The sequence below is a fragment of the Listeria sp. MAN/IMW/UF555 genome (genome assembly GCF_058684075.1).
This window is the reverse complement of sequence record NZ_JBZWZS010000003.1, coordinates 346,029-403,699: the sequence shown is the minus strand read 5'-3', so window position 1 is coordinate 403,699 and position 57,671 is coordinate 346,029. Positions and strand designations below refer to the sequence as shown.

Sequence of the window (57,671 nt, the reverse complement as noted above, 5' to 3'; positions counted from 1 at the left end):
AAATTTGTTTTACTTCGTCTTCATCTTTCGCTCTGAGTAATGCGGCTACATTGTCTTTATCCTGAATCGTCCCCATCAATTGCTGAAGTACCGCGAGCTGGCTGTGAGGTTCATTTAGTCCGAGTACGAAAATCAAATTCGCTTCAACCGTTTGACCAGCATCTTCCATTAATTTAAATGGAATGCCCTCTTTCACAGTGATTACGGCGATAAATTGTTCCGTAACGCATTCTGGATCCGTGTGCGGTAATGCCACGCCGTATCCATCTAATTTTAGCCCCGTTGGAAAGGTTTGTTCACGGTCTGTTAGTCTTGTTAAAAAGTCATCCGTTACATACCCTTCAGACTTTCCACTTTCTGCGACCATTTGGAATAGGTCCTCTTGTTTCTCGATATCCGATTGAACCCAAACCATTCCTTTTTTCAAAAATTGTACTAAATCCATTACGAAATCCTCCTGTAATTCTTTCTGACTTCTCTACATTGTCTTTTTTGTTTCCAAGTCCGTGAAGTTTTTAATTATTTGGTGCATTTCTTCTGTGTTTCTGGCATCCGCAAGTTTTTTCAGTTCTTTTTTGTTCTCCGATAATTCCATCAATTGTAGTAAAGCTGTGAAGTGAGCGTTTTTATCTACGGCTGCAATGACAACGATAAAATGTAGCTCTTTACCGCCTTCAAGTGGCAGGCCTTCTTCTAGATAAAGCAAGCTCATTCCGAGGCTATTTACTCCTTTTTCCGTTTCAGCATGAGGGATAGCTATCGTATTACGGAGAATGATGTTCATAATCGGTGCCGGATATTGCCGTTTCATTTCATCCACGTAGGCTGGCTCAACCACTCCCGCGGAAAGTAACGGTAAAGCCGCATGATAAATTGCTTCATGCCAGTCTTTCACAGATTTCTTACGTGTGATTCGCGTTACTTCAAGCAAATCTGCGAGTGAGCTTTTGCCTTCGTGTTTCAATGTGTTTTCTTCTGGAACTGGCATTAAATAGTCTGCTAGCACTTTTTCAAGACGGGCAGCATCTTTAATATCAGCAAATTTGGAAATAGTTTTCATTAATTGATCGACGCTGATATTCACCTCATCCACTAAGTAAACCGACCGCATCACCCGGCGCCTAAGCTCGAGTCGCTCTTTTCCATCCATCAATTGATTAATTAGGAAAAATTTCTTATCGGTCGAAAGTGGCACTGCGGAAAATACAATGTCATAACCTAACTTTGTTTGTTCAAATTCTCGAATCGACATCGCTTGATAGAAAAATATTTCCGGGAAAAGGCTTCGTAATGTTTTTTCCATCAATCTCGAAATCGACAATCCGTTCGGACAAACCACGACTGCTTTTAGTCTCGTTTGTAATTTCTCCGTGGATTCGATTAAATGCCCTCCAATGAAAAGGGTAATAAATATACTTTCATTTTCAGGAACCTTGCTACCAATAAAACGTTCTAATGGTGCTAACGACTCTTTCACGATGTAATGCACGGCTTGGAATTCTTGATCAATCTTGTCTAAAATGCTGTAATCTGTTGTAAGATGATACTTAATCCGATAATACGCAGGTTTAATATGTGCAAATAATTTTTCAAGTAACGATTCTTTGTCTACTAGTTGAATACAAGCCTTTTTCTCAAATTCGCTTAGAACTTGTTCCAGTGCCAGCCTTAACTTGTGCGTTTCCTCTGATTTTAAATATTGTTTCGGAAGTACATTGGAAGTTAAAAGTTGTAATGTGATGTACATTCGCTCTGCTTCTGGCATATTCGGCTCTTCTTCAATAAAAATCTCTGCTGCTCCGTATTCCCGAGTATCTGACAATTCATTGTAGTCAATCAGGAAAGATGTCGTAATTGTTTGCCCCTTCTTCATCCGCCGAAAAACAGCTTCTAAAATGTAAGGCAGTATTTGCATTTTATTGTCAATAAAATGCAAATTCAGGTGATGCTCGACTTGTTCCAATTTTTCCCGAAGCTCTTTAATTCTCGCTTCGTCCACTTGCATGAAATCCTGTAAATACTCTTCGCCGCCAAAACTTTCTATGATGTGTTCTGCCGCATAAATGAGTGCCGTCCGCTGGTTCCACTCGTCTCCGTCAATTAAATAGCCACGCATCCGCGAATATTTAACTTCGAGGTTGAATTTTTCAAGTGTTTTTTGTACCAGCTTCAAGTCTCGTAATACGGTGTTCTTGCTCACCTCCAGCTCGCTTATAAAGTGATTAAGGGATAACTCTTCACTTCCTGTTGTTAGCATGAGGATGATTAGACTGGCGCGTTCCTTTTCTGATGGGATGTACCAATCTGTTTTTTCGCCATCTTCCTCACCAATGATTTGAAACAGGTCAGGTTCTACGATAAATCGACCATTTGCGGCACGATGAATCTTCGGGTAAGTCTGTTCTTCTAGCCAGTTGTTAATTTTTTGGAAACTATAGTCGACTTGTCTTCGAGTTAAACCGAATTTGGCTTGTAAGTTTGTACTCGATGTGTCAGGATGTCGTAAAAGTTCTTTTAAAAGTGAATTACTTCTCTCATCCAAATACATGTCGTTCCCTCCTGTTCGTTTTAATTATAAATCTAATTCTAATAAAAATGTACACGCTTTCATCCCAATAACTTGCGGAAAGAATGTACATCATTGGGCTTTACTTGTGACTTTTTTAACAAGCCCACTATTTATAAATGATTAATTATTGCCTTCAAAGCTTGTCCTATCATCTATTTGGCAAACTTTTTTATGACGTGTGAAATCTGCTTTGAAACAAAAATGAGAATCAAGTAATGGAGTTTTGCGAGGAGCTCTTTCTTCTTAATCATACAAAAGATGGTCTATTCTTTCTATACGTTTCGTAAAAAATAGCACAAAAAAAGACGCAAATGATAAATTTTACCATTTGCGTCATAATCCATAGCTTTATTTTCTTTTTTGTTTATCGACTCTGAGAATACTTTTATTGAAGTTTTTAAATGGTGCTGCGCGTTTCACTTTCATTTTAGGGAAAGATTTTAGCATTCTTCGCTCATTAAATTTAAGTTTACGCATACTAGCAGCAAGTTCTTTGTCTTGTTTTCTTTTTGCTTCCATTTCAGCAATTTTCATATCGACATTTTCTTGTTTTTTCAAAAGTCCTTCTTCAAATTCTTTCGCACGTTCTTTTACGCTCGCTTTTAGTTCGTTTGCTTGGGCAGTTAGTTTTTCATTAAATTCAGCAAGTGCTTTTTGGAATGAAAGCATGCTTGTGACTGATTTAATCGTATCAATAAGCATAAGAACCACGATGAGAGCAGGAATAATCCAGCCTCCCCAGCTTAAAACCCAGTCCGCGAATTCGGTGACAAGTGGATGCAAGAAGCGTACAACGATAATACAAGCAAATCCCCAAAAAATCGAAATCGGCAAGCAAATCCGTCCTTTTACATTGAGCGGCCAATTATGATAATCCCACCATGTTGTATGGAATAATGCTTCTAAAATCGTTGCGGTAACATATTCAATCACCGTACAAATAATCATCGAAAAAATAAATAAGGCCCATAAGTTATTTTGAAACGGTAAAATCATCATTAAAACTGTCGTTACCCCAAACCCGTAAATGGGACAATATGGTCCATAAAGAAAACCACGATACACTAACTTCTTCTCTGAAATCGAGCAAAAAACTTCCTCCCAAGCCCACCCAAGAACAGAATAAATAAAAAAGTATAGGATAAACATATTAATATCCATCTTTTCATCCCCTTTTTGTTTTCTTTTTCACAATCAATTTCATTATAACAGAAATAAGAACTTCTTAACTAAATTAGTCAAAAAGTTCCGCTTGTTTATATTTTGGCAACTTATTCTTCGCTTCTGAGTACGCATGCTGAATTAATGCGCGAATCAAGTCTTTATCTCGTTCTTCTTCCAATAAAACAGAAATCCAAACTCGTTTATTCATGTAATAACCGGGAACGATGGCTGGATTTTCTGCGCGAAGTTGCTCACTTTTTTCGGCATCGCACTTCAAGGTTAAAATGGGCTGTCCTTCTTTATTCGTTCCACGCATTGCCATTAGCTGATCCAAAACATGATAGCGCTCCGCTCCCCATTCTTCTTTAAAAGAATACTGGACTCCTTTAAGACCACTGATTTCCTCCCGTATCCAAGCAAATTCATTAATCATTGTAAGCCCCTCCATATTGTTATTTTAACAAAGCATATTCGTTTTTCATTGTATATTTGCGACATTTTGTTGCATTACATAAATCAGGAACTACTAAATTATTTCCCGGGAAATTTCTATCATCTGCGCATTCGGTAGATATTCTTTATAGCCGTCACGTTTTGGTGTAGCTACAATTGGATAAAAACTCGCAAGCTTTGCCATAAAGAAACCTCCTTTTTCTCATAGTACCACAAATTTTTATCTTCAATCATGCTTCTTTCTTTTATTTACGGGTATTAAGTAAATAAGGGAAAAACTTTTGAGAGGGTGATACAAAATGTCTGCTTACAAACGGATTCTTGTTGGTGTTGATGGATCAAACGAAGCGGAAGCCGCACTAAGACGAGCTGTTCAATTTGCCAAAATGGATGGTGCCACGCTTGGTATTGGTTTTGTTGCCGATGTACGCCGAATTGCACCACTAATTGATTATGAACAAACCTATGCAAAAAAAGCCAAAGCATACGGAGAAGAATTAGTTGAAATGTACAAAAAAGAGGCCGAAAAAGCTGGTGTCACGCATGTAGAAACTTTTGTTCACTTTGGTACACCAAAAACTACCTTTAATAAAAAAATAACGCGAAATTTTGAACCCGATTTAATTTTAGTTGGTGCAACTGGACTTTCAGCAACAGAGCAATTTATTCTTGGTAGTGTTTCTGAATATACGGCCGCTCATGCACCTTGCGACGTAATTATTGTTCATGCGAAACCATGGCGTAACAGAAAGACTGTCGAAAAACTCTAATTCATGTATAATGAAGGTATTGATTATACGGCAGGAGGAGAAAAAATGACAGTTAGTAAAGTTGCCATTGCTTCAGACCATGGCGGAATTGAGTTACGAAAAAGTATTATTTCTTATCTTGAAAGCGTTGGAATTAGTTATGAAGAATTCGGACCCGAAGCACCAGAATCAGTGGATTATCCGGGGCTCGCGATTACGGTCAGCGAAAAAGTCGTGAATAATGAAGTCGACCGCGGGATTTTAGTTTGTGGCACAGGTATTGGTATGAGTATCGCAGCTAATAAAGTAAAAGGTATTCGTTGCGCACTTGTTGGCGATACATTTAGCGCCCATGCAACGCGCGAACATAATGATACAAATGTCCTTGCACTTGGAGCGAGAGTCATAGGTCCGGGACTAGCAGAAGATATTGTCAAAATTTGGTTAGAAACAGCGTATGAAGGTGGCAGACACGCAAATCGTGTGGGGCAAATCACAGCATACGAAGACAGCCACGCTTAAAATAAAAAAAGTCCAAGTCTAATTTTATAGGCTTGGTCTTTTTTTATGTCCACTTTATTAATAGTTCACAAATAGTAATTTTTTCCCGTTTTGCTAGCATAAATGAGGACATTTACACATTGTAAACAAGAACGTTTGTTCGTATAATATATTTAAGCAACAGCTAATTATTTGAAAATATTGGAGGTGTCATCATATGAGCTACCAAGATCGCGGCATGAAGAAATGGGGCGGTTTTTTATTAAGCGAGCATACAGAAGCAATGCAAGACGCTGAACCAACTTTAGTATGGAAAGAAGCTATGACTACAGAATTTATCGAAAGCGTGCTAGCTAACGCGATGACACATCAGTCTACGCTTGTTATCCAGAAAAAGCCATTAAACCCAGAATCTGCTCCTGAAAATGATATTATTGGTCGTATTTCAGGCGTGGAGAACAACACCATTTACATTAAAAATTCTGAGGGCACTGTCCCACTTTCCTTCTCTGCTATTCGAAACGTAGAAGAAAGGAGTGTCGACAAATGGTACAAGTAGAAGATTATAGCCGTGCACCGCGCCGTGATATTTTGTGCATCGATATTAAGTCGTTTTTTCGCCTCTGTTGAGTGTGTTAAACGTCGGCTGAATCCACTTGAAGCTTATTTAGTAGTAATGAGTAACGCCGACCGGGCTGGTGGTCTCGTTTTAGCTGCAACGCCAAAAATGAAACAAGAACACCACATTAAAACTGGCTCAAGAATGTATGAACTCCCGACTTGGGATAAGCGCATTATTATCGCACCACCGCGAATGAAACTATATTTAAAAGTAAACGCGATGATTCAAGCTATTTTCAGACGTTATGTTCCCGCTGAGTTTATTCACGTTTATAGTATTGATGAATGTTTTTTAGACATCACCGGATCGCACCTGTTATTCGGTAGCACGGAAGAAATTGTTCGCAAAATCCAGCGTGATATTTTAGAGGAATTGCGGCTGTATGTCACGGTTGGTATTGGCGACAACCCTCTTCTTGCCAAACTCGCGCTCGATAATGTGGCCAAAAACCGGGAAGACGGCATCGCTGAATGGCGCTATGAAGATGTTCCCGAGACCATTTGGAAAATCAGACATTTGGATGATGTATGCGGAATTGGTCGGAGGACTGCCATTCGACTGCAAAAAATGGGGATTTTCAATATGTATCAACTTAGTCAAACTCCGCCGCAAGTATTAAAAAACGCAATGGGAGTTGTTGGTGAACAGCTTTACTATCACGCACACGGAATTGATTACAGCCTTTTAAACGAAAAATATGTTCCTGTTAGTAAAAGCTACGGGAAAAGCCAGATTCTTGAAAAAGACTATCATATTCCCGCTGAAGTGGAGATAGTTATTCGTGAAATGGTTGAGGAAGTAGCGATGCGCTTACGACAAAACCATGTGGATACGGAGGTTATTCATTTAAGTATCGGCTACAGTAAATACAGCATAAAAAAAGGATTCAGCCATCAAGCTAAAATCCCTTCTACTAGTAGTAGTCATGCTCTTATTCCTTATTTCCTGCAACTATTCAGACGTTACGATGAACGAGAACCCGTGCGCTCCATTGCGATTTCGTGTGGTAAACTCACTTTAAAAACCGGACTGCAACTCAATCTATTTGAGGATGCCACCCGCACATTAAATCACGAGCAATTAGAAGTAACTGTCGATAAAATTCGCACTCGCTATGGTTTTAAATCACTTATGCATGCGAGCAGTTTACTAAATGGAGCGACAGGATTAAAACGTTCTGAAATGGTTGGTGGTCACAAAGGTTAACTTATTCTGGTTTCACGCGGAACAAGAAATCCTCTACCATTGTTGTAAATATTTTTGGTTGTTCAATTTGTAAATTATGTCCCGCAAAATCAAGGATAGCAAAAGAAGCATGTGGATATTTTTCAAGCAATGTAAGCCCGTCTGCGTATCCCACGTGATCATCTTGACGACCAAACAAGAATAATCCCGGTACATCGAATTGCGCTTTTTCGTCTGGATCAAAGCTAAGCGCATAATTCGCGGATAATCGGTCTAAAAATTCTCCATCTGCATTAATCATTCCCGCCATCACTTCCGCCAAGAAACGATTCCAGTTTCTTGCTGTTAAAATAACGCCACTTTTTGAAAAGTACGCTCGGTCTTCTTTGGATAGCGACCGTACAAACGTATCATCTTGGTACATGACTTTTTGTTCGGGTAAAGTTCTTCTTTCCTTTTCAGGATAAATGACTGGGCAAATAAGCAAGACTCCAAGTACTCTATCTGGCATTTTCGCTGCGATTCCGCGAGCTAAATAACCACCATACGATTCTCCGGCGAGTACAAATTGCTCGCCCGGAATTACAGCTTCAATAAATTCTAGTAAAAGAGTGAGTACATGGTCAGCACTTTGAATTGAGTCGTAATTCTCGGTTTTCCCCATTCCAGGCAAATCCACATAAATACGTGAAAATGGACTTTCCTTATCAAAGACTGGCTCCATACAACCAATCATCAGCTGCGAATCAGGTGCAAAGCCATGAATCATTATTATTGGTATTCCTTCACCATATTTTTCATAATAAACGTCTACGCTACGGATTGTTTTATGCATGTTAATTCCTCCTGGCGTTTATTTTTATCATAACATATTATTATTCTTCTGCCATCCGGTACCCAACCCCTACTTCTGTCAAAATATAGGCAGGTTCAGCAGGATTTTGTTCGATTTTACGCCTGATATTACTCATATTGACCCGAAGTGCTTGATTTTCACTTGAATAAGGGCCCCAAATTTCTCGGATAATATAGTCATGCGTGAGAACTTTCCCAGCGTGACGTGCTAATAGGAGCAAAATTTTATATTCAATCGGCGTAAAGTGAATTTCCGTGTCGCCCATTTTGACAAGTCGGCGGTCATCATCAATATACAGGTCTTGAATGCGAATAATATGGTCATTTGACGCTTCTTTACTGCTCGGTTGAATGTGTCTAAGGGCAGTTCGAATGCGTGCCAGTAGTTCCGATGTGCCGAATGGTTTCGTGATATAATCATCTGCGCCAAGGTCAAGTGCCGTTACTTTTTCTCGTTCATGATCGCGCGCGGATACGACAATAATCGGCACTTTCGACCAAACGCGAATATCCCGAAGCACGTCTAGTCCTTCCACATCTGGCAAACCTAGGTCAAGTAACACCACATCTGGCGAATGGCTGGCCGTCTGTTCTAGCGCTTCTTTACCGTTCACTGCTTTAATCACCGCATAATCGCTCGCCGTCAAAACAGCTGAAATAAAATTGCTAATGCCTTCTTCATCTTCCACAATTAGCACAAGTCGTTTGCTGTTCATTTTCCATCTCCTCCGTCTAGTGGCAAAGTGAACCAGAATGTCGCCCCACCATGTTCATTGTTTTTCGCTTCTAAAGTCCCGTCATGTGCTCGAATAATCGACATACAAATCGATAAACCAAGTCCTAATCCGCGTGACATATCCGAACGTTCTCTCGCTTCCACAGCAAAAGTATCAAATAAATCTGGCAAGCGATTTTCTGGAATGCCTTTTCCGTTATCGCGCACACTAAAAACCGCACTTTTCTTCGTTTTCGTCACGTTCACCCAAACTTCCGCATCAGATCCACCATGTCGCAACGCATTTTCCATTAAATTAATAAGGACTTGCTCAATTAACGTGCCATCCATCGGAACCATAAGAAGGTCGCGCGGTACTTTGACATGGATTGTTCGGTCTGCGAAACGTTTTTTAATTCGACCGACAGCCTCACCAACAATTTCTTCTACGGCTTCTGGAGCTCGTTCCAAACTCACCAATCCTTCACTAATTCTCGTCACAGAAAGTAAATTCTCAACCATCCGAATGAGCCAGCCAGAGTCATCTTTAATACCTTTAATTAAATTATGTTCCGTTTCTTTATCTAACTCAGTTTCTTTTTCAAGTAAGGCAGAACTTGCTCCAACAATACCAGTGAGCGGTGTTCTTAAATCATGCGAAATCGCCCGAAGTAAATTGCTTCTCATTTTTTCTTTTGCAGATTCGATGACGATTTGGCGTTGTTCTTCGGATAAATATTGCCGTTCTAGAGCTAGTGCCACTTGAGAGCTAATCATTCGTAAAAAGATCCGATTATCTTGTGTAAGTGGACCATCTTCTGGGGAGCAAGAAACGCCAATGACACCAAGCACTTTTCCTTGTGACATCACTGGCATATAATAACCAAATGCCCCCATTAGCGTATCCGTCCCAGCACCCGCCCGCTTTTTATTTTTAAATACCCAATGCGCGACAGCTTCTTCATCCGCACTAAGAAGCGCACTGGCATCTTCTTTTCCTTCTGCTTGTACGAAAATCCCTTTATTACTTTTAGCAGGATCCGCAGAATAAAAAATAACGGAGCGGCTAAATAAATGCAAAATATATTCGTTGGTTAAATCAATAATTCCTTTTAAATTGCGGGTAACTAATAGCCGCTTATTGATTTCATAAAGCACTTCGGTTCGACGTTCTCGCTCAACGGCCAGGCTAGCTTGCGTTTTAATTCGGACAGTTAGCGCACTAGTAATAAGAGCAACTAAAAGCATAATTCCGAACGTCACCGGATAGCCCGCTTGAATTGTATTAAACGTATAAAGTGGCGTCGTGAAAAAGAAATTAAATAACATAACGCCAATGATAGAACCCATAACGCCATAAACATAGCCGCTTGTTACGCGAGAAATAATTAACACGGATAAAATATATACCATAATAACATTTTGATCACCGATGCCAAATTCACTTAGACCAACACAAATCGCCGTTGCCAATGTTAGTAGTAAAATCATTTTTGCCATATCATGCCAGGTTAAAAAGCTTTTAAAACGTATTTTCATTCGACGTTTTTTAGTTTGCGGTTGGCTTGAGGGAATAATATGCATATCGACGTTATCAAGGTGTGTAATGAGACGATCCTCAAAATCATCTTCAAATAAAGATCTTAAACCCATGCGACGACGTGATTTCCCGACAACAATATTTGTCACACCAGTCAACCGGGCATACTCAGCTACTGTTTCTGCAATGTCATGTCCGGCGAGGGTGACAATTTCCGCGCCAAGTCGTTCAGCGAGTTCCATCGTTTCCCGCAAACATTTTTTCTCCGCTTTAGTCATGTAATCATTTTCTTCATTTTCAATATAAAGGGCAGTCCACGGTGCGCGGAAAGCCTCGGCAGTGCGCGCTGTCCAGCGAATGAGTTTTGCAGACGAAGGCGATGTCCCAATACAGACTAGCCATTTACTACTCGCCCGTTTTTCTGGATAAATCCCTGTTTGATCGTATTCATGACTAATTCGGTCGGCCGCTTTTCGCATCGCAATTTCGCGTAAGAGTTTTAAATTTTCTCTAGTGAAGAAGTTCTGCATCGCTGTTTTTGCGCGCGCTGGTTGGTAAATTTTGCCTTGTTCTAGTCGTTTTAGAAGTTCATCGGGTTCAATATCAATTAACTTAACTCGGTCCGCCTCATCAAAAACATAGTCAGGAATCGTTTCGCGAACAGCTACCTTGGTGATGCCTTCTACAATATCGTTTAAACTTTCAATATGTTGCACATTGACAGTCGTATATACATCAATTCCCGCTTGAAGCAATTCTTCCACATCTTGGAAACGTTTCTTATTGCGTACGCCTGATGCATTCGTATGTGCGAGTTCGTCTACCAAAATAAGTTCTGGTTTTCGTTTCAACGCTTCGTCCAAATCGAATTCTTTGAGCGCGATATTTTTATGATTGATTGCTTTAGGAGGGATAATCGGAATTCCTTCTAACATTCTTAGAGTTTCCTCGCGGGCATGGGGTTCAATATAACCCGCCACGACATCCACACCTGCTGCTAATTGATCTTTGGCGTCACTTAACATGGCATAAGTTTTCCCAACACCTGCTGCAAATCCAAAATATATTTTTAATTTACCTACTGATGAATCTGCCTCTTCTTGCAAATTCACGAGTAGCGCATCCGGACTTGGACGATTCGTCTCCATATGCTCGCCTCCAACTACTTACATTTTCAAACTATCTAATGCCACATTCACTTGTAATACGTTCACAGTCGGCTCACCCCAAAAACCTAACAATCGCTTGCTTGTGTTTTCAGCAACGATTTCTTTAACCACTTTGGTAGAAATACCTCGTTCTCTCGAAATTCGGTCTACTTGATATGCCGCGGCAGCCTCTGAAATATCCGGATCCACGCCACTTGCTGATGCTGTTACGAGATCCATTGGAATAACTCGATTGTTCGTCGGATCTAGTTTGTGCCACCAAGCAATTCGTTTTTCTACTAATTGTTTTTGTTCTTCGCTAGTTGGGTTTAAATTAGTCGCCGCCCCGTCACTCGCAGCTCGCCCGATTAAGTATTCAGGCTGAGTAAATGTTTGACCAATTTCGGTAGAACCATATTTTCCTGATTCCCCGTCTGCTAACTTTCCTTCTATTATACTGCCATTTGCTTTGTCCTGAAAAGCCGCACCTGCAATAATTATGACAACCCCTGGATAAATCACGCCACACACCAATGTTAAAAGTAGAAATCCCACTACTGCAGGCTTCCAAATTTGCATAAATCTTTTCATGTTCTCTCCCCCTCTTAAACGATTCCTAAAACAGTTAACAGCATATCAATTAATTTAATCGCAATAAATGGTGCAATTAAACCACCAAGACCGTAAATCAACATATTGCGACTTAATAATTTTCCAGCTGGCATTTCACGATATTTCACGCCTTTTAAAGATAACGGAATTAAGAAAATAATAATCACTGCGTTATAAATAATCGCGGACAAAATCGCACTCGTAGGGCTTGTTAAATCCATCAAGTTAAGTGCTTCAAGTTGTGGGAAAATCCCGTAAAATAGCACAGGAATAATCGCAAAGTATTTCGCCAAATCGTTGGCAACACTAAATGTAGTCAAAGCTCCGCGAGTCATTAAAAGTTGTTTTCCGATACGAACAATATCAATTAATTTAGTTGGGCTAGAATCAAGGTCCACCATATTTCCCGCTTCTTTGGCAGCTTGCGTTCCTGTATTCATCGCCACAGCAACATCGGCTTGCGCAAGAGCTGGTGCGTCGTTTGTGCCATCTCCTGTCATTGCAACCAAATGCCCTTCTCGTTGATATTCGCGAATTAATTCCAATTTTGCTTCTGGAGTTGCTTCAGCTAGAAAATCATCCACTCCAGCTTCTGCCGCAATTGCCGCCGCGGTCATTGGGTTATCACCAGTAATCATAATGGTTTTAATACCCATTTTTCGCAAATCAAGGAAACGTTCTTTCACCCCATTTTTCACGATGTCTTTTAAATATATAACGCCTAGCACTTTATTATTTCGGACTACTACAAGCGGCGTTCCACCAGCGCCAGCCACTTTGCTTACAATCGTATCGCATTCTTTTGGGTACGTGCCGCCATTTGCAGATACATACGCACGAACTGCATCAGCCGCACCTTTTCGAATTGTGTTTCCTTGATAATCGATTCCACTCATTCGTGTCGTTGCAGTGAAAGGTACAAATTCTGCGTGCATTTCCGCGAAATCTCGTCCGCGAATGTCGAAACGTTCTTTTGCTAATACAACAATGCTTCGACCTTCTGCAGTTTCATCCGCAATAGAGGACAGTTGAGCCGCATCTGCTAACTCTTGTTCGGTCACCCCATCCACCGGTAAAAATTCGCTCGCTTTCCGGTTTCCAAGCGTAATCGTTCCAGTTTTATCAAGTAAAAGTACATCCACATCGCCAGCTGCCTCAATTGCCCGGCCGCTCATTGCTAAAACATTCGCTTGATTTAAACGGCTCATTCCAGCAATCCCAATGGACGAAAGCAATGCGCCAATAGTGGTTGGTGCTAAACAAACAAGTAAAGCAATCACATTTGTAATCGAAATTGCCGATCCCGCCCCTGCTTGTTTACTCGCAAATTCGGTAAATGGTAAAAGTGTCGCTGAAACTGCCAAGAAAATAATTGACAGTGTCACAAGTAAAATTTGTAGCGCAATCTCATTTGGTGTTTTTTTCCGTGAAGCGCCTTCTACCATCGCAATCATTTTATCTAAGAAACTTTCCCCAGAAACAGCCGTCACACGAATAACAAGCCAGTCAGAAACAAGGGTAGTTCCTCCTGTAACAGCACTTCTATCGCCACCAGACTCGCGAATTACCGGCGCGGATTCCCCCGTTATCGCACTTTCATCAACAGAGGCCGCACCTTCAATAACTTCACCGTCCATCGGGATTTGTTCATTCGCAAGCACGTAAACAATATCCCCTTTTTTCAAATCATTCGAAGCTACTTCTATAACATCAGATTTATCTTCTAAATTTTTTAATTTCCGAGCTAAAACGTCTTTTCGAGCCATTTTTAAACTGTCTGCTTGAGCACGGCCACGCCCTTCTGCAATTGCCTCCGCAAAATTTGCAAACAAAACAGTAAACCATAAAATCAGCGCAATTGCGAGCGTATAACCAGCTTTCTCATCTGAAATTCCGAAAAAACCAAGAAAATAAAGGCTTGTTGCTAAAATCGCGCCAACATATACGAGTAACATCACTGGATTTTTCACTTGTAGTTTTGGAGACAATTTTTTCATCGACTGAATTAATGCATCTTTCCAAATACCATTTTCCATCATTTCCATTCACCTCATTTGAAAGTTGTAAAGAAGTCCGCAATCGGTCCTAGTGCAAGCGCCGGCAAGAAACTAAGTGCGCCAACAAGCACTACTACTCCAATTAAAAGACCGATAAACATGCCATTTTTCGTCGATAACGTTCCACTACTTGCTGCAACCGGACTCTTTCCAGCCATATTTTGAGCCAAGTAAAGTGCCGCAATCAGCGGGATAAATCGTGCTAGCAACATCATTACCGCGCCGACCATATTTGTAAACGTCGTGTCTGCCGCAAATCCAGCAAAAGCACTACCATTATTATTTCCCATAGAGGTGAAAGCATAGAGCACCTCAGAAAAACCATGCGCCCCACTCGCCGAAACGGAAGCCTGCACACTCGGCATCATTACCGCAACCGCAGTTCCAAATAAAGTTAATAACGGTGGAACTAAAATGAGTAAACAAACCATTTTCATATCATATGGTTCAATTTTCTTCCCTAAATATTCTGGTGTCCGCCCAACCAAAAGCCCAGCGATAAACACCGTCAAAATAATAAAGCCAATCATTCCATAAAGCCCGCTACCAACACCGCCAAAAATAACTTCACCAAGCTGCATAAAGAACATTGGAACTAGCCCACCGAGCGGAGTCAAGCTATCGTGCATCGCATTAACAGCGCCGTTTGAAGCAGCCGTCGTAGAAGCCGCAAAAAGCGACGATCCGCCAACACCAAAACGCACCTCTTTACCTTCCATACTTCCAGAAGTAGTAACACCTTGATAACTTGGACCAGCGAATTGTTCTGAAATCGTAATCGCAACTACCCCAACAACAAACACAATCATCATTGCTGTCATAATCGCACGCCCTTGTTTACTGTCCTTCACCGCACGTCCAAACATCACAACAAGTGCCACAGGAATAAGCAAAATCGCAAGCATCTCTAATAAATTAGTAAAACTCGACGGATTTTCAAAAGGAAACGCCGAATTTGCCCCGAAAAAGCCTCCACCATTCGTTCCCAGTTGCTTAATCGCAATTTGACTTGCAGCTGGACCAAGCGGAATCAATTGTTTTGCTCCATTTTCAAGCGATTCAACCACCGAATAATCAGCAAATGATTGCACCACACCTTGTGACACCAAAAGAATTGCCAAAACAAGCGAAAGCGGTAGTAAAATATAAAGCGTCACCCTAAATAAATCTTGCCAAAAATTGCCCACGGTTTTCTGTTTCTTCCATATAAAGCCACGAATTACCGCAAATAACACTGCAATCCCCGTCGCCGCTGAAACAAAATTCTGTACAGTTAAGCCAATTGACTGCGAAAAATACGATAAAGCCGCCTCACCAGAGTAAGCTTGCCAGTTCGTATTCGACACAAAGCTCGCCGCCGTATTAAACGCAAGACTAAAGCTAAGCCCCTTCATACCTTCTGGATTAAGCGGTAAAAACCCTTGTAACATCAGCACCGCCATCACAAATATAAAACCAACCGCACTAAAAGCAAGAACAGATCCAGCATAACGCTTCGCTGACATCCCAGCTGCATTCACACCCATCAACCGATAACCAAATCGTTCAACTGGCTCAAGTACCCTTGATAAAAACACCTTTTCACCAATCATTACTTTATACATATAAATTCCTAGAGGTACTGCTAAAACTAATAACAATACAATAAAAAACACATCTTGCATCACGATATACTTCATAAGTTCTCACCTCTAAATAACACATAAAATAAATATACCAATAACCCTAAACCGATTATTCCAGCAATCACTAGAACAACACCCATTTCCGTTCACCCCTTCAAAGTACTCTTTCCACCCTTTATCCTAACAACAAATGCATAAAGACAGTGTTAAGATTCTAAAGCTCCGCATAAAGATTCCGTTAATATCTCTATGTGTGTAAAATTTACACACAAAAAAAGCCAATGTGTAAGCAAAAAACAAAATGAAAACCCTTTTATAGCCACATTTAAAGTTGGCACGGTACTTGCATATATAATAAGTGTTAAGAGAATTATCTAGAGGAGGAAATAATCATGAAAACAATCATGTTAGTATGTTCAGCAGGTATGTCTACCAGCTTACTAGTTACAAAAATGGAAAAAGCCGCTGCAGAAAAAGGTCTTGAAGCAAAAATCTTTGCAGTTGCCGAAGCAGAAGCAGCTAACCATTTAGACGAAATTGATGTTTTATTACTTGGACCACAAGTACGTTTCTTAGAAGGAAACATGAAGAAAAAATTGGAGCCAAAAGGTATTCCATTAGCTGTTATTAACAGTGTTGATTATGGAATGATGAAAGGCGACAAAGTTTTAGAACAAGCATTAGATTTAATGAAGTAAAAAAGAGGGTAATTACAGCTAGCTAGCTGAAAATTATAAAAAACTAAAGAGGTATAGTAATAACGCCATGTTTTAGAAATTATGTATTCGTCTTAACCCGGCTATTACTTTATCCCTCAAAAAAGGAGAATAAAAAATGAATGGTTTTATCGCATTTATGGAGAAATATTTCATTCCCTACGCTGCCAAAATTGGTGGACAACGTCATTTAGTAGCAATCCGTGATGGTTTCATTACAACTATGCCACTTATGATTCTAGGGTCTTTCGCCGTTTTAATTAACAACTTCCCAATTCCAGCTTACCAAAAATTCATGAATAACTTATTTGGTGAAGGAACTTGGCAAGCATTCGGCGGAAACGTTTGGAACGGTACTTTTGCTATCTTAGCATTACTTATCGCTTTCACTGTAGCTTACAACTTAGCTAAATCTTATGACAAAGATCCACTTTCTTCCGCAGTAGTTTCTGTAGCAACTTTCTTCACTATTGGCGCAATTGCTCCAGGTGCTGACGGCGTTGCAAACACTGGTGGTCTTGGATCAACTGGTCTTTTCTTAGCACTTATTATTGCAATTCTTTCAACTGAAATCTTCACTCGCTTGAGTGGTAGCCCGAAACTAATTATCAACATGCCTGATGGTGTTCCACCGGCAGTTTCTCGTTCATTCGCAGCTTTATTCCCTGCAATGATCACTGTTTCTATCTTTGGTCTTATCACTGCGTTCTTCCAAGCAGCTGGTGTGACTAACTTAGTAATTTCTTTCTATGAATTAGTTCAAGAACCGTTCATGGGTCTTGCAAACTCCTTGCCAGCAGCATTACTCTTGGCATTCGTTTCTGCTTTCCTTTGGTTCTTTGGTTTACACGGTGCGAACATTATCGACCCGTTCATGCAAACAATCAACATCCCAGCTATCGAAGCTAACGTAAAAGCACTAGAAGCTGGTAAAGAACTTCCTTACATCGTTAACAAACCTTTCTTTGACTCTTTCGTTAACTTAGGCGGAACTGGGGCAACTATCGGTTTAATCATTGCTATCTTTATCGTAGCTCGTAAACACAAAGCGTACATGACAGTTTCTAAATTGTCTGCAGCGCCAGGTCTTTTCAACATTAACGAACCAATGATGTTTGGTCTTCCAATCGTCTTGAATCCAATTATGTTCATTCCGTACATCTTGGCACCACTTGTACTTGTAACTGTAGCTTACTTTGCAACAGCTATTGGTTGGGTACCAGCTTGTACTATCGTAACTCCTTGGACTACACCACCAATTATCGGTGGAGCACTTGCAACACAAAGTATCGCTGGTGGCGTACTTGCAGCTGTAAACTTAGGTCTATCTATCCTAATCTTCCTTCCATTCGCGAAAATCGCTCAAATCCAAGAGCTACGTCGTGAAAGAGAAGCACTTGCTGCTGAAGGCGTTACTGCTGAATAATTTTTAAAAACCAAAACTTTAAGGACGTGTTTACAGATGGATTTAGAGCAAACTATTATGAGCTTGATCGTGTTCGGTGGTAATGCCAAAAGTGACGCTATGTTAGCTATTGATTCCGCTAAAAAAGGGGATTTCGCTCAAGCAGACGAACAAATCGCCCAAGCAGAACAAGCACTACTTGAAGCGCATCATTCTCAAACAAAACTTATACAAGGTGAAGCACGTGGCGAAAAAACAGAAGTTTCCCTTCTACTCGTTCACGCACAAGATCATTTAATGAATGCAATCACTTTCAAAGATTTAGCGAAAGAAATTGTAGACCTTTATAAGAATAAATAAAAACAGGGTTGTCATATTTGTAGTGACCCCCTAAAGTTAAACTATTAATAGAGTGGATTTTTTCCACTCTATTTTTATGTGACTTTTTATTTAATAATATGAAAAAAAGATCCCTAGAGTTAGATTTTCAGAACTAACTTTAGGAATCTTTTTTTATTCATGTTATTTCTTTGATAATCGAAACTTTTTATAAAGCTTAAATCCTATAAAAACAATACCAATAACTAACACAGCTTCTATTATAATTGGGACGTAAGGCGTTATCCAAGACATACTTCTTGCCTCCCTTTATTTAATTTCCACTTACTGAGTTTGTTTTCTATTTCACAAGGATTATACCATATAATTACAGTATTCTCTATCCAAGCAAAAAATCCTTCATCAACATTGTCTGGACTTCCCCTAAAATTAATGTTTTTTAGGGGATAGTTCAAACAGCTGGTTTTTTTCTTCTACTAAATCGGCGTCTGACCGGATAATCGCTAATACAACACCTATTGCAATGAAATTACCAAGCACCGCGCTCCCACCATAACTGATAAAAGGAAGCGGAATCCCCGTAAGCGGCATAAGTCCGACTGTCATACCAATGTTCTCAAAAATATTAAATGCAAAACTTACAGCAAAACCTGCTAAAACTAGCGAAGAAAAAGTATTCTTCATCAAAAGAGCTGCCATAATTAATTGATGAATAAGTAGCATAAATAAAATTAACAACAAACTGACACCAACAAAGCCAAATTGATGACCAATCGTACTAAAGATCATATCTGTATGACTTTCAGGAATATAAGCGTTTGTACCAGAACTACCAGTCATCATCCCCGAACCAACAGCCTTCATCGATAAATTAAGTTGATAGACCGCATCTGGATCAGTAGTAGGGTCAAGCCACGTCTGAATCCGCGCAAATTGATAAGCATGAAAGCCGATTTTTTCCAGTAAACTAATATGATAAACGACTACATACATTCCAACCGTCACTGTCGTTAAAATGATAGTTATAATGCCAACCATTAATTTAGTTGATTTTATAGCAAGCAAAATAATCGCAAGCGCCGTAACTCCGTAAACAATTGTCGTACCAAGATCTGGTTGTTTCATAATTAATAGCAAAACAACCCCAGTAAGCGCCGCTAAAATGCCTAACTGCTTCCATTTCTGCGCTTGATATTTTACAGCAAAATGTGCCAATACAAAAATAAAAATCGATTTGACCACTTCAGATGGTTGGAAGGACAATCCAGCGAAGCGATACCACCGCGTTGCCCCGTTTATATTTTGGACTAAAGGGTTTGGGATGAGTATTCCAAGTAGTGTAATCACCATAATGACGTAGAGCCAAATCGCATGGTGTCGCAAAAACTCTACCGGCAGGCGCGAAACACCAAAACAGGTAAGTCCCCCAATTACCAAAAACACCAACTGCATTCCTAAAAAATTGGTATCATACTGGTTTGTCTTCTGAGCAAAATAAATCGCTACACAACTCACTAACGACAATAAGAACACCGATAAAATAATTCGATTATATTGAATATCCCGCTTCATAAATACACGACCTCTCTAGATTTAGCTAGTAAGTTCCGCCTTGCAGCAGCCATTACAAACCCAACTGCGCATGAAAGCATGACTACCGAACTACCCCCGTAACTAATAAACGGCAGCGGAACTCCAGTAAGCGGAATAATCCCACTCACTCCTCCAAGATTCAAAAACATCTGCACCGAAATCCAAGCGGCAACTCCAATACAAACCATCGAATCGAAAATAAAATGACTACAAACAGCAATATAAAGTGCGGTAAAACTGAGTAACATTAATAAAAAAATCGTCCAAATAACACCAAAAACACCAAGCTCTTCCGCAATAACCGTCATAATAAAATCCGTATGCGGCTCCGGCAAATAACCTAATTTCTGGATGCTACCTCCTAATCCAGTCCCAAATATCCCACCACTTCCAATCGCATAGTAGCCATTTCTAAGTTGATAAGAAGCATCTAAGTTTTCAAGGTTAAAAGGATCCAAAAAAGCAAATCTGCCTAATTTTGCAGTGCTAAAAAAATCAGGATGAAAGAAATAAATCAGTGTTGCTACAAGGATTAACAGACCAAAAGCCCAGATAAATACCCGGACGAGGCGTGAGAGGCCAACTCCGCTCGTTAAAAATAAAGCGACCCCAATAACACCTAAAATTAAAGCCGTGCCGAGATCCGGCTGTAAGAAGACTAATGCTATAGTAAGAAACAAAAAGCCTAGCACCCAATGTTGTACTCGCACCCCGCAGCCTTTCCGCAAGAAAACAGTCGCAATCACAAGTATTAATAGCAATTTGACAGTTTCAGTAGGCTGGAATGTCACTCCGAAAATAGACAACCATCTTTGAGCATTATTAGCCGCATTACCCGTTACAAGCACTAAAACTAATAGACCTAGAAGACCCAAAGAAAGAATACGCAACGTCACCCGCTGATAAAATAATTTCACATTTATACGCGAGCAAATAAGCAAGCCCAAAAGACCAAGACCATAAAAGAGGAGCTGCCTATTAAAGAAATAACTAGGATCCACTTTGTAACGCATGATTGCAACCCCATAACTCGTGCTATAAACAAGTAGCAAACTCCATACTGCCAGAAGCAAATACGTTACAAAGAGCAGTCGGCCCGCACGCATTTAAATCCACTCCCGGAATTTCCGAATGTAAAGAGTTTTCACTAGTTGCATCGTAGCCATATAACCAACAAGAATAAGGATTAACCATGGGAAATAACTACCAGGTAAGCTCACAAAACCTATACTGTGACCAAATCCGGTAAACGGAATCACAATACCTAATGCCATCACGATTAGTGTCGCAATCATTACCGGAGCAGCTGCCCGACTTTGAATGAAAGGTATTTTCTCTGTCCGAATCATGTGCACAACTAAAGTTTGAGTGAGTAAGCCGACAACAAACCAACCACTGTGGAATAAAGCTTGCTCTGCTACCGTGTTCGCACTAAATACAAACCACATAATTAGAAACGTCGCAATATCAAAAATCGAACTTACTGGCCCAATACATAGAATAAAGCGCAACATGCCTTTTTGTTCCCATTGATGCGGCTTTTTCAAAAACGACCGATCCATTTTATCCCAAGGGAGCGTTAATTGTGAGAAATCATAAAGCAGATTTTGTAGTAAAAGATGTAAAGATAGCATTGGTAAAAAGGGAATAAATGCACTTGCCACCAAAACACTAAACACATTACCAAAATTGGAACTAGCTGTCATTTTCAAGTATTTTAAAATATTACCAAATACGTTACGCCCTTCCATAACCGCATCATTTAATACCGTTAAACTTTTTTCCAGTAAAATTACTGAGCTTGCGTCTTTTGTAATATCTGCCGCTGTATCAACAGAAATACCAACATCCGCTTTCCTAAGTGCTGGCGCGTCATTAATCCCGTCTCCAAGGAAGCCAACAGTATGTCCTGCTTTTTTTAGCAAACCAATGATACGCGATTTTTGCATTGGTGTTAATTTCGCAAAAATGTGGTATTTCCGTAATTCGCGCGTGAGTTCTTCATCAGATAAGTCTTCAATATCCCCGCCAAGTAAAAATCCATTCGCTGGTATACCTACTTCCTCACAAATCCGTTTCGTAACGATTTCGTTATCTCCTGTCAAAACCTTCACGTTAATTTGGTTCTTAAATAGCTGTGTAATTGCTTCTTTCGTCGATGCTTTTACTGGGTCGCGGAACCCTAGGAATCCTGCAATAATCATCTGTTCTTCATCTTTTTTAGTGAATGATTCGCCGGCTTTTCCAGTTTTATACGCTACTCCAATTACTCGAATTCCTGAGCGATTCATTTCTGCACACATTTCTTGAAGCTCATTCTTTTCTAATTCAGTTAGTGTAGAAATAGTACCGCCAAATTCCTTATGAGTGCATACTGTGAGCATTTCTTCTACCGCGCCTTTTGTAATCATCTTTGTCTCTGTATTATTTTCCACTACTACACTCAGACGACGCCGATCAAAATTAAACGGGATTTCACCAACTTTTGTCCATCCTGATGCAGTATTTTCATCCAATTTGGCAATAACAGCATGATCTAATACGTTTTTCCAGCCAGTTTGGAAGTAGCTGTTTAAATAAGCCATGTTTAGAACACTTTCGGAAGTTTCACCAGCACTATCAATGTATTTTACAAGTTCTAGTTTATCTTCTGTGAGCGTGCCTGTTTTATCCGTACATAAAATATCCATCGCGCCGATATTTTGAATTGCACTCAGTTCTTTCATAATTACTTTTTTCGACGACATATTGATGGCGCCTTTTGCCAAGTTCGTGCTGACGATCATCGGTAGCATCTCAGGAGTGAGCCCAACCGCAATCGCTACCGCATAAAGAAATGCTTCTAACCACTCGCCTTTCATAAGACCGTTAATCATAAATACAATCGGAACCATTACAACCATAAAATAAAAGAGTAATTTCGAAATTGACTTAACGCCTTTATCAAAGCTAGTGTCGCCGCGACGTTCTGTAGCTGCGATTGACAATGAGCCGAAAAATGTCGCGCTTCCTGTTCGTAAAACAACCGCCTTTCCGTGCCCACTTAACACATCTGTCCCCATAAATAATAAGTTTTCCCGTTCAAAAAGCTCCGGATTAGCGCGTTTGTCTTCCACAAATTTTTCTGAAGGAATTGATTCGCCTGTAAGTGCTGACTGATTAATTAATAAATCTGTCGCCGAAATAACGCGTGCATCTGCTGGAATAATATCCCCCGCTGAAACTTCGATTAAATCTCCGGGTACGATTTCATCTTGTGCTACTACAATCATTTCATCGTTCCGAATAACGTTCACTTTATTTTTCACCATATTTTTTAACGCGTAGCTAGCCCGCTCTGCTCTACTCGTTTGAACAAATCCAAGAATTCCACTAGCTAAGATCATTAATGACATAATTATTGTCGCTTCCATATCATCTGTTAAATACGAAATCACCATTAACATGATTAAAATATAGATAAAAGGATCATTAAACGCCCGGATAAATAACCGTAAATTCGATACTTTCTTTTCTTCCACTGTTTGATTAGGACCAAATTCGGCTAGTCTTTCTGTAACCTCTACGTTCGTTAGTCCTGTTTCCATTACACCTAATTTTTCTAAAATCTTATTTCTATCCATTTGTGATTCTTTGAGCAAATTGTTACCTTGCATTTTTACGTGTGTTTTTTTCATTTTCCTTGCCTCCAATTCTTTCTAGGCAAGCTGAGAATAACGTTTATGTGCGCCAGAGATGAAGGTTAGTCACTCTTGCAGCTTGATTACTATAATACGAGTCCGGTTCTTCTACTTCATCTTCCTGATGGTGGGCCATTGCCTTCATCTCCTTCCGAATTTTACTTAAGCGTAATTGTCTGAAAAAAAGATTTTCATTTCCAGATAATTATTTTCATAATAAACATGAAAAAAGTCCTTACCAAAACCTTGGCAAGGACTTCTGAATTCATACGCATACTAAAACAGACTCCCCTCGCTAAAGTTTTGGCACTATACAACGTAAAGAATTACTCTTAGCCACATTATGGAAAGCCTTAATCCGACAATCCCTGTTCTACCCATTGGCGTCTTTGGACATTTTTGGGCAGTGGCCTGTGTTTGCATAGGAGCCTCACCTAACAGGCAAAACTACATATTTATTATCGCTCTAATCGTCTACGAGTTTAACATAGAAAATCTATGCTCGCAAGACAAAATGTAAAATGTTTAACTTTTATTTAACTTTTCGTGATTTATTTCAATAATTTTAACAAAACATCTGCTAAGGCATCTGCAGTTGTCGTAATCGTTGGCGGGCGTTTATAAATATCATCTCGCACTTTCTCTACCATGATTAGCAAAATAACACTATTTAAAATTAAAGAAATTGCATCTGCTTCTTGGGATGAGTTCTTACTTGGAACCATTTCTTGTACTTTTTGATTAACCCGTTCGTATAGATATTCGACAATTGACGGATCAATAAATTCCATATCTTTACTGCCCATTTCCCGAACAGAAATCACCATGAAATCACGATATTTTTCATAAATATCTGAAATAAACTGACTTGCTTGACGTAAAAATACTTTAGTACTTTCAAAATCTTTATCAAAAAATTGATTGATTTCGGCTTTCATACTTTCAAATTGCACTTCAAGAGTCATATGAATTAAATTATCTTTGTTCTTAAATTTTTTAAAAATTGTTGCTTCATTTATTCCAGCGGCTTCTGCTAATTGTCTTGTTGTGGAGCCTTTTATGCCATTTTTTGCCATCATACAAAGCGTTGCATCCATGATGGATTCGTTTGTAATCATTATTTTACCCCCGTTCAACTAAGTAAGCACTTGCTTATATTAAGTATAACAAATACCGACCTTTTTGACAATTTAATTACAATTTGTCGATAACAGTCATAAGATATGTGAAGTGTGTAATAATGGAGGTAGAATATTTAAAAGAATTGGAAGTGACTTACCATGCAAAAAACGAGAAAAGAACGTATTTTAGAAGCTTTGAAAGAAGAAAAGAAGAATAAAAAAAGTAACAAATTCAAAACTGGGGCAACAATTGCTGGAGTTACAGCCATAGCGACCTCTGTTACTGTTCCAGGAATTGAAGTAATGGTTAGCGCTGATGAAACAGCACCCGCAGACGAATCTTCTAAAACAGCAAATCCAACTGCTTCAACAGAAACTAACACAAATACTGAAACAGCAACACCTGATAAAACAGTAGAAAATAAAACCGAAACAAAACAAACTGAAACAAAAGAACAAGCCACTACGCCTACAGAAAAAGCACCAGTTGCAAAACAAGTTGAAAAAGCACCAGCTGAACCCATAACAGTCAGCAATCCAGATGACAAAACAAGTTCTCCTACTCCAGCGACTTATAATTTAGTACAAAAAACAGCGCTACGTTCAGGAGCTACAATCCAAAGCTTTATTAATTCTATCCAAGCATCCTCTTCCCAAATCGCAGCAGCTAATGACTTATACGCATCTGTCATGATCGCCCAAGCAATTTTAGAAAGTGCTTATGGAACAAGTGAATTAGGCTCTGCTCCTAACTATAACCTATTTGGAATTAAAGGAGCTTACAACGGCCAATCATACACTAAACAAACATTAGAAGATGACGGTAAAGGAAACTACTACACAATCACAGCTAAGTTCAGAAAATACCCTTCTTACCATCAATCACTTGAAGACTATGCCAAAGTTATTCGTAACGGCCCAAGCTGGAATTCAAATTACTACTCCAAAGTTTGGAAAAGTAATACTAAGTCCTACAAAGACGCAACCAAAGCTTTAACGGGAACTTATGCAACGGATACAGCCTATGCAACGAAATTAAACGACCTAATTAGCCGATATAATTTAACGCAATACGATAGCGGCAAAACAACTGGCGGAAATTCTGGTAACACAGGGAATACTGGTAATACCGGAAACACTGGAAATACAAACACTTCCAACGCTAAAATTTATACAGTCGTAAAAGGTGACTCGCTTTGGAGAATCGCGAACAACCATAAAGTAACGATCGCTAACCTAAAATCTTGGAACAACCTGAAATCCGATTTCATTTACCCAGGACAAAAACTTAAAGTTAGCGCTGGTACGACGACAAACAACACGAATACATCAAAACCAAGCACAAATACTAACACATCGAAACCAAGCACTAGCACTAACGCTAAAGTTTACACGGTTGCTAAAGGCGACTCGCTTTGGAGAATCGCGACTAATCATAAAGTAACAATCGCCAACTTAAAATCTTGGAACAACCTGAAATCCGATTTCATTTATCCAGGACAAAAGCTTAAAGTAAGTGCTGGAACAACTACAAACAACACAAACACATCAAAACCGAGCACAAATACCAACACGTCTAAACCAAGCACTAGCACCAACGCTAAAGTTTACACGGTTGCTAACCTAAAATCTTGGAACAACCTGAAATCCGATTTCATTTACCCAGGACAAAAACTTAAAGTTAGCGCTGGAACAACTACAAACAACACAAACGCTGCTAAACCAAGCACAAATAAACCAAGCAACTCCGCAGTAAAAACATACACTGTCAAAAAAGGTGACTCACTTTGGGCCATTTCAAGACAATATAAAACAACTGTAGATAATATTAAAGCTTGGAATAAGTTAACAAGCAATATGATTCATGTTGGTCAAAAATTGACGATTAAGTGAATATAAAAAACCTAACTCCTGAGCGAGGTAGGTCTGAAACTGCGGATAAAGCGAGAAATTGCTTTGTCTGCGGTTTTTTTATTAAACTAAACAGTTCCTGAATAGCAGAGCCTATTGGTTATAATTCATCTATCTCGCATTGATAGTTTAAAGCATCCAATTCCCATTTAATCTTTTTCATCGTTAACTCGGCTTCTGCTAGGCTTGAATTTAATAAGCAATATATATAAGTTTCTTCATTAGTGTGATAGATGTTGAAATCCATTAAATCGGGCCACTTTTCAATACCAGAGGGCACACAAAAACCATTGAAGTATGACCTCACATCTTTTATCCCCGAATCAATAATACTCTTTTCTATAATTTTCAAAATTTCTTCATAATCTTCTTTTGATTTTATTGACCATTCTAAGCCCAGAATAACAACCTTCTTTCTTAATAATATTTATTTTCTCTTACTATCTAAATTTAGTTAATCTGATTGAAAATATTATACTCGCAATTAAGTCCATCGTGCACGTCTTATTTCTAGTGGAGGCGTATATGCCATATTTTATCTAGTTTATTGTATGGCTAGATTTTATCTCTGCTGTATGTCATTAAGAAAATTTTTTAATACATAACTTTTGTCAAAGAATTTTGAATGCTCTAATAGTAAATGCAGTAGCAAAGTGAATAGACGGTGGCTAATCCTCAGTAGGGGGTGATGCCTATGGTTTACAAAGGTTTTACTCCTAGAAAGGAATAAAGCATGTCTGTATTTGAAGCAATGACTTTAATGTTGGCTTTTGCCACATTGGTTGTGCTGATACTAGACTTTAATAAACAAAAAAAATAATCGTCTTTACACTTTGACGGGTGCGAAAAGACGATTATCTATCAATTTTTAAACCTTGTCCACCGTCTTTTTAACGGTGCTGCTGTTTGGGAGTCATGTTAGCGCATGGCTCTCTTTTCATTTACATAGTAACACATTTCAAACTGATTTGCCAAGGTCTGAAATAAAAGAAAAACAGGTAGCCCTTATCGCAAACCTGCTTTCCCACTATCTGTCCTAAAAATGATGGAAACTCTCAACTGGCATTACAAACACTGTTGCGCCGCCAACTTGTACTTCGATTGGGTAAGGCACATACGTATCTACCGTCACACCTAAGGAAGCGGATGGTGTCATCATTTGTTCGCGTGCTTTACAGTTTTCCTTGATTATCGCTAGTGCATCATCTACACGTTCATCTTCTGTTCCGATAATAAATGTGGTGTTTCCTGCTTTTAAAAATCCACCCGTAGTAGCTAATTTTGTCGCACCGAAATTGCCTTTTGTTAGTGCGTCAGACAAACGGTTGCTATCTTGATCTTGGACTATCGCAAATATGAGTTTCAAAGAAATCAACCCTTCCTAAAAATCTATCTTTTTTCTATTATAGCAAACAAATCCTTTTTTAAAGAGCGATATGCACTTATGGATTGGTACTTAAGTCACATGGAATGTTAAGTTAGTTGCTTTAAAATATCTGCTAAAATAATAGTAGTAATCTCTTCTGGCGTCTTTGTTGCATCCACTCGCATGAAACGATCTGGAAACATTTGGATAATTTTCTCATAACCATTTTGTACTTTTTCGTGGTAAGTAATGTCCTCTTTGTCTAGGCGATTAACTTCGCGGCCTTTGTTAGCAGCAATTCTAGCTAAGCCGACTTCTGCGGGTACATCAAGGTAGTAGGTCCGATCAGGGATTGTATCTTCAATCGCATATAAATTCACTTGTAAAACTTGTTCCATATTCATGTCACGTCCTGCTCCTTGGTACGCAAGAGAGCTATCCATAAAGCGGTCACAAAGTACTGTTTTCCCTGCTGCTAGAGCTGGGCGAATTGTTTCAACAACATGTTGACGGCGTGCACCTGCAATAAGCAGTACTTCTGTTTTTGGATCCATTTCTTCATTGCCAATTCCGAGGACGATATTTCTTACTTTTTCTGAAATCGGGCTGCCACCTGGTTCACGGGTTTTAATGAAATCAATACCCGCTTCTTCCATTTTTTGGTTTAACAGGGTGCCGACAGTTGTTTTTCCAGAACCATCTGGACCTTCAAGTGTAATAAAAATTGCTTTCATTTCGTAATTTCCTTTCCCTTTCGCGTCGCTTTCTGTTTGATTATAGCATAAATTAGCGGAATATACGGATGTAATTCTCGGCTAGTTTTTCGCCGCCTTGGTAGTGCCGCGAGCGAATACTTTTTAGTTCGCGGATATGTTTTTCTGTGATACTTTCTCCGCGAATAATAGCTGGGATTCCCGGCGGATAAAGCGAGATTGTTTCAGCCGAAACGCGTGTCGTAGCTTCATCTAATGACACAAATTCGGTCGCGCGGGCGTGCATTTCTTCGTAAGTTAACGCAAGACCTGACGCGCAAGGCACTGACATTTCATATGGTTCTTTCGCGATTTCTTTTTTCGACGGAGAATGAATCCGACTAATCGGTGTGAAATCAATCCCTTTTTTAATTAATGGTAAAATCAGTAACACTTGTGACTCGTCGGCAAGCTCTGGGAAATAAGAACTTTCTTCAAAAATCGTTTGCAATTCGTAGCCCGTGTAGCCTGTTTTACGGACGATGATTTTAAGCGGATCATCCGGCAAAATAACTTCAAATTTATTTTTTGTTAGCCATTTAATCCATCTGGCGCGCATTTTCCAAAAAGCTTCAACGTCTGCCGCTGTGTAAGTTGCCGCATATTTCCGCGCCGCATCAAGTGACGCCATGATTAAATAAGATGGGCTACTCGTTTGAAATACTTGCAGATAATAAGCTAGTTTTTCAAAAACCGGTAAATCATTCACGACATGTAAATAGGATCCCATCGTTAGCGCCGGTAGCGTCTTATGCGCCGACTGAACAACTACATCCGCACCAAGCTCCACTGCACTTTTTGGAAACTCAGAGCTCGTTAAAAAATGTGCCCCGTGCGCCTCATCGACAAACACAACCGCGCCATACTGATGCGCAATTCGAATACATTTTTCCAAATTAAAAGTCGTTCCGTAATAGCTCGGATAAGTGAAAATACATAGTTTTATATCTGGGTGATTATGTAAGGTTTCTTCCAGAAGTTCGGTTGTCACGCCACTCGCGACGCCGACTTCTTTATTGGTTGCCGGAGTTAAGAAAATCGGTTTTCCACCGGCGAGTTCGATGCCATGCAAGATTGATTTATGTGCATCTCTTGGCACTAAAACTTTCTCCCCGCGCTTTAACGTTGCCATAATAACCGCCAAGCTTCCTCCGCTTGTCCCATTGACTAGAAAATAGCTTTTTTTACTTCCATAGCATTCAGAAAGTAACTCCTCTGCTTCCAAAATCACGTCTTCTGGGTGATGTAAGTCGTCCATCCCGGTGATTTCTGTTACATCCCATTTTAATAAATTTTGCCATACAGCTGGATAAATGGCTCCACTTTTGTGGCCTGGGACATGGAGTGATATTGGGCAGGATTTAGCATGAGCATCTAACCGTTCCACTAAAGGCATTTTAGATTGATCTCGCATAACAATTCCCCTTTTCAAATTCTCTTCTTCATTGTACCATTTTGCTGGATTTATGACACATTCTTGCAGTTTTAAAGCGTTTTCATTTTATAAGTTGTATAATAAAGACAGCAACCACGTTTTGACTTTCTAGTAAAGGGAAATTGAGGTAAGAGGACAATTTTAAAGGAGGTTTTTTGTCAGATGAAGAAGATTCTTAACGGTACAGATCAAGTAGTAGAACAGATGGTGGAAGGTTTAGTTAAATCGCACGCAGATGTTGTTCACCGTGTCGAAGGAACTCGCGTCATTGCAAGAAATGATAAACGTCCAGGAAAAGTCGGGCTAGTAAGCGGCGGAGGTTCTGGTCACGAACCGGCTCATGCTGGTTATGTGGGTCGTGGAATGCTCTCTGCGGCTGTATGTGGCGATGTTTTCACTTCCCCAACCCCAGACCAAATTTATGAAGGTATTAAAGCCGCAGATCAAGGCGCTGGTGTGCTTTTAATCGTAAAAAATTATACCGGTGATGTAATGAATTTTGAAATGGCGGCAGATTTAGCGGATGCCGATGATATTAAAGTAGAACAAATTGTAGTAGATGATGATATTGCTGTTGAAGACAGTACTTTTACAACTGGACGTCGTGGTGTTGCTGGGACGGTTCTAGTGCATAAAATTATCGGGGCAGCCGCAGAAGCAGGCGCATCCCTTGAAGAACTAAAAGCACTCGGCGAAAAAGTAATTGCTTCTGTTAAAACGCTTGGTGTTGCTCTTTCTCCGTGTACAGTTCCCGAGGTTGGACATCCTGGTTTTGAGCTTGGCGACGACGAAATTGAACTTGGCATTGGTATCCACGGTGAACCTGGCTTTACGCGTGAAAAAATTATGCCATCCGCAAGACTTGCTAAACAACTTTATGAACGTATTAGTAATGAAAGCAAACTCCTAGCTGGTGATAAAGTGGTTGTCCTTGTTAATGGCATGGGCGCAACACCACTAATGGAACAATATGTTTTCGCAAATGATGTCCATGAACTTCTAAAAAATGCCGGTGTTCAAGTTGAAAAAACACTCGTTGGCGATTATATGACTTCACTTGAAATGGCCGGATTATCCCTTACCATTTTGAAATTAGAAGATGAAAAATGGGTCGATATGTTGAAACTTCCAGTAGACACAATTGCTTGGTAAAAAGATTTGGAGGAATGAATAATGACTTATGATAAAGATTGGGCGTTACGCTGGTTAAATGATTTCGGCGAACGCGTACAAGAAAACAAACAATTATTAAGTGATCTCGACCAAGCGATTGGCGACGGAGACCACGGAATCAATATGGCTCGCGGACTAAGCGAACTCAAAAAAGCTTTTACCGAAAAAGAGCCAGCAGATTTAAAAGATGTATTTAAAACCGCTGGGATGACAATGGTTAGCAAGGTCGGCGGCGCATCTGGACCACTTTATGGAACAGCCTTTTTAAACATGAGTAAAGCGGTCGATTCAGAAACAATTGACTCAGAAGGCTTAACCAAAGTGATTGAAGCAGGACTTGAAGGGATCGAAAAACGCGGTAAATCCCATGCTGGCGAGAAAACAATGATTGATGTTTGGGAACCAGTTGTGAATGCCCTTCATCAGGAAGATTTAACAGATGATGTTGTTGAAGCAGCTTTACAAAAAACAAAAGATTTAAAAGCAACAAAAGGACGTGCCAGCTATCTAGGTGAACGGTCTATCGGGCATCTCGATCCCGGCGCCTACTCTTCTGCTCTCCTATTCCACGCAATGCTTCAAACGGAGGTGAGCTGAATTATGGCTAAACCTTATGGAGTTGTCATTATTTCTCACTCCAAAGATGTTGCAAAAGGTGTCCATGATATCATTAAAGAAATCGCACCTGACGTATCTATTACGCATGCTGGTGGAACAGAAGATGGTCGCATTGGCACAAGTTTCGACACAGTAAACGAAGCGATTGAAAGCAATGAAGCCGACAAAGTCTACACTTTTTATGACCTTGGAAGCGCCAAAATGAACATTGAAACAGTAGAAGAAATTAGTGAAAAAGAAATTATTCTTTTTAATGCCCCCATTTTAGAGGGAGCTTATGCTACTGCTGCTCAAATTCAAATGGACGAAAAACCGGAAGTAATCGCAGCAAATCTTAAAACAATCGAAATTAAATAACTGAAAAAATCCCTTTAGATGCTTTTTTGTCTAGAGGGACTTTTTTATTTAATGGTATAATTACTTAAAATAAATTCCCATTCTAAAAAGTTAGGATTTGAAACGATGAATATTTTAATTAAAATACGCGAACTAACTAATTTAACTAATAGTGAAAAAGAACTTGCCAATTACATTGTGGCAAATCCGAAAAAAACGCTTCAATTCAAGCCTAAAGAGCTAGCCCAAGCCGCATTCGTCTCTGCTGCAACAATCTATCGCTTAATCAACAAACTAGGGCTGAACGGCATTGGCGAACTAAAAATCGAAATCGCCTCAAGCCTTCGCGAAACTAACGAAGAAAAAGAAATAAACTATGATTACCCTATTTTAGAGTCAGATACGCCTTATCAAATAATGACCAATCTAAACCAAATCTACAAAGGAACGATTGACGAAACATTAAACAACGCCGATCCGGAAGAACTTGTAAAGATTGGCGAAAAATTAATTAAGGCAAAAACAATAGATGTTTACGCCGCTTCCGCTAATTTATTTTTCGCGCAAAACTTCAAATTTCAAATGCAAGAAATCGGCGTTTTAGTCAATGTCCCTGAGGAAGATTATATTCAAAGTTTGTCTGCCGCAAATAGTGATAAAGATCATATTGCTATCGTTGTTTCCTACGGCGGACGAAGCCGAACCCTTCAAAGAGTAGTCAAAATCCTCTCCGAAAACGATGTCGATATAATCTTAATTACTTCCATGCAAGCAAACCCTTTAGTCGAATTCGCCACTCACAAAATCTATATGGCCTCCGCCGAAAATCATTACAACAAAGTCTCTTCATTCTCAACACGGCAGTCATTACTAAGTATTTTCGACACACTTTATTCTGTTTATTTTAATCACGATTATGAAAAAAACATTCAATATAAAACAACCAATTATCAAAAAATGAATAGCGAATTGGAATGATTTTTCAAAAAAAGCACCTATTTCCTATCAAAATGAAAAAAAGCTCTCAATATGCGACGCTCCTGCCTTTTTCTTGTTTTCTAATGATACAATAAAGAAAAAAAGGAGCTAAACTACATGACAACTCAAGCAATTATTTTAGATATTGATGGCACTTTATTAAACGACGACAAAAAAATCTCATCCGAAACAAAAAAAGCCCTCATCACCGCGCAACAAAATGGCGTGAAACTTATCCTCGCATCCGGCAGACCAACAACTGGGATGCACGCATACGCTGAACAATTAGAAATGGAAAAACACCACGGCTTGCTCGTTTCATACAACGGCGCTAAAGTAGTGGATTGCGCGACAAATGAAGAATTATTCAACCAAGCGCTTACGGTTGCAGAAGGAAAAGCCGTTTTGGAACATATGAAACAATTTGAAGTGAAAGTAATGATTGATAAAGAGGATTATATGTATACAAATGATGTGTACGACTGCTACGTCCCTTACCGCGGCGAAGTAATAAATATAATTCAATATGAGTCTCGCGGAGGAAATTTTAAACTCTGTGAAAAAGATGATTTAGCTGCATTTTTAGATTACCGTCTCAGTAAAATACTAACGGCAGGCGATCCGGCCTATATGCAAGAAAATTATCAAGCAATGATGGCGCCTTTCAAAAATACACTTAATTGTGTCTTCACAGCAGATTTCTACTTTGAATTCACAGCTCAAGGCATCGATAAAGCCAAAGCACTCGATACGGTTTTAACACCAATGGGAATACACGCTGAAAATATCATTGCTTTTGGAGATGGCCACAACGACATCACCATGGTCGAATACGCCGGAACAGGAATCGCCATGAGTAACGCCGTCCCCGAATTAAAAGCAGCTGCCAACTCCATCACCTTATCCAACAATGAAGACGGAATTGCGCATGTACTAAATAGTTTAATTACGAATTAAAAAGGCTGAGTTTCAGCCTTTTTTTATTATCTATAAAAAACCCTCCAAATCAACCCCTTCACTCTACAGAAATTATCCATTTTCTGGTATGCTTAAGTTAGTAAACTAAAGTAGGAGGTTAATTAAATGACACTTTCTTTCTCGGATACATACAGACTGAACAACGGAATCGAAATGCCTAGACATGGTTTTGGGGTTTACAAACTAACGGACGAACAGCGTATGCGTACTGCACTAGAAACTGCGGTAGATGTCGGTTATCGCTTGTTTGATACGGCTTCATTTTACCATAATGAAAAAGAACTCGGTGACTTTTTTGCGTCAAGTGGCTTAAAACGGGACGAGTTTTTTGTAACGACAAAAATGTGGAATACGGAGCAAGGTTACGATGAAACGCTCCGTGCTTTTGAAAAATCTCAGAAAAAACTACAATTAGACCAAGTTGATTTATATTTAGTCCACTGGCCGAAACAAGATACTTTTTTCGAAACTTGGCGTGCTGTGGAAAAACTATATGACGAAGGGCTTGTTCGCGCGATTGGCGTGAGTAATTTTGAAGCGCACCATTTAGACCGACTTCGTACAAGCGCCAACGTTCTTCCAGTAGTCGATCAACTGGAAACACATCCACACTTTCCAAATCAGCTGTTACATCGTTATTTAGAGGAATTGCATATCGTTCATCAAGCTTGGAGCCCGCTTGGCCGAGGTGGCGTTTTACAAGAGCAAATTCTGATTGATTTAGCGAAAAAACATGGTAAATCTCCTGCTCAAATTGTTCTTCGTTGGCATTTGCAAAATAATATTTCAATCATTCCAAAATCAGAAACGCCTTCAAGAATAAGAGAAAACGCAGATATTTATGATTTTGAATTAACAGAAGCAGATATGCGCCAAGTCGAGCGTTTAAATAATGGTGAGCGAGTTAGCCATGCGCCAGATGTAATGTATGTCCGTTCTGAAATATAATAAAAAAAATCTACTATTCCAATATGGTCTAGTAGATTTTTTCTTTATTTCTTTAATTGACGTGCACGAGCTTCTTTAAAGAGGTAAAAATAGCGAGCTTCCGCCTTTTTCTCCTCATATTCTAAATTAGGATCGTACTCAAAACTTTTTCGCATTAAAACTTTCTGCTTATGCCACTTTTCTTGCGTGACTTCAATCAATTCCATCAGATAAGCATCATAGGATTTGTGTAGTTTTCCGATTTTCTTGTTTTTCTTCCGACCGAACTTATTACTTCTGGACTCCATTTTATCACCTCTGTTTATACTTCTCTTCGTCCTTCCATGGCTTTAGAAAGCGTGACTTCATCCGCATATTCTAAATCTCCACCTACTGGCAGACCATGAGCTATTCTTGTTACTTTTATGCCTGAAGGTCTTAACAACCGCGAAATATACATCGCAGTGGCTTCCCCTTCAACATTGGGGTTGGTTGCTAAAATAACTTCTTCAATGGTGTCATCTTGCAAACGTTTAAGCAAATCAGGAATATTAATATCTTCTGGGCCAATTCCGTCCATTGGCGAAATTGTGCCGTGAAGCACGTGATATAGCCCGTGAAAATCGCGCATTTTTTCCATTGCGATAACATCTTTAGATTCTTGCACCACGCAAAGAACACTGCGATCGCGGGATGTGTCCGAGCAAATATAGCACGGATCTTTATCTGTAATGTGACCACAAACAGAGCAAAAGCTTAAATTCCGCTTTGCATCCACAAGTGCTTTTGCAAAGTCTAATACATCGTCTTCTTTCATATCTAGCACGTAAAAAGCCAGTCTTGCTGCCGATTTGGGTCCGATTCCCGGTAATTTCATAAAACTGTCCATTAATTTCGTTATCGGCTCAGGATAATGCATATCTCGTCTTCCTCTCACCTTCAAAATACACAATGTTTCACGTGGAACATTTTATTGAAAAATAGTTGAGACTCTTGTAATTAAGCCAAGAGTCTCAAACCAAACAATATTACATTCCAGGGAGATTTAATCCTTGTGTGAATTTGCCCATTGTTTGTGAAGTTGTATCTTCAATTTGTTTTAATACATCATTTGTTGCTGCAAGTACTAAATCTTGTAGCATTTCGATGTCTTCTGGATCAACTACTTCTTCGTTTATAACAACATCAGTAATGACGCGTTTACCAGTAGCTTTTAATGTAACCATTCCGCCACCAGCTGTTCCAGTGAACTCTTGAGCTTCTAAATCAGCTTGAGCTTTCGCCATTTCCTTTTGCATTTTTTGCATTTGTTTCATCATACCTTGCATATTTCCCATTCCACGCATGAATAATCTCCTCTTTCTTCTATTGTTTTTTAATCTTTAATTTCAAGCAAATCTTCACCAACGAGTTTTGCGGCTTCTGCAACAAAAGGATCTTCCGCCGGTTTTTTAGCTTCTGGATTTGTACCTTCCTCCGCATCACCGTCGCTACCATGACTATGAAGGAAATTTTCTCTTACTTCAGCCCATTGATCTTCTGGGATTCCAATAAAAGTATAATTTACTTGAGTCAGTCGCGCAATACTCGATGTGATGGTTTCAACAAAGTTTGGATTATCCATCGCCATTTGACAGTGAATCTCATGCTTAAATTTTAACACAAAAGTATCCTGAGATGCAGCTACAGGTTCTGCATCATTTAAAAGTGCTGCCTGGGATGCCATCAACATGGATAAAAGCTCGCCCCAACAACCACGGATTAACTGTAAATTCTCTTTCTTAGCCTCACCTAATACATGGTTAATTTTACCAATAGGTGCTTTAAATTGCTTGCCGTTGTTTATGGCTTTTTTAGATCCACCACGATTTTGTGCTGGTTTTTCAGTTTGGGTGGCAACTGCTCCACTCGCAATTTGTTTTTTTAATGTTTGAAGTTCTTGCTGCATTTGCTCCATTTGGCGTTTTAAGTCCGCGAAGTCACTTCCAGAAGCTGCGTCCACTGATACATTTCCACCACTTACCGCTGATTGCCCAGCTTGCGTTAACTGAACAAGCGCCACTTCTACATAAATTCCCGGATGATTCGAGAACCGCATTTGTTGCTGAGCTGTATTTAAAATTTTAACAAACTCATAAACTTTTAGTGAATCAGCTCGTTTTGCCAAAGCAACAAAATCATCATCTATCAAAGCCCGTTCTAATGTTTCTTCAAGGTTTGGCGCTTTTTGATATAGCAATACATCTCTGAAGAAAACAAGTAAATCTTCCACTAGACGAACTGGGTCTTTTCCTTCTGCAAGTAAAGCTGTTAAAGTCGAAATCGCTTCTGCTGCATCGCCATCAAACGCTGCGCTTACTAGTTTCGTAAGGAGATTTTGAGCAACCGAACCCGTTATTTCTAGCGCGTCTTCCACTGTAACTTCTTCTGACCCGTAAGATATAACTTGATCGAGCAAACTAAGCGCATCACGCATCCCACCTTCAGCGGCACGCGCAACAATCATCAACGCTTTTTCGTCATAAGGGATTTTTTCTTCTTCTAAAATAAATTTCAAACGTCCGATAATATCTTGGGTTGTAATTCGTTTAAAATCAAACCGTTGCACCCGTGAAATAATCGTTAGTGGTAATTTATGTGGTTCTGTTGTTGCCAAAATAAAAATGACATGTTTCGGCGGCTCTTCTAGCGTTTTTAGTAGCGCATTAAAGGCTCCCGTCGACAACATATGCACTTCATCGATAATATATACTTTATATTTCGCCACAGTTGGCGCATATTTTACTTTTTCCCGAATATCTCGAATTTCTTCAACCCCGTTATTACTGGCAGCATCGATTTCAAGAACATCTGGTATAGAACCATCCGTCGTACCTTTACAAATCTCACATTCGTTACAAGGCTCCCCGTCATGGCCGTGTTCACAGTTGATCGCCTTCGCAAAAATCTTCGCCGCACTAGTCTTCCCCGTCCCCCGAGGTCCAGAAAATAAATAAGCATGCGAAGTTTTATTTTGCACAATGGCATTTTTAAGCGTTTTCGTCACATGTTCCTGTCCAACAACATCCTGAAACGACTGCGGCCGAAAAACCCGATACAAAGCCTGATACGCCATCTGCCACTCTCCTTCACCTAAAACCATTTTAGTAGTTTTATTATAACGTATTGTTGAAGAAGTTTCAAAATGTACTTTATTTTGATTTAGTTCTTCAATATAAATCTGAGCGCAGCGATGATTTAATCCTTAATAGAACTTTCAAAACGTCCTGAGTCGGGCTAGCTTCAAAAACCACCACCACCAAAAACTAAAAAACAAAACCCCTCAAAAAAAGAACCAGACCCCCGAAAAAGCCCGATTCCAAACCTTACTGTTCACTTTTAGCAGCCAATTTCTCCTGCTTCTTCTTACTTTCATTTATAACCGAAAGCTCAATTGATTTCAACAAATTTTTCACACGTTTTTTCCGGAAGAAGCCAAACATAAAACCAACAATAATATTATTCATTTTATTCATTGTTTTTTCCGTTTCAATTAATTCGTTATAAGTCACTTCGCAAGTTGTCTCACTTGTTGACTTTATCGTATAAGTCGTCGTATGCGTGTTTACTCGACTGCTTGTTTCAAATTGATATAACTCATTAGGAGTTACTTTCAAAATTTTTGTAGTAGCAAGTGCGCCGTTAGACATTGTTCGTTGGTATTTATATCCTTCTAGTTTGCGCATCTGAAGCGTTTTACCAGTGGCATTTTTCACATCATAAATGGCTGAGCTAACTAGTGTATCAAAGCATTCTTTTTGAGAAATATATAATTTCTGTGTGACATTCACTTTTCAATCGACTCCTTCTAATTCTTTTCTTTCTTATCTTTACGGATTTTTAGCACGATGAATACACAGCCAATTAAAACAACCGCAAGTCCTGTAACTAGAAGAGGTACACTAGCCATCCCATCTTTTCCATAAGAAGGACTAAACATAATAATAATAAGACCTATACTAATAATAAATAGTGCATTAACAATTTTCATTTTCAACCCACACTAACTTGGAAATAGAGTACAGAGCCTATTTCAGTTGCTTTTATTGTTTCTTTGGCGATTTTTGCTGCTTTTTCTTCGTCTTCAATATTTGTTTCAAAAGTAAGTTTCATACCTTGTTCAGCAATTTTTTTAAAAGTTACACCGTCTTTATCGTATGTTTCAAGTAATTCAGTAATATAATCACGTTTCATTGGACAATTAAGAATAATCATTTAAAAAAACCTCCTTTTCTATAGTTTAACGTTATATTTCGCTTCTTGCAATGAATAAAAATGGCGCAGGATTTCCTACATGATATACTGGCTAGGCACAATTAGCTGCACCTAGCCAGAAACTTATTATTTTCTAAGCTTTCATCTCTTCTTCCGGTACACCAACGCGATTTGCGGTAATAACAAATGGTACCCAAATCAAGAACGCGACGACCATATTTATGAGTGAAATTACTGGCGCCATCCAATCTCCCCCGGTTGCTAAGAAGGAATTCAGAAGTGGCGGCATTACCCAAACTACTGCAATTTTAACTGGGCCGACAATGCCAAGTGTTGTTGCAAAGTAAGCGATTGTTACCATTACCATTGGTGCGATAATGAAAGGTATTAAGTAAATTGTATTTAATACGATCGGTAAACCAAACATGATTGGTTCGTTAATATTAAATATACCTGGTGCAAGAGACAATTTCGCAACTGTTCGTGCATCCGCTCGTTTCGAGAACATTAGTAAAGCGATAATTAGTACAAGTGTACCGCCTGATCCACCCATCCATACGTACGCATCGAAAGAACCACGTACCCATTCGAATGGTAATTTAGCGCCTTCTTGTGCTGCACTAATGTTTTGTAGTTGTGCTGTACCCCAAAGTGACTCTAGAACCGGAGCAAGTACGTTCGGACCATGAATCCCGAAGAACCATAGTAGTTGTACTAAGAAAGTAACTAGTAAAACAGCTCCGTACCCTTGCGAAAGTGATAATAACGGCTCTTGAATTGTTTTGGAAATCCAAGTAATAACGTCCATATTTGTGATTTTGAAGAATGCCCAGTCAATAATACCAACAACATAAAGTGCAACTAACGCAGGAATGATTGCCGCGAAAGCTTTACTTACAGCCGGTGGAACAGAATCTGGCATTTTGATAATAATATTTCTGCGCATTAATTTCGCATAAATAATAGTTGATATAAAACCGAAAATCATTGCAGTAAACAATCCGGTACCATTTACTTGACTAAGATTAAAGAACCCGTAAATCCCAGCAAATTCTTTTGGTAAAGTATTGACATCAAAATTAGCATTAGAAGCCGCAATAGCAGCTTTTACTGCGTCTAAGCTTACAGTAACAGTTAAGTTCATAACAAAAGCAGCAAGAGAAACTAGCCCCCCAGCTAATCGATCTACTTCATATGCTTTTGATAAATTGTAACCTAGTGAAAATGCAAAAATAATTGAAACAATTGCTAACGTCCCATTGTATACATATCCATTAATCCCGATAAGTGGTTGCATTGCTTCCACAAATCCTGTCCATCCCCAGTCAGTTGGAAAATCCCTAAAAAACGCATTTAAAAGTACTGCAATTGACCCAGCCATTGTAATTGGCATTGTAGAAATAAAAGCATCACGTAGCGCCACTAAATGTTTTTGCGAACCAATTTTAGCAGCTACTGGTACAAAATATTTCTCTAAAAATGCTGTCAAACCATTCATATTTTATCCTCCCATTAACCTTTTTTATTTACTGCTCATCTCTTTAAACAAAATATAATTTCTATGTATCTTCCCCTTTAGGTTTATCAACTATATCTGTTTACGTTGTTTTAGCAATCCCTACTGCTAAAACAAATCAGATGGAACCTTTGCATGACCTCGTGAAATTTTGGGAGTCCTCCTCTCCGCTTCATGATAAGGCTTACATTTAGATTCACTTTAATCTATTGCAATTTCCGTGCCAAGTATCTAAGAGTAAGAAAATATACGATTATCACTTGTAATCGTTATCATTTATACCAATGAAGCACTATTACACACATGCCTAAAAAACTGTGTAAGTAAGCGCTAACATTACACAGTTTCACTTAATTCATAGATTTTCCTTTCTGTGTTATAATGAGCATAAGCTAAGTAATACCAACAATTCGAGGTGATAAATATGGCAGTCAAACGTGATATGCCGGAAGAGTCGAAAAATAGTAAAGTTGTGAAAAAAGAACATTTTTCGATTGTATTTCCAGATGATATAAAAGAACCAAAAACCGCGGAAGAACAAAAGAAAAAGCCAGCCGAACGTGAAACAGACGACGATTAACTCACTTCAAACAAAAAAGAGCCCCGCTACCGGGGCTCTTTTTTTAGTTAATAGAAAAGATGACCATTTCTTTATCCTCATCAATTCGAACTTTTACATTCATACCAAGTTTGTCTTTAAACAAGCTTGTAATATCTAAGTAATCATCATAACTACCAATGTCGCTTTTTTCGTAACCTTGTAAAATGGTAGGTTTAATCCGGACGATATAATCATCGTTTGAGGTTTCTTCAGGATTATAAGAATAGATTTTCTTGCCATTTTTATCAAAAAAGTCATATGTTGCATAAGATTCATTGTTTGTGATATACACATCTTTTTGTGTAACGTAAGCATTATCGGCCACGCTGTAGTCAATCAAACCTGAGTAATATTTATTTGTCGAAGGTTCATTTATTTCATATTGTTTATACGCTAGACGGAATAAATAATCGATATTGTAATAACTATTTACACGGAAGTAGAGGTGCTTGTCTTTAGATTTTTTATCTACCCCGATATCGGTTGCACTAATTGGAAAAACCTCATATAACTTGCCGTCTATTTCGTAAGCAACGTCGTATTTATCGAATACTTCTTGGCGCTGAAAAAAGCCAAACATAATTGCTAAGATTACAAGGATTCCTATTAAAACTGCAATGATTAAAGCGGGCAGCCATTTCTTTTTAGATTTTAGTTGTTGCATTATTTTCATCCTTTGTCATGAATTGCTTTACTAAATTATATTGTACCAGTTTATGGAGGATTATACATTACTTTTATAAGTTTAGTAGCTGCTTTGTAGAAAAAAGACTATTTCGCGATAAGCAAAATAGTCCTTAATATATTTAAAATTAGTGTCGCGCACCTCACATCGACATGCAATCACCTGCGTTACCTTGATAGTTAGCTCGGGCCAGGCAACCTCGCGGCACATGAGAAGCACTGATTAATGCTGCTTCCTTCCGGACCTGACATGGTTCACAGGTTCCCATTGCGCAAGACCCAACCTTCAACACCACTTGTCAAGGGCAGACCAAACAATTACGATGCCTCAAATGAGGAATTCAACCCCGCTAGAGCGGATTGCGGGTTACAGGGCGCCGCTACCTCCCCGTCTAGCACGACAAATTTGCTACCAATAATTAAGTGCCAAATAAAAAGATATTTAGCGCAAACTCTGAAAAGAGCTCAATTACTAGTGTACCTTTTTAGTGTAAAAAGTGCAAGTAGAAAACGGGGAAATATTTTTTAACGTAAGTAAACACTCATGATTGCTGCAATAATTGTTCCAACTACGCAAATACCTACTAATGTTAAAGCTATCCATACTATTTTCTTATTCATAGTCTTCTCCCCCTTACTTCACATTATCGCTTTTCTTTTAGTGATTATATCATGAAACACAAAAATTAGCTGTTATAATCAAACTTCTTTTGCCAGCTATTTAGCATGCTGTAGCTAGCCATTAATTGTGTTGTAACTTGTTTGAAAATCGGACGTAATTCTGCATATTTCTTCGTGTTTTCACTAGGATGATAGACTGCTTTAATTGGAAGCGTTTGTTCCAGATTCAACGTTTTTAAAATACCCAGCGAGCGCATTCCGATAATTGCAGCGCCTAAACTAGAACCTTCAATTGTATGTGGCACGCGAACTTCCCGGTCTAAAATATCAGCCAGCAATCTACACCAAGCATCATGCCCAGAAATACCACCCGTCACATAAATAATATCATCCGGAGCCGAAACTGCTTCATAGACTTCCGCGAGATTAAACGCAATTCCTTCTAAAATCGCGCGAACAAAATGTGCTTTGGAATGATTAATCGTAAGCCCAACAAAGCCCCCACGAATATCGTTAGTCCAAAACGGAGCCCTCTCGCCAAGTAAATAAGGTTGAAAGAGCAATCCAGATGCTCCAGGAGCTACTTCATCTATATGAGCAATGAAACTGGCAAAATCGCGATTCATAATCTCACTTTCAGATCCGAATTGCTGTAATCCCCATTCCACTACTTTCCCGCCATTATTGACGGCACCACCAGCGATAAAATAGCCATCCCCAGCACCATAACAAAATGTCCGACCACGCGAGTCCACCTGAAATTCATTTGTTAATTTCCGAACTGCCCCGCTCGTACCTACAGTAATCGTCACGTCATTTCGCCCTGTTGCTTGAATACCAATATTCGCAAGCGCTCCATCACTTCCACCTACAATAAATGGCAAGTTTTCCGGAATACCCATTAAGTCCGCGTATTCTTTTTTCACGCCATGTAATTGGTAGGTTTCTGGAACTACTTTTGGCAAATAATCTGGGGTTAATTTGACGATTTCCATTGCTTCAAATTCCCAGTCATGCTCTAAAATGTTATAAAGTCCGGTTCCTGATGCTAACGATTCATCCATCACCCAGACGCCAAACAAACGATTCAGAATGTAAGATTTAATATCGACAAATTTCTCCGCGCGATGGAATAATTGTGGTTCATCTTCTTTTAGCCAACAAATTTTAGCAAAGGGGCTCATTGGATGTATTGGCGTCCCTGTCGCTTCATATAGTTGAAACAAGTAATTATCCCTTTTTATATTTTCAAGCGCCTCACTGCTTCGTCCGTCCGCCCAAGTGATACATTCAGTTAAAAGCTCTCCGTCTGCTCCTACCATAATTAAACTATGCATCGCCGAACTAAATGATATGCCTTTTAGTTCTGTTTTATCTATATCCTTCATTACGCCTTGGATAGATGTTATGACTGCTTCAAAAATTTCAGTAGGACTCTCTTCCGCTTTCCCCGTTTCATCCGTCACTAATTCATAATGCGTAGCTTCCCGGCAAATAACCTCACCACGTTCATTGAAAAGTACTGCTTTTGTACTTGAAGTCCCAATATCTACGCCCATTATGTAAGATTTGCTCGTCAAAACATTTCACCTCATATCTTTGTTTCTTTTCATTATACGTCAAATAGTATAAATTTTGGGGCTAGGCTACTTGGATTTTTGCAAAAGAAAAAGCTAGAGAAATTCTCTAGCTTAGTTTATCGTATTAAATGTTTTAATTCGGCTTTCTTCACCTAGCACTATTAATGTGTTTTTATCGGCAAATTTAAGTACTTCTTTTGTGTTTGCTGCGCTTTGTGCTACACAACCTAAAGTATAATTATATTTCGGGGAGTCTACGTGATAAAACACAGCAGAACCTTTTCCTTTTATACGTTTAGCATTGTATTTAACTTCCATCCCGTAAATGTATTGTGGGATTTTCATTTTTTCGTCGGCAGAACTAGAAGAAGAACGTTCCTGCCAGGTATTATAAGCTTTATCTTTAGAATTAGAAATCCAATAACTACGATTAGTAATTGCTTTAAAAGTTAATTTCGTACCTGGATTTCCTTTTTGACCAAAAGCAATGCCTGTGCGGTAAACGCCAACTGGTGTCCCTGAGCTTTTTTCAGAGAACTTTGGATCAAAACCCCATTTTCCAATATGACTCGTAAAATGGCGAACTTCATACCAATTGCCGGCACTATTTTTCTGGAAAAAGTAAGTCGTTGCTGTAGTGCTTTTTGGTTTTGTTGTAATAATTGCTTTTTTACTATTCCAAAGTGCTGGAACGGTGTCAGCGATAGTTGGTTTGCCGATATTCGTGAAAGCTCGGGCGTCAATCCAACCAATATTCGTATTTCCTAGCTTGCAATAATACCATTTTGCTCTAGCTGTTTTTCCTTCGCGAGTAATAATCAATGTCTTTTTATCATACTTTTTTGCCGAACCGAGATATTTTACACTACTACTTGTCTTGTATATTTTGCTATTAATACCATCGTTTCGCTTCGACTGATTGACTACTCCTTTTAAATTAACTGCTTTGTCGTAAATGATTTTTTCATACGTTGCTGCTTCGGCGTTAAAGGAGTGACCAAGGAGGCTAACCATTAGAACAATAATTAAACCGCTTAATAACTTCTTCATTATTCGCTCCTTTTTTTCGAGTTATTCCCTATGACAATTAGCTTATTTTTTTCGTTTGCGTAATAGTAATATTGCTATAAGGATAACTATAACACCTGCTACAACGAAAATCCATTCCACGCCTTGATCCCCTGTTGCAGGTAAGTCTTCTTTGGATGCTTTAGGTGTGCTTGGTTTAGCCGTTGCACTTTTTACTGCGTTAGTTGTTTCGATTTTTTTCACGTTTGCCGGAGCTTTAACAACCACGTCATTTTCTTTTTTCGTTGGAACTTCGTAGGTTACTTCTTCGCTGAAATTACCCGCTTCATCGAAAGCATAGGCGAAAATCTTTTTCGGCACTGTAGCCCACTGCGCGTAAAAATTGCCATCTTTATCTGCTTTTGTTACTCCCTCGCCAAAATTTTCATCTACGGGAGAAGTAATGTAGACACTTGCGAATGGTTTCGTTTTTCCAGTAAAAATCTTTGTTTCTAAATCAAAATTCATATCTGTGACAGTTAATTGGGCTGTTTTTTCTTTTACTAAATAATTTAATTTGACTGCTGTAGTTTTGCCTTCTTCATTTTCCCCAAGTAAGGTGATGACATGGATACCTGGTTCTGCTGTATTCAGTTTAGAATTCTCTGCTAAGCGATAATTTACTAATTTAGTACCTGTATGTGTTGTTAATGTGTCTGTAAAATCTTTTAGCGCAATTTTATCGTTTTGTTCATAGGAGTAAACTTCAGCTGAATCGGTAATGTCGATAGTTGTTGGTGTAGTATTCTTCTGTGGTTCAGTAACCTTTTGTGGTTCAGTAGTTTTAGTCTTTGGTGCTTCTTTTGGCGGTTCAGGTGTTTTTGAAGGATCTTCAGTGATTGTATTTTTAGTAGTATCTGTTGATTTATCTTCTGTTGGAGTTACATTGTTACCATTTTCATTTGTTTCAGCGCTTGCGGCCAATGAAAATGGAATGATAAGACTAGTTAACAAAGCTATAAGTACCAGCCCGTGGAATTTTTTCATAATAAATTCCCCTTTCGTTTTTTCATATATTAATCATAAGCAGAAATGAGTCAAAAGTCAATTTTAAATTACAATATTGTTACAAATGTTAAGAAAGTACTACAAAAAAGCTTGCTAAGTTTTTTCTTAGCAAGCTTTTTTCTATAATTCAATAGGTCTATCTAATTGATAAAGCCGTTTATATCTTGGTTCCTCTGCCATTAATTTGGCGTGGCGGCCTTCCATCAATGTTTTTCCTTCTTCTAAAAATAATACTCGGTCCATTTTCTCTGCTCCGACTAAATGATGCGTTACCCAAATAAGTGATTTATCGGCTAATGTTTCGAAAATAGTTGCTAGCAAATCTCGTTCTGTAATGGGATCAAGTCCTACTGTCGGTTCATCTAAAATAACAATCGGCGTATTTTGAAGTAAAATCCGAGCTAGTGCAATCCGACCACGTTCCCCGCCAGAAAAACGCTCGCCCATCTCACTCATTTGTGTATGGTAGCCATCTGGCATACTCATAATAAAATCATGTAACTGAACTTTTTTTGCCGCCGCATAAACTTCCTCATCGGTGGCATCTTGATTTCCTAAGCGAATATTATTTAAAACCGTTGTACTGAAAAGATGTGCTTTTTGATTTAACATTGATGTAATTTCAGGGATTTGCGGTCTTAAATTCTCCACCTCAACACCGTTCATTGTTACTTTTCCAGCTGTTGGCAGTAAAGCTCCTTGAACCAATTTAAGAAAAGTTGATTTCCCTGTACCACTTCGACCGATAATCGCCACTTTTTCACCTTGTTCAAGTGTAAAGTCAAAACCGTCTAAGATTTTAGGCGACTTTTTATCGTAAGCGAAAGATAAATTTTCTGCTTTTAAAACTACATTTTCAGTATTAATACGGGCAATTTCTTTCGTTTCTTCTTCAAAGGTTGGAAGCGCCGGGTCTTCTATTTTGTCTAGACGAGCTAGCGAATCTTGGTAGAGCGATTTATCACTAATAGCGCTTGAAACTGGTACAAACGCTTCTGCAAGAGCCATTATAGCTAAAACAAAAGCAGCAATCATTGTTCCAGAAAACGCGCCATCACGAGATTCAGCTGTGCTCCAATAGACCATCACGATAACCATAACACCAACAACTAACTGGCTAAAGAAATCACGCCAATTAACAAAATGAAACTGTTTATTTTCAGTTCGAAGCATATCCGCCTCGTCTTTTTCATAATTCGTAATAAATGTTTTTTCACGACCGCTAAATTTCCAATCGCTAATACCAAAAACAGCATCAGTAAATTTTTGATACAAACTGTTTCGACCTTGTTTTAAATAAGCATTCTTGCCGCGAGCATATAAAAGGGAGACCCATGGCAGCACCAGCACGAGTAGTCCAATTAAAAGTACGAAAAGCGCCGCAAATGGAATTGAAAATGCTCCAAGTGAAATAACGACGATTGCGTAAAGTACAAGGCTAACAATTGCCGGTAGCATCGTAGTCAAATAGAAGTTTTGCAAATGTTCAATATCACCAGCAAGCAAACCTAGAATATCGCCAGTTTTATAGCGCGATTTTAGTAGTAAAGCTTGTGGTTCAAGTAAACGATACAGTCGAACACGCATTTTTTCTAAAATTCGAAGGACAAGCGAATGGCTCGAAAGTCGTTCTACATAGCGTGAAACCGAGCGCATAATACCAAATGCGCGCACTCCGACCGTCGAAATATAGACAGCCATAATTGATTCTGGCATCAGGGACGATTTTGAAATCAAATGACCCGATGTAAACATAAGCGCTCCAGCTGAGGCAAAAGTTAGCGTTCCAAGGAAAATGACAAGTAAAAACAAGCCGCGATTTTCTTTAATATATGGGATAATCCAGCTACTTTTCCGCATCATACTTCCTCCAATTGGGCTTTGACTAAATTGTAATAGAACCCTTTACGCCCCAGTAGTTCCTCGTGCGTTCCTGTTTCGACCACAGCCCCGTGATCTAAAACGATAATTCTGTCCATTTCAAGCATCCAGTGCAAGCGATGCGTCGCGAAAAAGACAAGTCGATTTTCAAATAAGTCTAGCATTGGTTTTTTTAGTTCGTATTCTGTTTCAATATCTAAGTGCGCTGTTGGCTCATCCATTAGTACAACTGGACGATCCGTTAAGAAAGCCCGAGCAAGCGCAACACGTTGTTCTTGCCCACCACTAAGCATCCGCCCTGATTCCCCAACAAGCGTTTCATAGCCATCTTCAAGCCCGGCCACAAGTTTGTTTAAACCAGCTGATTCGGCTGCTTTTTTCATTTCCTCTTCGGTAGAATTAGGATGATAAAAGCGAATATTTCCAGCGATTGTATCATGGAAAAGGTACGGATGTTGTGGAATATAAGTTACTTGGGTTTGCCAATCAGTTGAAGCAAGCGCCGCACCAGTTTTTCCATTCCAGCGAAAATCTCCGGAAGTTGGTGTCAAAAAGCCACTTAAAACATCGATTAACGTCGATTTCCCAGCACCAGTCGCACCGATAATCCCAATTTTTTCAAAACCTTTCACAGTAAAACTTGCTTCATGTAGCGATTCAGCATCTTCTGCGCCGTGCTTCACAGTAATTTTTTCAAAGGAGAACTCGGTATTTTCAGCAAATGGAGTTAGCGGTAAAGCGTCCGTTTCTGGCTTGTCCGCTTTAGCTTGGTCAATAATACCTTGAATAACTCGGCCAGCTTCTTGCCCGTCAAGTGTGGCATGGTAATCCGAGCCAACTTCACGCACTGGTAAAAAGTATTCTGGCGCAAGGATTAAAACACTTAGCGCAATCGGCAAGTTCATATTACCGTCAATAAGGCCAAGACCTAAGAATAAAGCCACAAGCGCAATCGAAAGCATTGTAAAGAAATCTAGCGCAAATGAAGACATAAATGCCACACGTAACGTTTTCATCGTAGCTTTCCGGTAGCGCGAACTAACCGAAGCAATTTTTCCTTCATGGTCATGACTTAATCCTAGATATTTCAAAGTCTCTAAGCCTTTTAACGAATCTACAAAGTGATTGGACAGCACACGATATGTTTCAAACTGCGAATCAGCTTGTTTTTTCGCGGCTAATCCTAGAATAATCATAAATACAATTAAAATCGGCAAAGTAATCATCAAAATAAAAGCGGAAGTCCAGTCTTGAAAAGCAATATAAACCCAAATCATCGCTGGAATAATAGCCATATTCATCATTTTAGGTAGAAACAGTTCTAAATAATTCCGGAAGTCAGCTACACCTTCCATTACCATCGTTACAACTTTCCCAGTTCCTTCCGCTCGTGCAAAACGCGGTCCAAGCGCGAACAAACTATCTAGTAATTCTTCTCGCATTGTCTTCGCAAGTTTTGCAGCATAGCGATAAACGATTTGTTTTTTCCATACGTTCAAAAAGTGACGCAAGAAATAGGCCCCTGCGAAGAGACCTATTTGTATTGTGACTGATTGAAATGGATGCTCGTGAAATAAGTCAGTAATCGCACGAGCTAAAGTTATCGCCATCACGATAATCGCAGCACCTTGAACAAGCGTGAAAACTGCGAGAATCGCCATTATTTTTTTAATTCCTTTGTAGTTCCTTAAATCTTTTCCCATTAATACGTCATTTTCTCCTTACTAGAAACGCGCTTACGGAAAACATAGTAGCTCCAAATTTGGTAACCAAGAACAAACGGCAATAGCGTAACGGCAACTATCGTCATCACACTTAGCGAATATTGTCCGGAAGCTGCATTTTCTATAGTTAAATCAAACGCACTGTTGATAGAGCTGATCATTACACGTGGGAATAGTGACACGAAAATCGTCGCAATCGTGAAGACAATTCCAAGTCCGCCGAATGTAAATGCTAAAATATCACGATCTTTCCAAATAAACAGGGCAGATAGCACGTACATAACGACTACAATTCCAATCATCAGTGGTACAAGTACAGGTCTAACTTGGAACATATCTGTATTGAAGTAAGCAAGTACAACGAAAATTACTAGAGCTGGTACAGTAATAAACCAAACACGTTTCGCCATACGACGAGCACGGTCTTGAATATCTTCTTCTGTACGTAAAGTAATAAATAGTAAGCCGTGAAGTAGGCACATAAGCGTAATCGTCACGCCACCCCATACGGAGAATACGGTAATGTAATCAAAGAAACCAGCATACATATCCATATCACTATTAATCGGCATACCTTGAATCAAACTAGCAAATAATACACCAAATAGAAATGGCGGTAAAATACTACCGAAGAAAATAACCCAATCCCACGTTTTTATCCAAAGCGGTGAATCTTTTTGACCGCGGAATTCAAAAGAAACCCCACGACCAATTAAAGCAAGTAATAAGAATACTAGTGGAATATAATACCCACTAAACATTGTTGCATACCAGTTTGGGAAAGCCGCGAAAATCGCGCCCCCTGCAGTTAATAGCCATACTTCATTTGCATCCCAGAACGGTCCAATCGTATTAACGAGCACGCGGCGTTCCAGTGCATTTCTAGCCATAAATCGTGTAGACATCCCAACACCAAAGTCAAAACCTTCAAGGAAGAAGAATCCAATGAATAAGATGGCGATTAATAGAAACCATAACTCATTTAGTGACAAAGCTTTCATCCCCCTTATCAAATGGATCTACGGAAATCTCTGCTTTTTCTGGTTTGTGTCCGTCTGGTCCTTTTTTAATTTCACGTATAAATAAGTAAACCAATAGAATGGCTAAAATCGTATAAATTGTCGAGAACGCAATTATCGAGAACAAAATTTGTCCTGATGAAACGTTTGGCGATACGGCATCAGCGGTTTTCATGTAACCGAAAACTACCCATGGTTGTCGCCCTATTTCTGTCATAATCCAACCCATGGAGTTCGCTAGGAACGGAAAGCCAATCATTGGAATCATGAAACGTAAATACCATTTTGCATTAACGAGTTTTTTCTTCCAAGCAAGCACGATACCGATTAACGCGAATAGAATCATTAACATACCTGCGCCAACCATGATACGGAAGCTCCAAAATGCTGTTTTAACTGGTGGGATGTAGTCACCTTCACCATATTTTTCTTCATATTGTTTTTGCAGCGTGTTCATACCTTCCACGCTACCAGTTAATGTTCCGTAAGATAAGAAACTTAGTGCGTATGGGACATTGACTTCCCATTCGTTTTTCTTCTCTTCCGGATTAATTTTGGCAATCATTGTCCACGGAGCTGGGTCAGCTGTATCTTCCCATATCCCTTCTGTTGCTGCCATTTTCATAGGTTGAGTTTTAACTAAGTATTGTGCTTGCGAGTGACCACTGAAAGCCACACCAAATCCACCTATTACCGCCATGACCATTGCAATTTGGAATGATCGTTTAAAGAAGGCGACATCTTGTTTTTTGAGCATCTTATACGCACTGACACCAGCAATGAAAAAGGCCCCAGTGGCAAATGCCCCGAATATAACGTGTGGGAATTCCACGAGCAGTTGTCCATTAGTAATAAGTTGCAAGAAATCATTCATTTCTGCGCGGCCGTTCTTAAATTCAAAACCAACCGGATGTTGCATAAATGAGTTTGCAGCTAAAATCCAGAAACTAGACATGATTGTTCCGATTGAAACAAGCCAAATACAAGCTAAATGAAGCTTTTTGCCAAGTTTGTCCCAACCAAAAATCCAAAGTCCGATAAACGTAGATTCCATAAAGAATGCAAGTAACGCTTCGATAGCAAGTGGTGCTCCGAATACGTCCCCAACAAATCTAGAGTAATCCGACCAGTTCATCCCAAACTGGAATTCTTGAATAATACCGGTTACGACACCGACCGCGAAGTTAATAAGGAATATGTGACCCCAAAACTTCGACATTTTTTTGTAAATTTCTTTCCCCTTCACGACATACAACGTCTCCATAAGAGCAACCATAAATACAAGTCCAATTGAAAGTGGTACAAATAAAAAATGGAAAATCGTTGTTGATGCGAATTGAAAACGGGCTAAAAATAGTTTATCCACCCTTTTCTCCTCCTTTTTATGCTTAAAATTGCTGTTTAGTCCCTTGCTTTTTTGCTTCTTTCTTAAAAACCTTGTGAAAAACCGCCCAAAGTGATGCGCCCAGTTGCTCTGTAATTCACAAAGCATAATAAAATAATATGTAATCCTTATTTTTCACGGGTTTAGGAACTAGTTAAGAAAGATTTTTACTTTATAATGAGTTCTATCTGGAGTATATTTTATCCTATTTTAAGGTAAATTTATTTAGTACTTTAGATGTTATTTTATTTTTGAGAGATTGTGATAAATTTCGCAATTATTAAGTGGCTGTAAATGTTGATAAGACTTATTGCTTTTTATTTCACAATAGAAATCGTAAAAGCATGATTTAGTATAATGAGTATTAAGACCTATTCTTTTTTTTACGTTTTCGCAATTCCCGGAAGAAACTTTTTAACATTGCGCTGCTTTCGGCTTCTAATAATCCAGCTTCTACTTTACACGTATGGTTAAATCGATCATCCTGTAATAAATTCATTAATGAGCCTGCTGTTCCGGCTTTTGGATCTTTTGCTCCGTAATAAACTTTGTCAATTCGCGAAAGTAAAATTGCTCCACTGCACATCGGACATGGTTCTAGCGTGACATATAGTTCTGCGCCACTAAGACGCCAAGAATTTTGGTGTTTACAAGCATCTTCAATTGCAAGTAACTCCGCATGAGTCACAGCATTCTGGGTAGTTTCGCGTAAATTATGTGCGCGACCAATAATTTCTCCATCTAAAACAACAACTGCACCAATTGGAACCTCTCCAATTTCCCGTGCCTTCTTCGCCTCCTCAAGCGCTTGTTGCATAAAGAAATCTTGTTCCATCTATGCACCTCATTTCTCAAAAATCACTCACTGCCATTTTATCATAGCTTGTATTAGATGTAAGAATAATCTGCTCAAATTTTCACAGGAATACTTTTAGTTGCTTTCATAAGGCATTTATATTACCATATATTAATACTAGGTACTAAAACAAAATTATCAAAATATACAATCTACTTGCAAAGGAGAATCATTATGAATTCAGAGAAATTAATTGCTCCAGAACTTTATAATATCACCGACGAGATTGCTAAATTTAGTTCTGAAAAAACTGCTTTAATTTGGAAAAACGAACACGATGAAACAAAAACTTGGAGTTACCGCCACTTGTTGGAACAAGCGAGCAAATTTGCTAACGTTGTAAAAGATGCTGGCGTGAAAAAAGGTGACCATGTCATTGTTATGACGCCTAGACTACTAGAAACTTATGCCATTTACATGGGCTTGTGGAAAGCTGGTGCCATAATTATCCCGGCATCCGAGCTTCTTAAAGCACATGACTTAGAATACCGCATCCGCCATGCTAACGTAAAAGCAATCGTTTCTTACAATGGAATGACCGCTGAATTTGATAAAATCGAAAATATTCCTTCTGTATCGAAAAAAATTATTGTTGGCGAAAAATTATCCGGCTGGGATCACTACGAAACACTAATGGAAACTGCATCGACTGAATTTGAACGCGTAGAAACGTCTCGCGATGACGCTTGCCTACTTGCATTTACTAGTGGAACTACTGGTAATCCTAAAGGTGTTGTACATATTCACGGTTGGGGTTACGCGCACATTCGTATCGCAGCTGATCATTGGTTAGACATTCATGAGGACGATATTGTTTGGGCTACAGCAGGTCCTGGTTGGCAAAAATGGGTTTGGTCTCCGTTCCTTTCTGTACTTGGAAAAGGTGCGACTGGCTTCATTTACAACGGTCGCTTCATTCCAGAAAAACAACTACATTTACTGGAAGAAGAAAAAATCAATGTGCTATGCTGTACACCAACAGAATATCGTTTAATGGCTAAAGTAAATAATTTACGCGAACATGATTTAAGTGCCCTTCGCAGTGCCGTATCAGCAGGAGAACCTTTAAACCGCGAAGTTATTCAAGTTTTCCAAGACAATTTTGATATTAAAGTGCGTGATGGTTATGGTCAAACGGAAAGTACATTATTGATTGGGACACTGGTTGATACGCCAATCCGCCCAGGTTCGATGGGTAAACCGATTATGCCAGAATACATGGCAATTATTGACGCTGAAGGAAATCCGGTAGGTGTCGGTGAAATTGGGGACATCGCAATGCGCAGAGACTTCCCAGCACTTTTCAAAGAGTATTATAAAGAACCAGAACGTTTGCAAAAAGCGATTCGTGGTGATTATTTTGTGTCTGGTGACCGTGCTATCCGCGATGAAGACAATTATTACTGGTTCCAAGGACGAAATGACGATATTATTATTAGCTCTGGCTACACGATTGGACCGTTCGAAGTAGAGGACGCGCTCACACATCACCCAGCCGTAAAAGAAGTCGCCGTTGTCGCAAGTCCTGACGAAATCCGCGGTACGGTCGTAAAAGCATTCATCGTCTTAAAAGATGGATACGAAGGCACGGAAGACCTTGTGCATGAATTACAAACATTTACGAAAGAACAAACGGCTCCATATAAGTACCCGCGCCGGATTGAGTTTGTTGAAGCGTTACCGAAAACTGATTCTGGTAAAATTCGTCGCGTTGAATTGCGTGATGCGGAGTTTGCTAGTGTGCATGGATAATCAAAAACCCAGCCTTCCTAAACAGAAGGTTGGGTTTTCTTTTAAATATTCAACTCACTCGCCGCTTCCTCGTCCAGCACCACTGTGAAAATAGGGTGTAATTGGAAAATCGAGCTTGGAATGTCTTCTGTTACTGGGCCTTGTAGTGCTTTTTTGATAATTGCTGCTTTTTTCTTGCCGTTTGCGAATAGGATGACTTCTTTTGCGTGCATGACGCTTTTTGGCCCCATTGTTACGTAATATTCTGGGACTTTTTCTGCGTCGCCGCCAACTTCTCCGAGCAAAATATCGAACATATCTGGGCGCGATTGGACGGAAACAAGTCGCGTTTCATCGCCGAATTTGGTTACACCAGGTAAGTTTCCGCAGAAGTGACCATCTTCACCAATCCCGATTAAAATCGCATCCAAGCCACCAACTTCCTTCAAATGCGCTTCATGTTCTGTATAGTTTTTCGTATCTAACATGTGAATTTGCTCTTCAGGAATGCCCGCCGGATCAAAATACATCGCTTTTAAATTACCAATAGTTACGCCATATTTTTCGTTTCCAATTGGAATTTCGTCAAAATTATAATAACTGACATTCTTCAGTGGCGCTTTATCTTTCAATTCTTCTACCATCAGTTCATACATTCGCTTCGGTGTCGAGCCTGCTGTGATTGCCAAATGAACCTTTTTGTCTTGATACATTTTCCCTAGAAGCAGTTGCATCGTTGTTTTACTCATATTTTCGTAATCTTTTTCCACAATAATTTTCATTTTTTTCACCTCTCGCTTTGAATTACCTTTATGATAAAGTGTATAGTAACTATAGAGTCAAGACGAAAGGGTGATAAATGTGGAACCGCTTTTTTCCATTGGGGAAATGGCAAAGAAAAGCCAACTCTCCATTCAACGACTGCGCTATTATGATAAAATTGGTCTTTTGGTCCCTGCTTTTACCGATCCGACTTCCGGGTATCGCTACTACAAAACGGCTCAAGAAGAACAACTTAACCTCATTCAAGCGTTGCAGTATATGGGGTTTTCCTTGCAAGAACTCAAACAATATCTCGACAAAAATACATCGGAAAGCTTACCCGATTTACTTATTAAATATCAACAAAAACTAATGGATGAAGAAGCTCGCATTGCCCGTAAAAAGTGGCTTATTGATCGTTATCAAGGTTTATTAAAACGGGAAACTGAAACGACACAGCTCCTAACAACTGCCCGACTTTTGCTTACAGAGACACTTCTAACACCTGTTCATGCGGATATTTTAAACGACCCAGATTTCCATCAAGAAGTTCAGAAAACTGTGAGTCGCCTCGGTCTTTCGAAAAGCTATCAGCAGTTTCCTGGTTTTTTTATGTTAGACGGGCAGGCTTATCTTTTCATTGAACTAGATCATTCTATTGGCGCACTTGGTGAACGGCGTTTGTTATCAAGCGAGCGGCAAGCTTTTGTCACGCCGCAAAACTGGGAAACTCCTCTAGAAAATGAAAATTACCTTTTACAAGAAACGGTGGCTTGGATTAACCAAGAGCTGGTTCACGGTTATTCCTATGAAACAAAATTGACTTTTGAATAGATATTTTAGAAAGATTGGTTATAATAGAAAGAAATAACGTGGAGGTGGGCGCCGTGGAAATCAAGCAAATCAAAGCAAAAGACACGCAAGATATTAGGCACCGGGTTCTTCGCCCAGAACAACCTGAGGAAAACGCAATTTACCCTAATGATGAAATGGAAGGTACTTTTCATTTAGGCGCTTTTGAAAAGGATGTTTTACTTGGAGTTGCGAGTTTTTATCCGGAAAAATCAGCCATTATTAATAATCCTGCTCAGTACCGAATTCGCGGTGTGGCAACAGAACGACGGATGCGCTTAAAAGGCCTCGGCACAGCATTACTTGCAGAAGGTGAAGCGGAAATTTGGAAGCACGGCGCAGATATTATTTGGTGCAATGCGCGGATTGTCGCTGTTGGTTTTTATGAAAAACATGGCTATCGTAAAGTTGGCAAATCGTTTGTCATTCCTGGCATTGGCGAACACTACTTAATGACAAAATTGAATCCAAATGAAAAAGTGGACCAAGATAGCTAATATCTCGGTCCACTGCTTTTTATAGTTTAGAATAAGGTTGCGTATGAATCATCCAGGAAATTCCGTACTCATCGACGAATTGCCCCATTTTCCCGCCCCAAAATTGCTCTTCAAATGGTAAAGTTACTGTCACTCTTCCCGATGAACTTACTTTTTCAAAGAAAGCATCTGCATCTGCTACAGCCACAGGGTCTTCACTGTTAGAATCGAGCATAATCGAGATTTGGTTGGATGGTTTTACTTCTTTGCCGAATGAATCTGAACAAAATAAATTTGCCCCAAGGACGGTAAAGCCACCGTGAACTGTTGTGTTCTCTAGGTTTTCTTTTGCTAGACCAAACATTTCGCTTTGTTCCTCACTTACTGGAAGCCTTGAAATATTCGTTGCTCCGAACACTTCTTCATAATATCCTAAAGCCTCTTTTGCATTTTCAAAAGCCAAATACGGGTACATTTTTGCCATAAAAATCGCTCCTTTGTTTTTGAGACACTAGTTAGAAAATACCCAAT

Annotated in this window: 56 protein-coding genes, 1 other RNA gene, 1 pseudogene and 1 riboswitch (1 of these 59 only partly in view); of the genes and pseudogenes, 19 read left to right on the top strand and 39 right to left on the bottom strand. The window is 39.3% G+C overall.

Annotated features, from left to right (window positions below; translation table 11 throughout):
• The 5 genes and pseudogenes from AC4PG8_RS11735 to AC4PG8_RS11715 all read right to left on the bottom strand — a co-directional run.
• Positions 1–445 carry the 5' portion of a PTS sugar transporter subunit IIA gene (locus tag AC4PG8_RS11735; RefSeq protein ID WP_070235154.1) on the bottom strand. The gene continues 20 nt to the left of window position 1, outside the view, so 445 of the gene's 465 nt are visible here — the first part of the coding sequence; its start codon is at positions 443–445; the stop codon falls past the left edge of the window.
• A gap of 33 nt (positions 446–478) precedes the next feature.
• Entirely contained in the window at positions 479–2,548 is a 2,070-nt protein-coding gene (locus AC4PG8_RS11730) for a BglG family transcription antiterminator (protein WP_492170396.1), read from the bottom strand.
• A gap of 369 nt (positions 2,549–2,917) precedes the next feature.
• A complete protein-coding gene (locus tag AC4PG8_RS11725) occupies positions 2,918–3,730 on the bottom strand; it encodes a putative ABC transporter permease (protein WP_185570956.1) in 813 nt (270 codons plus the stop codon).
• Positions 3,731–3,803: 73 nt separating this feature from the next.
• Positions 3,804–4,166 (bottom strand): MmcQ/YjbR family DNA-binding protein, encoded by a 363-nt coding sequence (locus AC4PG8_RS11720; RefSeq protein ID WP_070212014.1) that lies wholly within the window; start codon positions 4,164–4,166, stop codon positions 3,804–3,806.
• 76 nt (positions 4,167–4,242) lie between these two features.
• A pseudogene (locus AC4PG8_RS11715) lies at positions 4,243–4,370 on the bottom strand (AraC family transcriptional regulator); the annotation flags it as partial.
• A 115-nt stretch (positions 4,371–4,485) separates the two neighbouring features.
• Here AC4PG8_RS11715 and AC4PG8_RS11710 point away from each other — a divergent pair.
• From AC4PG8_RS11710 to AC4PG8_RS11695, 4 genes are all read left to right on the top strand, one after another.
• Positions 4,486–4,956, top strand: a complete 471-nt coding sequence (locus tag AC4PG8_RS11710; protein WP_003739880.1) for a universal stress protein — start codon at positions 4,486–4,488, stop codon at positions 4,954–4,956.
• Positions 4,957–5,001: 45 nt separating this feature from the next.
• Positions 5,002–5,457 (top strand): ribose 5-phosphate isomerase B, encoded by a 456-nt coding sequence (gene rpiB / locus AC4PG8_RS11705; RefSeq protein WP_010991390.1) that lies wholly within the window; start codon positions 5,002–5,004, stop codon positions 5,455–5,457.
• Positions 5,458–5,653: 196 nt separating this feature from the next.
• Entirely contained in the window at positions 5,654–5,995 is a 342-nt protein-coding gene (locus AC4PG8_RS11700) for a hypothetical protein (protein ID WP_185510903.1), read from the top strand.
• Positions 5,996–6,007: 12 nt separating this feature from the next.
• Positions 6,008–7,264, top strand: coding sequence for a Y-family DNA polymerase (locus AC4PG8_RS11695; RefSeq protein ID WP_185541251.1), 1,257 nt, complete (start codon positions 6,008–6,010; stop codon positions 7,262–7,264).
• A gap of 1 nt (position 7,265) precedes the next feature.
• On the opposite strand, the gene AC4PG8_RS11690 is transcribed toward AC4PG8_RS11695, so the two are convergent.
• Genes AC4PG8_RS11690 through AC4PG8_RS11660 form a run of 7 tightly spaced genes read right to left on the bottom strand, consistent with a single transcriptional unit; the run spans position 7,266 to position 15,935 of the window.
• A complete protein-coding gene (locus AC4PG8_RS11690) occupies positions 7,266–8,078 on the bottom strand; it encodes an alpha/beta fold hydrolase (protein ID WP_185513326.1) in 813 nt (270 codons plus the stop codon).
• 40 nt (positions 8,079–8,118) lie between these two features.
• Positions 8,119–8,814, bottom strand: a complete 696-nt coding sequence (locus AC4PG8_RS11685; RefSeq protein WP_185541249.1) for a response regulator — start codon at positions 8,812–8,814, stop codon at positions 8,119–8,121.
• A complete protein-coding gene (locus AC4PG8_RS11680; protein ID WP_185541247.1) occupies positions 8,811–11,501 on the bottom strand; it encodes an ATP-binding protein in 2,691 nt (896 codons plus the stop codon). The genes AC4PG8_RS11685 and AC4PG8_RS11680 overlap by 4 nt, the downstream gene beginning before the upstream one ends.
• A gap of 18 nt (positions 11,502–11,519) precedes the next feature.
• Positions 11,520–12,092 carry a potassium-transporting ATPase subunit C gene (locus tag AC4PG8_RS11675; protein WP_492170395.1) on the bottom strand — a complete coding sequence of 191 codons (573 nt, stop codon included), beginning with the start codon at positions 12,090–12,092 and terminating at the stop codon, positions 11,520–11,522.
• A gap of 14 nt (positions 12,093–12,106) precedes the next feature.
• Complete coding sequence (gene kdpB / locus AC4PG8_RS11670) at positions 12,107–14,152, bottom strand: potassium-transporting ATPase subunit KdpB (protein WP_010991396.1); 2,046 nt, start codon at positions 14,150–14,152, stop codon at positions 12,107–12,109.
• 11 nt (positions 14,153–14,163) lie between these two features.
• Complete coding sequence (gene kdpA / locus AC4PG8_RS11665; protein WP_003772875.1) at positions 14,164–15,849, bottom strand: potassium-transporting ATPase subunit KdpA; 1,686 nt, start codon at positions 15,847–15,849, stop codon at positions 14,164–14,166.
• A complete protein-coding gene (locus AC4PG8_RS11660) occupies positions 15,846–15,935 on the bottom strand; it encodes a potassium-transporting ATPase subunit F (RefSeq protein WP_031649714.1) in 90 nt (29 codons plus the stop codon). The genes kdpA and AC4PG8_RS11660 overlap by 4 nt, the downstream gene beginning before the upstream one ends.
• 252 nt (positions 15,936–16,187) lie before the next feature.
• On the opposite strand from AC4PG8_RS11660, the gene AC4PG8_RS11655 reads away from it, so the two are divergent.
• The 3 genes from AC4PG8_RS11655 to AC4PG8_RS11645 all read left to right on the top strand — a co-directional run bounded on the left by AC4PG8_RS11655 (position 16,188) and on the right by AC4PG8_RS11645 (position 18,276).
• Entirely contained in the window at positions 16,188–16,493 is a 306-nt protein-coding gene (locus AC4PG8_RS11655) for a PTS sugar transporter subunit IIB (protein WP_003739890.1), read from the top strand.
• A gap of 136 nt (positions 16,494–16,629) precedes the next feature.
• Positions 16,630–17,937, top strand: a complete 1,308-nt coding sequence (locus tag AC4PG8_RS11650) for a PTS sugar transporter subunit IIC (protein WP_185324031.1) — start codon at positions 16,630–16,632, stop codon at positions 17,935–17,937.
• Between the two features lie 36 nt (positions 17,938–17,973).
• Positions 17,974–18,276, top strand: a complete 303-nt coding sequence (locus AC4PG8_RS11645) for a PTS sugar transporter subunit IIA (protein WP_003722042.1) — start codon at positions 17,974–17,976, stop codon at positions 18,274–18,276.
• Positions 18,277–18,684: 408 nt separating this feature from the next.
• On the opposite strand, the gene AC4PG8_RS11640 is transcribed toward AC4PG8_RS11645, so the two are convergent.
• The 4 genes from AC4PG8_RS11640 to AC4PG8_RS11625 form a co-directional block, all read right to left on the bottom strand.
• Positions 18,685–19,827, bottom strand: a complete 1,143-nt coding sequence (locus AC4PG8_RS11640) for an FtsW/RodA/SpoVE family cell cycle protein (protein ID WP_492170394.1) — start codon at positions 19,825–19,827, stop codon at positions 18,685–18,687.
• Positions 19,824–20,954 carry an FtsW/RodA/SpoVE family cell cycle protein gene (locus AC4PG8_RS11635; protein ID WP_185484541.1) on the bottom strand — a complete coding sequence of 377 codons (1,131 nt, stop codon included), beginning with the start codon at positions 20,952–20,954 and terminating at the stop codon, positions 19,824–19,826. Before AC4PG8_RS11635 ends, AC4PG8_RS11640 begins: the two co-directional genes overlap by 4 nt.
• On the bottom strand, positions 20,955–23,525 hold the full coding sequence (mgtA, locus tag AC4PG8_RS11630) for a magnesium-translocating P-type ATPase (RefSeq protein ID WP_194322752.1): 2,571 nt from the start codon (positions 23,523–23,525) through the stop codon (positions 20,955–20,957).
• Positions 23,526–23,809: 284 nt separating this feature from the next.
• A riboswitch (M-box (ykoK) riboswitch) is annotated at positions 23,810–23,977 on the bottom strand.
• Positions 23,978–24,079: 102 nt separating this feature from the next.
• Positions 24,080–24,646 (bottom strand): TetR/AcrR family transcriptional regulator, encoded by a 567-nt coding sequence (locus AC4PG8_RS11625; protein WP_003772870.1) that lies wholly within the window; start codon positions 24,644–24,646, stop codon positions 24,080–24,082.
• Between the two features lie 162 nt (positions 24,647–24,808).
• Between AC4PG8_RS11625 and AC4PG8_RS11620 the strand changes: the two genes are divergently transcribed.
• The gene (locus AC4PG8_RS11620) at positions 24,809–26,542 is read left to right on the top strand and encodes a 1,4-beta-N-acetylmuramoylhydrolase (RefSeq protein ID WP_492170393.1); all 1,734 of its coding nucleotides are present in this window, start codon (positions 24,809–24,811) and stop codon (positions 26,540–26,542) included.
• 751 nt (positions 26,543–27,293) lie between these two features.
• Complete coding sequence (locus tag AC4PG8_RS11615; RefSeq protein WP_221768959.1) at positions 27,294–27,380, top strand: putative holin-like toxin; 87 nt, start codon at positions 27,294–27,296, stop codon at positions 27,378–27,380.
• 216 nt (positions 27,381–27,596) lie between these two features.
• Here the strand turns inward: AC4PG8_RS11615 and darA are convergent, their stop codons facing one another.
• From darA to AC4PG8_RS11600, 3 genes are all read right to left on the bottom strand, one after another.
• Positions 27,597–27,926: a cyclic di-AMP receptor DarA gene (darA, locus tag AC4PG8_RS11610; RefSeq protein ID WP_003739897.1), complete on the bottom strand. Its 330-nt coding sequence runs from the start codon at positions 27,924–27,926 to the stop codon at positions 27,597–27,599.
• A gap of 107 nt (positions 27,927–28,033) precedes the next feature.
• Positions 28,034–28,660 carry a dTMP kinase gene (gene tmk / locus AC4PG8_RS11605; RefSeq protein WP_003772867.1) on the bottom strand — a complete coding sequence of 209 codons (627 nt, stop codon included), beginning with the start codon at positions 28,658–28,660 and terminating at the stop codon, positions 28,034–28,036.
• A 52-nt stretch (positions 28,661–28,712) separates the two neighbouring features.
• Positions 28,713–30,092 (bottom strand): aminotransferase class I/II-fold pyridoxal phosphate-dependent enzyme, encoded by a 1,380-nt coding sequence (locus tag AC4PG8_RS11600; protein WP_492170392.1) that lies wholly within the window; start codon positions 30,090–30,092, stop codon positions 28,713–28,715.
• Positions 30,093–30,275: 183 nt separating this feature from the next.
• On the opposite strand from AC4PG8_RS11600, the gene dhaK1 reads away from it, so the two are divergent.
• The 6 genes from dhaK1 to AC4PG8_RS11570 all read left to right on the top strand — a co-directional run bounded on the left by dhaK1 (position 30,276) and on the right by AC4PG8_RS11570 (position 35,144).
• Positions 30,276–31,265, top strand: coding sequence for a dihydroxyacetone kinase subunit DhaK1 (dhaK1, locus tag AC4PG8_RS11595; protein ID WP_033533798.1), 990 nt, complete (start codon positions 30,276–30,278; stop codon positions 31,263–31,265).
• A 21-nt stretch (positions 31,266–31,286) separates the two neighbouring features.
• Complete coding sequence (gene dhaL1 / locus AC4PG8_RS11590; protein WP_003772864.1) at positions 31,287–31,883, top strand: dihydroxyacetone kinase ADP-binding subunit DhaL1; 597 nt, start codon at positions 31,287–31,289, stop codon at positions 31,881–31,883.
• Positions 31,884–31,886: 3 nt separating this feature from the next.
• On the top strand, positions 31,887–32,261 hold the full coding sequence (gene dhaM1, locus AC4PG8_RS11585) for a dihydroxyacetone kinase phosphoryl donor subunit DhaM1 (protein WP_003772863.1): 375 nt from the start codon (positions 31,887–31,889) through the stop codon (positions 32,259–32,261).
• Between the two features lie 105 nt (positions 32,262–32,366).
• Positions 32,367–33,218, top strand: a complete 852-nt coding sequence (locus tag AC4PG8_RS11580; RefSeq protein ID WP_033533796.1) for a MurR/RpiR family transcriptional regulator — start codon at positions 32,367–32,369, stop codon at positions 33,216–33,218.
• A gap of 117 nt (positions 33,219–33,335) precedes the next feature.
• Entirely contained in the window at positions 33,336–34,175 is an 840-nt protein-coding gene (locus AC4PG8_RS11575) for a Cof-type HAD-IIB family hydrolase (protein ID WP_160464605.1), read from the top strand.
• Between the two features lie 126 nt (positions 34,176–34,301).
• Complete coding sequence (locus AC4PG8_RS11570) at positions 34,302–35,144, top strand: aldo/keto reductase (protein WP_003764284.1); 843 nt, start codon at positions 34,302–34,304, stop codon at positions 35,142–35,144.
• A gap of 44 nt (positions 35,145–35,188) precedes the next feature.
• Here AC4PG8_RS11570 and AC4PG8_RS11565 read toward each other — a convergent pair whose 3' ends face one another.
• The 8 genes from AC4PG8_RS11565 to AC4PG8_RS11530 form a co-directional block, all read right to left on the bottom strand.
• Positions 35,189–35,431, bottom strand: a complete 243-nt coding sequence (locus tag AC4PG8_RS11565; protein WP_003764285.1) for a YaaL family protein — start codon at positions 35,429–35,431, stop codon at positions 35,189–35,191.
• 14 nt (positions 35,432–35,445) lie between these two features.
• On the bottom strand, positions 35,446–36,042 hold the full coding sequence (gene recR, locus AC4PG8_RS11560) for a recombination mediator RecR (RefSeq protein WP_003764287.1): 597 nt from the start codon (positions 36,040–36,042) through the stop codon (positions 35,446–35,448).
• 109 nt (positions 36,043–36,151) lie between these two features.
• On the bottom strand, positions 36,152–36,469 hold the full coding sequence (locus AC4PG8_RS11555; protein WP_492170391.1) for a YbaB/EbfC family nucleoid-associated protein: 318 nt from the start codon (positions 36,467–36,469) through the stop codon (positions 36,152–36,154).
• 29 nt (positions 36,470–36,498) lie between these two features.
• Positions 36,499–38,238: a DNA polymerase III subunit gamma/tau gene (gene dnaX, locus AC4PG8_RS11550; RefSeq protein WP_492170390.1), complete on the bottom strand. Its 1,740-nt coding sequence runs from the start codon at positions 38,236–38,238 to the stop codon at positions 36,499–36,501.
• Positions 38,239–38,488: 250 nt separating this feature from the next.
• Positions 38,489–38,953 (bottom strand): DUF3284 domain-containing protein, encoded by a 465-nt coding sequence (locus AC4PG8_RS11545; RefSeq protein WP_003739909.1) that lies wholly within the window; start codon positions 38,951–38,953, stop codon positions 38,489–38,491.
• Positions 38,954–38,970: 17 nt separating this feature from the next.
• Entirely contained in the window at positions 38,971–39,153 is a 183-nt protein-coding gene (locus AC4PG8_RS11540) for a DUF3188 domain-containing protein (RefSeq protein ID WP_003728589.1), read from the bottom strand.
• A gap of 2 nt (positions 39,154–39,155) precedes the next feature.
• The gene (locus AC4PG8_RS11535; RefSeq protein WP_003721028.1) at positions 39,156–39,377 is read right to left on the bottom strand and encodes a hypothetical protein; all 222 of its coding nucleotides are present in this window, start codon (positions 39,375–39,377) and stop codon (positions 39,156–39,158) included.
• 133 nt (positions 39,378–39,510) lie between these two features.
• Positions 39,511–40,875 (bottom strand): PTS sugar transporter subunit IIC, encoded by a 1,365-nt coding sequence (locus AC4PG8_RS11530; protein WP_010991410.1) that lies wholly within the window; start codon positions 40,873–40,875, stop codon positions 39,511–39,513.
• A gap of 442 nt (positions 40,876–41,317) precedes the next feature.
• Here AC4PG8_RS11530 and AC4PG8_RS11525 point away from each other — a divergent pair, with 442 nt between their 5' ends.
• Positions 41,318–41,473 carry a hypothetical protein gene (locus AC4PG8_RS11525; protein WP_003768596.1) on the top strand — a complete coding sequence of 52 codons (156 nt, stop codon included), beginning with the start codon at positions 41,318–41,320 and terminating at the stop codon, positions 41,471–41,473.
• A 43-nt stretch (positions 41,474–41,516) separates the two neighbouring features.
• On the opposite strand, the gene AC4PG8_RS11520 is transcribed toward AC4PG8_RS11525, so the two are convergent.
• The 10 genes from AC4PG8_RS11520 to tadA all read right to left on the bottom strand — a co-directional run bounded on the left by AC4PG8_RS11520 (position 41,517) and on the right by tadA (position 53,298).
• Entirely contained in the window at positions 41,517–42,158 is a 642-nt protein-coding gene (locus tag AC4PG8_RS11520) for a hypothetical protein (protein ID WP_010991411.1), read from the bottom strand.
• A 154-nt stretch (positions 42,159–42,312) separates the two neighbouring features.
• Positions 42,313–42,579, bottom strand: an RNA gene (gene ffs / locus AC4PG8_RS11515) — signal recognition particle sRNA large type.
• A 285-nt stretch (positions 42,580–42,864) separates the two neighbouring features.
• Positions 42,865–44,379 carry a gluconokinase gene (locus tag AC4PG8_RS11510; RefSeq protein ID WP_160464607.1) on the bottom strand — a complete coding sequence of 505 codons (1,515 nt, stop codon included), beginning with the start codon at positions 44,377–44,379 and terminating at the stop codon, positions 42,865–42,867.
• 111 nt (positions 44,380–44,490) lie between these two features.
• Positions 44,491–45,429, bottom strand: a complete 939-nt coding sequence (locus AC4PG8_RS11505; protein ID WP_003764300.1) for a GW domain-containing glycosaminoglycan-binding protein — start codon at positions 45,427–45,429, stop codon at positions 44,491–44,493.
• 42 nt (positions 45,430–45,471) lie between these two features.
• On the bottom strand, positions 45,472–46,434 hold the full coding sequence (locus AC4PG8_RS11500; RefSeq protein WP_185334227.1) for an LPXTG cell wall anchor domain-containing protein: 963 nt from the start codon (positions 46,432–46,434) through the stop codon (positions 45,472–45,474).
• A gap of 141 nt (positions 46,435–46,575) precedes the next feature.
• A complete protein-coding gene (gene cydC / locus AC4PG8_RS11495; RefSeq protein ID WP_185539228.1) occupies positions 46,576–48,315 on the bottom strand; it encodes a thiol reductant ABC exporter subunit CydC in 1,740 nt (579 codons plus the stop codon).
• On the bottom strand, positions 48,315–50,039 hold the full coding sequence (cydD, locus tag AC4PG8_RS11490; RefSeq protein WP_492170389.1) for a thiol reductant ABC exporter subunit CydD: 1,725 nt from the start codon (positions 50,037–50,039) through the stop codon (positions 48,315–48,317). Before cydD ends, cydC begins: the two co-directional genes overlap by 1 nt.
• Positions 50,039–51,052 carry a cytochrome d ubiquinol oxidase subunit II gene (cydB, locus tag AC4PG8_RS11485; protein WP_003727651.1) on the bottom strand — a complete coding sequence of 338 codons (1,014 nt, stop codon included), beginning with the start codon at positions 51,050–51,052 and terminating at the stop codon, positions 50,039–50,041. Before cydB ends, cydD begins: the two co-directional genes overlap by 1 nt.
• Positions 51,039–52,445, bottom strand: coding sequence for a cytochrome ubiquinol oxidase subunit I (locus AC4PG8_RS11480; protein ID WP_003722078.1), 1,407 nt, complete (start codon positions 52,443–52,445; stop codon positions 51,039–51,041). The genes cydB and AC4PG8_RS11480 overlap by 14 nt, the downstream gene beginning before the upstream one ends.
• A gap of 382 nt (positions 52,446–52,827) precedes the next feature.
• Entirely contained in the window at positions 52,828–53,298 is a 471-nt protein-coding gene (gene tadA / locus AC4PG8_RS11475) for a tRNA adenosine(34) deaminase TadA (protein ID WP_003764308.1), read from the bottom strand.
• A gap of 195 nt (positions 53,299–53,493) precedes the next feature.
• Here tadA and mbcS point away from each other — a divergent pair, with 195 nt between their 5' ends.
• Positions 53,494–55,071 (top strand): acyl-CoA synthetase MbcS, encoded by a 1,578-nt coding sequence (gene mbcS, locus AC4PG8_RS11470; RefSeq protein WP_160464610.1) that lies wholly within the window; start codon positions 53,494–53,496, stop codon positions 55,069–55,071.
• Positions 55,072–55,112: 41 nt separating this feature from the next.
• Here the strand turns inward: mbcS and AC4PG8_RS11465 are convergent, their stop codons facing one another.
• Positions 55,113–55,832, bottom strand: coding sequence for a glucosamine-6-phosphate deaminase (locus AC4PG8_RS11465; RefSeq protein WP_185539155.1), 720 nt, complete (start codon positions 55,830–55,832; stop codon positions 55,113–55,115).
• A gap of 79 nt (positions 55,833–55,911) precedes the next feature.
• Between AC4PG8_RS11465 and AC4PG8_RS11460 the strand changes: the two genes are divergently transcribed.
• A complete protein-coding gene (locus AC4PG8_RS11460) occupies positions 55,912–56,646 on the top strand; it encodes a MerR family transcriptional regulator (RefSeq protein ID WP_492170388.1) in 735 nt (244 codons plus the stop codon).
• Positions 56,647–56,699: 53 nt separating this feature from the next.
• On the top strand, positions 56,700–57,161 hold the full coding sequence (locus tag AC4PG8_RS11455; RefSeq protein WP_492170387.1) for a GNAT family N-acetyltransferase: 462 nt from the start codon (positions 56,700–56,702) through the stop codon (positions 57,159–57,161).
• A gap of 19 nt (positions 57,162–57,180) precedes the next feature.
• On the opposite strand, the gene AC4PG8_RS11450 is transcribed toward AC4PG8_RS11455, so the two are convergent.
• Positions 57,181–57,624: a VOC family protein gene (locus AC4PG8_RS11450; RefSeq protein WP_003772844.1), complete on the bottom strand. Its 444-nt coding sequence runs from the start codon at positions 57,622–57,624 to the stop codon at positions 57,181–57,183.
• Between the last annotated feature and the right edge of the window lie 47 nt (positions 57,625–57,671).

Excerpts from the sequence above, each read along its gene's own strand:
- AC4PG8_RS11730 (WP_492170396.1), bottom strand. The coding sequence starts at position 2,548 with ATGTATTTGGATGAGAGAAGTAATTCACTTTTAAAAGAACTTTTACGA.
- AC4PG8_RS11725 (WP_185570956.1), bottom strand. The coding sequence starts at position 3,730 with ATGGATATTAATATGTTTATCCTATACTTTTTTATTTATTCTGTTCTT.
- AC4PG8_RS11720 (WP_070212014.1), bottom strand. The coding sequence starts at position 4,166 with ATGATTAATGAATTTGCTTGGATACGGGAGGAAATCAGTGGTCTTAAA.
- AC4PG8_RS11710 (WP_003739880.1), top strand. The coding sequence starts at position 4,486 with ATGTCTGCTTACAAACGGATTCTTGTTGGTGTTGATGGATCAAACGAA.
- rpiB (WP_010991390.1), top strand. The coding sequence starts at position 5,002 with ATGACAGTTAGTAAAGTTGCCATTGCTTCAGACCATGGCGGAATTGAG.
- AC4PG8_RS11700 (WP_185510903.1), top strand. The coding sequence starts at position 5,654 with ATGAGCTACCAAGATCGCGGCATGAAGAAATGGGGCGGTTTTTTATTA.
- AC4PG8_RS11690 (WP_185513326.1), bottom strand. The coding sequence starts at position 8,078 with ATGCATAAAACAATCCGTAGCGTAGACGTTTATTATGAAAAATATGGT.
- AC4PG8_RS11685 (WP_185541249.1), bottom strand. The coding sequence starts at position 8,814 with ATGAACAGCAAACGACTTGTGCTAATTGTGGAAGATGAAGAAGGCATT.
- AC4PG8_RS11680 (WP_185541247.1), bottom strand. The coding sequence starts at position 11,501 with ATGGAGACGAATCGTCCAAGTCCGGATGCGCTACTCGTGAATTTGCAA.
- AC4PG8_RS11675 (WP_492170395.1), bottom strand. The coding sequence starts at position 12,092 with ATGAAAAGATTTATGCAAATTTGGAAGCCTGCAGTAGTGGGATTTCTA.
- kdpB (WP_010991396.1), bottom strand. The coding sequence starts at position 14,152 with ATGATGGAAAATGGTATTTGGAAAGATGCATTAATTCAGTCGATGAAA.
- kdpA (WP_003772875.1), bottom strand. The coding sequence starts at position 15,849 with ATGAAGTATATCGTGATGCAAGATGTGTTTTTTATTGTATTGTTATTA.
- AC4PG8_RS11660 (WP_031649714.1), bottom strand. The coding sequence starts at position 15,935 with ATGGGTGTTGTTCTAGTGATTGCTGGAATAATCGGTTTAGGGTTATTG.
- AC4PG8_RS11655 (WP_003739890.1), top strand. The coding sequence starts at position 16,188 with ATGAAAACAATCATGTTAGTATGTTCAGCAGGTATGTCTACCAGCTTA.
- AC4PG8_RS11650 (WP_185324031.1), top strand. The coding sequence starts at position 16,630 with ATGAATGGTTTTATCGCATTTATGGAGAAATATTTCATTCCCTACGCT.
- AC4PG8_RS11645 (WP_003722042.1), top strand. The coding sequence starts at position 17,974 with ATGGATTTAGAGCAAACTATTATGAGCTTGATCGTGTTCGGTGGTAAT.
- AC4PG8_RS11640 (WP_492170394.1), bottom strand. The coding sequence starts at position 19,827 with ATGAAGCGGGATATTCAATATAATCGAATTATTTTATCGGTGTTCTTA.
- AC4PG8_RS11635 (WP_185484541.1), bottom strand. The coding sequence starts at position 20,954 with ATGCGTGCGGGCCGACTGCTCTTTGTAACGTATTTGCTTCTGGCAGTA.
- mgtA (WP_194322752.1), bottom strand. The coding sequence starts at position 23,525 with ATGAAAAAAACACACGTAAAAATGCAAGGTAACAATTTGCTCAAAGAA.
- AC4PG8_RS11625 (WP_003772870.1), bottom strand. The coding sequence starts at position 24,646 with ATGATTACAAACGAATCCATCATGGATGCAACGCTTTGTATGATGGCA.
- AC4PG8_RS11620 (WP_492170393.1), top strand. The coding sequence starts at position 24,809 with ATGCAAAAAACGAGAAAAGAACGTATTTTAGAAGCTTTGAAAGAAGAA.
- AC4PG8_RS11615 (WP_221768959.1), top strand. The coding sequence starts at position 27,294 with ATGTCTGTATTTGAAGCAATGACTTTAATGTTGGCTTTTGCCACATTG.
- tmk (WP_003772867.1), bottom strand. The coding sequence starts at position 28,660 with ATGAAAGCAATTTTTATTACACTTGAAGGTCCAGATGGTTCTGGAAAA.
- AC4PG8_RS11600 (WP_492170392.1), bottom strand. The coding sequence starts at position 30,092 with ATGCGAGATCAATCTAAAATGCCTTTAGTGGAACGGTTAGATGCTCAT.
- dhaK1 (WP_033533798.1), top strand. The coding sequence starts at position 30,276 with ATGAAGAAGATTCTTAACGGTACAGATCAAGTAGTAGAACAGATGGTG.
- dhaL1 (WP_003772864.1), top strand. The coding sequence starts at position 31,287 with ATGACTTATGATAAAGATTGGGCGTTACGCTGGTTAAATGATTTCGGC.
- dhaM1 (WP_003772863.1), top strand. The coding sequence starts at position 31,887 with ATGGCTAAACCTTATGGAGTTGTCATTATTTCTCACTCCAAAGATGTT.
- AC4PG8_RS11580 (WP_033533796.1), top strand. The coding sequence starts at position 32,367 with ATGAATATTTTAATTAAAATACGCGAACTAACTAATTTAACTAATAGT.
- AC4PG8_RS11575 (WP_160464605.1), top strand. The coding sequence starts at position 33,336 with ATGACAACTCAAGCAATTATTTTAGATATTGATGGCACTTTATTAAAC.
- AC4PG8_RS11570 (WP_003764284.1), top strand. The coding sequence starts at position 34,302 with ATGACACTTTCTTTCTCGGATACATACAGACTGAACAACGGAATCGAA.
- AC4PG8_RS11565 (WP_003764285.1), bottom strand. The coding sequence starts at position 35,431 with ATGGAGTCCAGAAGTAATAAGTTCGGTCGGAAGAAAAACAAGAAAATC.
- recR (WP_003764287.1), bottom strand. The coding sequence starts at position 36,042 with ATGCATTATCCTGAGCCGATAACGAAATTAATGGACAGTTTTATGAAA.
- AC4PG8_RS11555 (WP_492170391.1), bottom strand. The coding sequence starts at position 36,469 with ATGCGTGGAATGGGAAATATGCAAGGTATGATGAAACAAATGCAAAAA.
- dnaX (WP_492170390.1), bottom strand. The coding sequence starts at position 38,238 with ATGGCGTATCAGGCTTTGTATCGGGTTTTTCGGCCGCAGTCGTTTCAG.
- AC4PG8_RS11540 (WP_003728589.1), bottom strand. The coding sequence starts at position 39,153 with ATGAAAATTGTTAATGCACTATTTATTATTAGTATAGGTCTTATTATT.
- AC4PG8_RS11535 (WP_003721028.1), bottom strand. The coding sequence starts at position 39,377 with ATGATTATTCTTAATTGTCCAATGAAACGTGATTATATTACTGAATTA.
- AC4PG8_RS11530 (WP_010991410.1), bottom strand. The coding sequence starts at position 40,875 with ATGAATGGTTTGACAGCATTTTTAGAGAAATATTTTGTACCAGTAGCT.
- AC4PG8_RS11525 (WP_003768596.1), top strand. The coding sequence starts at position 41,318 with ATGGCAGTCAAACGTGATATGCCGGAAGAGTCGAAAAATAGTAAAGTT.
- AC4PG8_RS11520 (WP_010991411.1), bottom strand. The coding sequence starts at position 42,158 with ATGCAACAACTAAAATCTAAAAAGAAATGGCTGCCCGCTTTAATCATT.
- AC4PG8_RS11505 (WP_003764300.1), bottom strand. The coding sequence starts at position 45,429 with ATGAAGAAGTTATTAAGCGGTTTAATTATTGTTCTAATGGTTAGCCTC.
- AC4PG8_RS11500 (WP_185334227.1), bottom strand. The coding sequence starts at position 46,434 with ATGAAAAAATTCCACGGGCTGGTACTTATAGCTTTGTTAACTAGTCTT.
- cydC (WP_185539228.1), bottom strand. The coding sequence starts at position 48,315 with ATGCGGAAAAGTAGCTGGATTATCCCATATATTAAAGAAAATCGCGGC.
- cydD (WP_492170389.1), bottom strand. The coding sequence starts at position 50,039 with ATGGGAAAAGATTTAAGGAACTACAAAGGAATTAAAAAAATAATGGCG.
- tadA (WP_003764308.1), bottom strand. The coding sequence starts at position 53,298 with ATGGAACAAGATTTCTTTATGCAACAAGCGCTTGAGGAGGCGAAGAAG.
- mbcS (WP_160464610.1), top strand. The coding sequence starts at position 53,494 with ATGAATTCAGAGAAATTAATTGCTCCAGAACTTTATAATATCACCGAC.
- AC4PG8_RS11465 (WP_185539155.1), bottom strand. The coding sequence starts at position 55,832 with ATGAAAATTATTGTGGAAAAAGATTACGAAAATATGAGTAAAACAACG.
- AC4PG8_RS11450 (WP_003772844.1), bottom strand. The coding sequence starts at position 57,624 with ATGGCAAAAATGTACCCGTATTTGGCTTTTGAAAATGCAAAAGAGGCT.